General features: G+C 54.8%; 56 protein-coding genes and 2 pseudogenes (1 of these 58 only partly in view). 33 read left to right on the forward strand and 25 right to left on the reverse strand.

Going from position 1 to position 57,135, the window contains the following annotated elements:
* From IAE27_RS26135 to IAE27_RS26150, 4 genes are all read left to right on the forward strand, one after another.
* The coding region (locus IAE27_RS26135) for an ABC transporter permease subunit (protein ID WP_200093074.1) at positions 1-743 on the forward strand (743 nt) is incomplete at its 5' end.
* Positions 743-1,375 (forward strand): ATP-binding cassette domain-containing protein, encoded by a 633-nt coding sequence (locus tag IAE27_RS26140; protein ID WP_016808491.1) that lies wholly within the window; start codon positions 743-745, stop codon positions 1,373-1,375. The genes IAE27_RS26135 and IAE27_RS26140, both read left to right, overlap by 1 nt.
* A 78-nt stretch (positions 1,376-1,453) precedes the next feature.
* Positions 1,454-2,749 carry a rhodanese-like domain-containing protein gene (locus IAE27_RS26145; protein ID WP_023320748.1) on the forward strand — a complete coding sequence of 432 codons (1,296 nt, stop codon included), beginning with the start codon at positions 1,454-1,456 and terminating at the stop codon, positions 2,747-2,749.
* A 57-nt stretch (positions 2,750-2,806) separates the two neighbouring features.
* Positions 2,807-3,034, forward strand: a complete 228-nt coding sequence (locus IAE27_RS26150; RefSeq protein ID WP_070557297.1) for a hypothetical protein — start codon at positions 2,807-2,809, stop codon at positions 3,032-3,034.
* Between the two features lie 503 nt (positions 3,035-3,537).
* On the opposite strand, the gene IAE27_RS26155 is transcribed toward IAE27_RS26150, so the two are convergent.
* Entirely contained in the window at positions 3,538-4,155 is a 618-nt protein-coding gene (locus IAE27_RS26155; RefSeq protein WP_070557296.1) for a CDP-alcohol phosphatidyltransferase family protein, read from the reverse strand.
* A gap of 86 nt (positions 4,156-4,241) precedes the next feature.
* Between IAE27_RS26155 and IAE27_RS26160 the strand changes: the two genes are divergently transcribed.
* Positions 4,242-4,652 carry a pyrimidine (deoxy)nucleoside triphosphate diphosphatase gene (locus IAE27_RS26160; protein ID WP_017146087.1) on the forward strand — a complete coding sequence of 137 codons (411 nt, stop codon included), beginning with the start codon at positions 4,242-4,244 and terminating at the stop codon, positions 4,650-4,652.
* A gap of 182 nt (positions 4,653-4,834) precedes the next feature.
* Positions 4,835-6,178 carry an NADP-specific glutamate dehydrogenase gene (gdhA, locus tag IAE27_RS26165; protein WP_004101304.1) on the forward strand — a complete coding sequence of 448 codons (1,344 nt, stop codon included), beginning with the start codon at positions 4,835-4,837 and terminating at the stop codon, positions 6,176-6,178.
* A gap of 72 nt (positions 6,179-6,250) precedes the next feature.
* Here gdhA and IAE27_RS26170 read toward each other — a convergent pair whose 3' ends face one another.
* Together IAE27_RS26170 and selD are read right to left on the reverse strand one after the other, a co-directional pair.
* Complete coding sequence (locus IAE27_RS26170; protein WP_154023087.1) at positions 6,251-8,206, reverse strand: DNA topoisomerase III; 1,956 nt, start codon at positions 8,204-8,206, stop codon at positions 6,251-6,253.
* Between the two features lie 4 nt (positions 8,207-8,210).
* On the reverse strand, positions 8,211-9,254 hold the full coding sequence (selD, locus tag IAE27_RS26175) for a selenide, water dikinase SelD (protein ID WP_115239673.1): 1,044 nt from the start codon (positions 9,252-9,254) through the stop codon (positions 8,211-8,213).
* A gap of 227 nt (positions 9,255-9,481) precedes the next feature.
* Here selD and phoC point away from each other — a divergent pair, with 227 nt between their 5' ends.
* On the forward strand, positions 9,482-10,228 hold the full coding sequence (gene phoC / locus IAE27_RS26180) for an acid phosphatase PhoC (protein ID WP_004101298.1): 747 nt from the start codon (positions 9,482-9,484) through the stop codon (positions 10,226-10,228).
* A gap of 231 nt (positions 10,229-10,459) precedes the next feature.
* Here phoC and IAE27_RS26185 read toward each other — a convergent pair whose 3' ends face one another.
* Positions 10,460-11,011: an NAD(P)H nitroreductase gene (locus IAE27_RS26185; RefSeq protein ID WP_115239674.1), complete on the reverse strand. Its 552-nt coding sequence runs from the start codon at positions 11,009-11,011 to the stop codon at positions 10,460-10,462.
* A gap of 166 nt (positions 11,012-11,177) precedes the next feature.
* Here IAE27_RS26185 and sppA point away from each other — a divergent pair, with 166 nt between their 5' ends.
* The 3 genes from sppA (at position 11,178) to pncA (ending at position 14,953) form a co-directional block, all read left to right on the forward strand.
* Positions 11,178-13,031 (forward strand): signal peptide peptidase SppA, encoded by a 1,854-nt coding sequence (sppA, locus tag IAE27_RS26190; protein ID WP_023329566.1) that lies wholly within the window; start codon positions 11,178-11,180, stop codon positions 13,029-13,031.
* 253 nt (positions 13,032-13,284) lie between these two features.
* The gene (gene ansA, locus IAE27_RS26195) at positions 13,285-14,301 is read left to right on the forward strand and encodes an asparaginase (protein ID WP_004101295.1); all 1,017 of its coding nucleotides are present in this window, start codon (positions 13,285-13,287) and stop codon (positions 14,299-14,301) included.
* A gap of 10 nt (positions 14,302-14,311) precedes the next feature.
* Complete coding sequence (gene pncA / locus IAE27_RS26200) at positions 14,312-14,953, forward strand: bifunctional nicotinamidase/pyrazinamidase (protein ID WP_017146090.1); 642 nt, start codon at positions 14,312-14,314, stop codon at positions 14,951-14,953.
* A 37-nt stretch (positions 14,954-14,990) separates the two neighbouring features.
* Here pncA and IAE27_RS26205 read toward each other — a convergent pair whose 3' ends face one another.
* The 8 genes from IAE27_RS26205 to IAE27_RS26240 all read right to left on the reverse strand — a co-directional run bounded on the left by IAE27_RS26205 (position 14,991) and on the right by IAE27_RS26240 (position 23,734).
* Positions 14,991-16,349, reverse strand: coding sequence for an MFS transporter (locus tag IAE27_RS26205; RefSeq protein ID WP_115239675.1), 1,359 nt, complete (start codon positions 16,347-16,349; stop codon positions 14,991-14,993).
* Between the two features lie 141 nt (positions 16,350-16,490).
* Positions 16,491-17,249 (reverse strand): DeoR/GlpR family DNA-binding transcription regulator, encoded by a 759-nt coding sequence (locus IAE27_RS26210; protein ID WP_004101292.1) that lies wholly within the window; start codon positions 17,247-17,249, stop codon positions 16,491-16,493.
* A 135-nt stretch (positions 17,250-17,384) separates the two neighbouring features.
* Entirely contained in the window at positions 17,385-18,368 is a 984-nt protein-coding gene (locus IAE27_RS26215) for an aldo/keto reductase (RefSeq protein ID WP_049128674.1), read from the reverse strand.
* A 9-nt stretch (positions 18,369-18,377) separates the two neighbouring features.
* On the reverse strand, positions 18,378-19,325 hold the full coding sequence (locus IAE27_RS26220) for a sugar kinase (RefSeq protein WP_070557290.1): 948 nt from the start codon (positions 19,323-19,325) through the stop codon (positions 18,378-18,380).
* Between the two features lie 4 nt (positions 19,326-19,329).
* Positions 19,330-20,166, reverse strand: a complete 837-nt coding sequence (locus IAE27_RS26225) for a ketose-bisphosphate aldolase (RefSeq protein WP_016808483.1) — start codon at positions 20,164-20,166, stop codon at positions 19,330-19,332.
* A gap of 24 nt (positions 20,167-20,190) precedes the next feature.
* A complete protein-coding gene (locus IAE27_RS26230) occupies positions 20,191-21,234 on the reverse strand; it encodes an NAD(P)-dependent alcohol dehydrogenase (protein ID WP_108703944.1) in 1,044 nt (347 codons plus the stop codon).
* 17 nt (positions 21,235-21,251) lie between these two features.
* The gene (locus IAE27_RS26235) at positions 21,252-22,631 is read right to left on the reverse strand and encodes an MFS transporter (RefSeq protein WP_017146094.1); all 1,380 of its coding nucleotides are present in this window, start codon (positions 22,629-22,631) and stop codon (positions 21,252-21,254) included.
* A 26-nt stretch (positions 22,632-22,657) separates the two neighbouring features.
* Positions 22,658-23,734 (reverse strand): zinc-binding dehydrogenase, encoded by a 1,077-nt coding sequence (locus IAE27_RS26240; protein WP_023320741.1) that lies wholly within the window; start codon positions 23,732-23,734, stop codon positions 22,658-22,660.
* A 323-nt stretch (positions 23,735-24,057) separates the two neighbouring features.
* Between IAE27_RS26240 and IAE27_RS26245 the strand changes: the two genes are divergently transcribed.
* Entirely contained in the window at positions 24,058-25,311 is a 1,254-nt protein-coding gene (locus IAE27_RS26245) for a glycoside hydrolase family 18 protein (protein ID WP_070557288.1), read from the forward strand.
* A gap of 100 nt (positions 25,312-25,411) precedes the next feature.
* On the forward strand, positions 25,412-25,756 hold the full coding sequence (yajD, locus tag IAE27_RS26250; protein WP_004101273.1) for an HNH nuclease YajD: 345 nt from the start codon (positions 25,412-25,414) through the stop codon (positions 25,754-25,756).
* A 49-nt stretch (positions 25,757-25,805) separates the two neighbouring features.
* Here the strand turns inward: yajD and IAE27_RS26255 are convergent, their stop codons facing one another.
* Positions 25,806-26,081, reverse strand: coding sequence for a YeaC family protein (locus IAE27_RS26255; RefSeq protein ID WP_004101272.1), 276 nt, complete (start codon positions 26,079-26,081; stop codon positions 25,806-25,808).
* A gap of 43 nt (positions 26,082-26,124) precedes the next feature.
* Positions 26,125-26,538: a peptide-methionine (R)-S-oxide reductase MsrB gene (gene msrB, locus IAE27_RS26260; protein ID WP_070557287.1), complete on the reverse strand. Its 414-nt coding sequence runs from the start codon at positions 26,536-26,538 to the stop codon at positions 26,125-26,127.
* A gap of 339 nt (positions 26,539-26,877) precedes the next feature.
* Between msrB and gapA the strand changes: the two genes are divergently transcribed.
* Together gapA and IAE27_RS26270 are read left to right on the forward strand one after the other, a co-directional pair.
* Entirely contained in the window at positions 26,878-27,873 is a 996-nt protein-coding gene (gapA, locus tag IAE27_RS26265; protein ID WP_004101269.1) for a glyceraldehyde-3-phosphate dehydrogenase, read from the forward strand.
* A gap of 268 nt (positions 27,874-28,141) precedes the next feature.
* Positions 28,142-29,026 (forward strand): D-hexose-6-phosphate mutarotase, encoded by an 885-nt coding sequence (locus IAE27_RS26270; protein WP_200093076.1) that lies wholly within the window; start codon positions 28,142-28,144, stop codon positions 29,024-29,026.
* A 163-nt stretch (positions 29,027-29,189) separates the two neighbouring features.
* Here the strand turns inward: IAE27_RS26270 and IAE27_RS26275 are convergent, their stop codons facing one another.
* Complete coding sequence (locus IAE27_RS26275) at positions 29,190-30,044, reverse strand: aldo/keto reductase (protein ID WP_154023092.1); 855 nt, start codon at positions 30,042-30,044, stop codon at positions 29,190-29,192.
* Positions 30,045-30,137: 93 nt separating this feature from the next.
* A complete protein-coding gene (locus tag IAE27_RS26280) occupies positions 30,138-30,884 on the reverse strand; it encodes a MipA/OmpV family protein (protein ID WP_004101263.1) in 747 nt (248 codons plus the stop codon).
* A 427-nt stretch (positions 30,885-31,311) separates the two neighbouring features.
* Here IAE27_RS26280 and yeaG point away from each other — a divergent pair, with 427 nt between their 5' ends.
* Both yeaG and IAE27_RS26290 read left to right on the forward strand, forming a co-directional pair.
* The gene (yeaG, locus tag IAE27_RS26285) at positions 31,312-33,246 is read left to right on the forward strand and encodes a protein kinase YeaG (protein ID WP_004101257.1); all 1,935 of its coding nucleotides are present in this window, start codon (positions 31,312-31,314) and stop codon (positions 33,244-33,246) included.
* A gap of 130 nt (positions 33,247-33,376) precedes the next feature.
* Entirely contained in the window at positions 33,377-34,660 is a 1,284-nt protein-coding gene (locus IAE27_RS26290; RefSeq protein ID WP_004101255.1) for a YeaH/YhbH family protein, read from the forward strand.
* A 45-nt stretch (positions 34,661-34,705) separates the two neighbouring features.
* Here the strand turns inward: IAE27_RS26290 and IAE27_RS26295 are convergent, their stop codons facing one another.
* Entirely contained in the window at positions 34,706-35,863 is a 1,158-nt protein-coding gene (locus tag IAE27_RS26295) for a glycosyltransferase family 9 protein (protein ID WP_070557334.1), read from the reverse strand.
* Between the two features lie 454 nt (positions 35,864-36,317).
* Here IAE27_RS26295 and dgcJ point away from each other — a divergent pair, with 454 nt between their 5' ends.
* From dgcJ to IAE27_RS26310, 3 genes are all read left to right on the forward strand, one after another.
* Positions 36,318-37,814 carry a diguanylate cyclase DgcJ gene (gene dgcJ / locus IAE27_RS26300; protein WP_049592078.1) on the forward strand — a complete coding sequence of 499 codons (1,497 nt, stop codon included), beginning with the start codon at positions 36,318-36,320 and terminating at the stop codon, positions 37,812-37,814.
* A 33-nt stretch (positions 37,815-37,847) separates the two neighbouring features.
* On the forward strand, positions 37,848-38,348 hold the full coding sequence (locus IAE27_RS26305) for a YbaK/prolyl-tRNA synthetase associated domain-containing protein (RefSeq protein WP_004112261.1): 501 nt from the start codon (positions 37,848-37,850) through the stop codon (positions 38,346-38,348).
* 179 nt (positions 38,349-38,527) lie between these two features.
* The gene (locus IAE27_RS26310; RefSeq protein WP_004101248.1) at positions 38,528-38,974 is read left to right on the forward strand and encodes a DUF441 domain-containing protein; all 447 of its coding nucleotides are present in this window, start codon (positions 38,528-38,530) and stop codon (positions 38,972-38,974) included.
* On the opposite strand, the gene IAE27_RS26315 is transcribed toward IAE27_RS26310, so the two are convergent.
* Positions 38,958-39,749 (reverse strand): AraC family transcriptional regulator, encoded by a 792-nt coding sequence (locus IAE27_RS26315; protein WP_004101246.1) that lies wholly within the window; start codon positions 39,747-39,749, stop codon positions 38,958-38,960. The genes IAE27_RS26310 and IAE27_RS26315 overlap by 17 nt on opposite strands.
* 100 nt (positions 39,750-39,849) lie before the next feature.
* Between IAE27_RS26315 and IAE27_RS26320 the strand changes: the two genes are divergently transcribed.
* Complete coding sequence (locus IAE27_RS26320) at positions 39,850-41,034, forward strand: CynX/NimT family MFS transporter (protein ID WP_004101244.1); 1,185 nt, start codon at positions 39,850-39,852, stop codon at positions 41,032-41,034.
* A gap of 37 nt (positions 41,035-41,071) precedes the next feature.
* On the opposite strand, the gene IAE27_RS26325 is transcribed toward IAE27_RS26320, so the two are convergent.
* The gene (locus tag IAE27_RS26325) at positions 41,072-41,764 is read right to left on the reverse strand and encodes a CTP synthase (protein ID WP_064370412.1); all 693 of its coding nucleotides are present in this window, start codon (positions 41,762-41,764) and stop codon (positions 41,072-41,074) included.
* 162 nt (positions 41,765-41,926) lie between these two features.
* Here IAE27_RS26325 and IAE27_RS26330 point away from each other — a divergent pair, with 162 nt between their 5' ends.
* Together IAE27_RS26330 and IAE27_RS26335 are read left to right on the forward strand one after the other, a co-directional pair.
* Positions 41,927-42,436 carry a DUF523 domain-containing protein gene (locus IAE27_RS26330; RefSeq protein ID WP_004112253.1) on the forward strand — a complete coding sequence of 170 codons (510 nt, stop codon included), beginning with the start codon at positions 41,927-41,929 and terminating at the stop codon, positions 42,434-42,436.
* Complete coding sequence (locus tag IAE27_RS26335) at positions 42,423-42,770, forward strand: DUF488 domain-containing protein (protein WP_004112251.1); 348 nt, start codon at positions 42,423-42,425, stop codon at positions 42,768-42,770. Before IAE27_RS26330 ends, IAE27_RS26335 begins: the two co-directional genes overlap by 14 nt.
* 3 nt (positions 42,771-42,773) lie before the next feature.
* Here the strand turns inward: IAE27_RS26335 and IAE27_RS26340 are convergent, their stop codons facing one another.
* Positions 42,774-43,013 (reverse strand): DUF333 domain-containing protein, encoded by a 240-nt coding sequence (locus tag IAE27_RS26340; protein ID WP_004101237.1) that lies wholly within the window; start codon positions 43,011-43,013, stop codon positions 42,774-42,776.
* Between the two features lie 296 nt (positions 43,014-43,309).
* Here IAE27_RS26340 and IAE27_RS26345 point away from each other — a divergent pair, with 296 nt between their 5' ends.
* From IAE27_RS26345 to IAE27_RS26360, 4 genes are all read left to right on the forward strand, one after another.
* Positions 43,310-44,323, forward strand: a complete 1,014-nt coding sequence (locus IAE27_RS26345) for a sensor domain-containing diguanylate cyclase (protein WP_032728080.1) — start codon at positions 43,310-43,312, stop codon at positions 44,321-44,323.
* A 57-nt stretch (positions 44,324-44,380) separates the two neighbouring features.
* Entirely contained in the window at positions 44,381-44,482 is a 102-nt protein-coding gene (locus IAE27_RS26350; RefSeq protein WP_004101234.1) for a YoaK family small membrane protein, read from the forward strand.
* Positions 44,482-44,556 (forward strand): protein YoaJ, encoded by a 75-nt coding sequence (gene yoaJ, locus IAE27_RS30015; RefSeq protein WP_100248259.1) that lies wholly within the window; start codon positions 44,482-44,484, stop codon positions 44,554-44,556. The genes IAE27_RS26350 and yoaJ overlap by 1 nt, the downstream gene beginning before the upstream one ends.
* 140 nt (positions 44,557-44,696) lie before the next feature.
* Positions 44,697-44,822 carry a hypothetical protein gene (locus IAE27_RS26360; RefSeq protein WP_085955747.1) on the forward strand — a complete coding sequence of 42 codons (126 nt, stop codon included), beginning with the start codon at positions 44,697-44,699 and terminating at the stop codon, positions 44,820-44,822.
* Between the two features lie 48 nt (positions 44,823-44,870).
* On the opposite strand, the gene IAE27_RS26365 is transcribed toward IAE27_RS26360, so the two are convergent.
* The 4 genes from IAE27_RS26365 to IAE27_RS26380 all read right to left on the reverse strand — a co-directional run bounded on the left by IAE27_RS26365 (position 44,871) and on the right by IAE27_RS26380 (position 48,232).
* Positions 44,871-45,134 carry a DUF2534 family protein gene (locus tag IAE27_RS26365; RefSeq protein WP_004101230.1) on the reverse strand — a complete coding sequence of 88 codons (264 nt, stop codon included), beginning with the start codon at positions 45,132-45,134 and terminating at the stop codon, positions 44,871-44,873.
* Between the two features lie 128 nt (positions 45,135-45,262).
* Positions 45,263-45,901, reverse strand: a complete 639-nt coding sequence (gene leuE, locus IAE27_RS26370; protein WP_004101229.1) for a leucine efflux protein LeuE — start codon at positions 45,899-45,901, stop codon at positions 45,263-45,265.
* Positions 45,902-45,990: 89 nt separating this feature from the next.
* On the reverse strand, positions 45,991-46,905 hold the full coding sequence (lpxP, locus tag IAE27_RS26375) for a kdo(2)-lipid IV(A) palmitoleoyltransferase (protein ID WP_004101221.1): 915 nt from the start codon (positions 46,903-46,905) through the stop codon (positions 45,991-45,993).
* 538 nt (positions 46,906-47,443) lie between these two features.
* The gene (locus IAE27_RS26380) at positions 47,444-48,232 is read right to left on the reverse strand and encodes a class I SAM-dependent methyltransferase (RefSeq protein ID WP_023320730.1); all 789 of its coding nucleotides are present in this window, start codon (positions 48,230-48,232) and stop codon (positions 47,444-47,446) included.
* A gap of 257 nt (positions 48,233-48,489) precedes the next feature.
* On the opposite strand from IAE27_RS26380, the gene fecI reads away from it, so the two are divergent.
* The 5 genes and pseudogenes from fecI to IAE27_RS26405 form a co-directional block, all read left to right on the forward strand.
* The gene (gene fecI / locus IAE27_RS26385) at positions 48,490-49,011 is read left to right on the forward strand and encodes a ferric citrate uptake sigma factor FecI (RefSeq protein ID WP_004101219.1); all 522 of its coding nucleotides are present in this window, start codon (positions 48,490-48,492) and stop codon (positions 49,009-49,011) included.
* Entirely contained in the window at positions 49,008-49,955 is a 948-nt protein-coding gene (fecR, locus tag IAE27_RS26390) for a ferric citrate uptake sigma factor regulator FecR (RefSeq protein ID WP_004101218.1), read from the forward strand. Before fecI ends, fecR begins: the two co-directional genes overlap by 4 nt.
* Before the next feature lie 97 nt (positions 49,956-50,052).
* Entirely contained in the window at positions 50,053-52,383 is a 2,331-nt protein-coding gene (fecA, locus tag IAE27_RS26395; RefSeq protein ID WP_200093078.1) for a TonB-dependent Fe(3+) dicitrate receptor FecA, read from the forward strand.
* Between the two features lie 80 nt (positions 52,384-52,463).
* Positions 52,464-52,772 (forward strand): annotated as a pseudogene (gene fecB, locus IAE27_RS26400) (Fe(3+)-dicitrate ABC transporter substrate-binding protein FecB); the annotation flags it as partial.
* Between the two features lie 101 nt (positions 52,773-52,873).
* Positions 52,874-53,188, forward strand: a pseudogene (locus IAE27_RS26405) (ferric citrate ABC transporter ATP-binding protein FecE); the annotation flags it as partial.
* A 36-nt stretch (positions 53,189-53,224) separates the two neighbouring features.
* On the opposite strand, the gene fraE reads toward IAE27_RS26405, so the two are convergent.
* Complete coding sequence (gene fraE / locus IAE27_RS26410; RefSeq protein ID WP_004101212.1) at positions 53,225-54,268, reverse strand: fructose-asparagine asparaginase; 1,044 nt, start codon at positions 54,266-54,268, stop codon at positions 53,225-53,227.
* 278 nt (positions 54,269-54,546) lie between these two features.
* On the opposite strand from fraE, the gene IAE27_RS26415 reads away from it, so the two are divergent.
* On the forward strand, positions 54,547-55,734 hold the full coding sequence (locus tag IAE27_RS26415) for an HD domain-containing phosphohydrolase (RefSeq protein ID WP_053064808.1): 1,188 nt from the start codon (positions 54,547-54,549) through the stop codon (positions 55,732-55,734).
* Positions 55,735-55,814: 80 nt separating this feature from the next.
* Positions 55,815-57,135: the 5' portion of a diguanylate cyclase gene (locus IAE27_RS26420; RefSeq protein WP_032742567.1), read on the forward strand. The gene runs 464 nt beyond the window's last position; only the first 1,321 of its 1,785 coding nucleotides appear in the window; the start codon lies at positions 55,815-55,817; its stop codon lies beyond the right edge, outside the window.

Genomic DNA, 57,135 nt, shown 5'->3' on the forward strand with positions numbered 1-57,135 from the left:
GGGGGACCCCCCCGGGCGCGGGCACCCGCCGCCCGCAGCCGCGGGCGCTCGTCGGGAAAAGCTTCGCGATTCTCCTGCCGCTGTGTGGCGTGCTCTGCGCGCTGCTGCTGGCGGCAACGGCGCAGAGTCGTGCTCCGCTCGGCGATAGTATCGGCAACAGTCTGTGGCTCGGTCTCTGCTCTGCGCTTCTCGGCGCGGTCGTTTGCCTGCTGTGGCTGGAGCTTGGCCCTTCCCGCTTCGGCGGCTGGATCTGGCTGCCGCTAATTTTACCGGCGCTGCCGCTGGTGGACGGGCAATATCAGCTGGCGCTGTATACGTGGCAGGACGGCGAGTGGCTTACCGTTTTATGGGGCCATCTGCTATGGGTGGTACCCTGGATGCTGTTTATTCTGCATCCCGCGCGTCGCGCGGCCGATCCGCGCGCGGAGCTGGTTGCCCGAACCCTCGGCTGGCATCAGGGGCGTATCTTCTGGCTGGTCACCTTACCTGCCCTGACGCGTCCGCTGCTGACGGCGCTGGCGGTGGGCTTTTCGGTAAGCATTGCGCAATATCTACCGACGTTATGGCTGGGAGGCGGGCGGATCCCAACGCTGACCAGCGAAGCCGTGGCGCTGAGCAGCGGCGGCGATATCGCCACCCTCGCCGCGCAGGCGCTGTGGCAGTTGCTGCTACCGGCGGTATTCTTTGCTCTCACCGCTCTGCTGGCCTGGCCGATTGGCCGCTATCGACAAGGATTACGCTAATGTTGATCGTCAAAAACCTGACTCTCAGACTCAACGGGCAGCCGCTGCTGCGCGACGTCGATTTTTCGGTCGCAGCGGGCGAGATATTGACGTTGATGGGCCCCTCCGGCAGCGGCAAATCGACGTTGTTCGCCTGGATGGTGGGCGCGCTGGCGGAAGATTTCCGCGCCGCAGGGGAGCTGTGGCTGGATAACCAGCGCTGCGACAGTTTACCCACCGAGCGGCGGCGTATCGGCATCCTGTTCCAGGACGCGCTGCTGTTTGACCACTTCAGCGTCGGACAAAATCTGCGGCTGGCGCTGCCCGCTGACGTCCAGCGTTCCCAGCGCAAACCGCAGGTAGAACAGGCGCTGGAGCGCGCCGGTCTGGAGGGTTTCTACAGCCGCGATCCGGCCACCCTTTCCGGCGGCCAGCGGGCGCGGGTCAGCCTGATGCGCGCCCTGCTGGCCCGACCGCGGGCGCTGCTGCTTGATGAGCCCTTTAATCGCCTCGACATTGAGCTGCGCGCCGATTTTCGCCGCTGGGTATTCGACGAACTGGCGCGGCTGGCCATTCCGGCGCTGCTGGTGACGCACGATCGCCAGGACTCTCCCGTCGGCGGGCGCTGTTTACATATGAGCCAGTGGCAATGAAAGCCTGCGCTATCGCAAGGATTTTTCCGCTGAGAACGCCGAGAATTGCCGCTCAATTTTCTACTGTCGGGCATTTCGATGAAACGTGTTTCTCAATTGACCGCACTCGCCCTCCTGATGGGGCTTGCTGCTTCCACCTCCGCCGCTGAATCCATGCCAACGCTAACGCTCTCCACGCTGCAACAGCAGAACGGCGTCGCTATTGATACGCGTCTCAGCGCTTTCTATAACGGCTGGCCGCAAAGCGCTAACGGGCCTCAGGGTCATGAACCGCAGGCGCTTAACCTGTCAGCCAGCTGGCTTGGCGCGATGAACGACGAACAGCTGAGCGCCTGGGCTAAGCTGCACAATCTGCAGACCTCTACGCCAATTGCGCTATACGGCAACGCCGAAGACAACGCGAAAGTCGCGGCGCGCCTTCAGGCTGCTGGTTTCACTCATCTCAGCTCCCTCGGCGATGCCCTGAGCCAGGCAGGTCGCCTGCAAAAGCTGCCGCATTTTGAACAGCTGGTATATCCGCAGTGGCTGCACGACCTCCAGCGCGGCGAGCCGGTTACCGCCGCGCCTGCCGGTGAATGGAAAGTTTTTGAAGCCGCCTGGGGCGCGCCGAAGTTTTATCTGCTGAGCCATATTCCGGGCGCCGGTTATATCGACACTAACGAGGTGGAGAGCGAACCGCTATGGAATAAAGTGTCCGACGCGCAGCTTAAAGCGATGCTGGCAAAACACGGCATTCGCCATGACACCACGGTAATTTTGTACGGTCGCGACGTGTATGCCGCCGCCCGCGTGGCGCAGATTATGCTCTACGCCGGCGTGAAGGATGTGCGCCTGCTCGACGGCGGCTGGAAGACCTGGTCCGATGCCGGTCTGCCGGTTGAGCGCGGAACGCCGCCAGAACAGAAACCTGAACCGGATTTTGGCGCCCCCATCCCGGGCCAGCCGCAGCTGATGCTCAATACCGAGCAGGCTCGCGCCCTGCTGCATCGTCAGGATGCTTCGCTGGTCAGCATCCGTTCCTGGCCGGAGTTTATCGGTACCACCAGCGGCTACAGCTATATCAAGCCGAAGGGCGAAATTGCCGGGGCTCGCTGGGGTCATGCCGGAAGCGATTCCACCCATATGGAGGATTTCCATAATCCGGACGGCACCATGCGTAGCGCTGATGATATCGCCGCGATGTGGAAATCATGGAATATTCTGCCGAGCCAGCAGGTCTCTTTTTACTGCGGCACCGGATGGCGCGCCTCAGAAACGTTTATGTACGCCAGGGCGATGGGCTGGAACAACGTCTCGGTCTACGACGGCGGCTGGTACGAGTGGAGCAGCGACCCGAAAAATCCGATTGCGACTGGCGATCGCAAGCCGGAGTGATATCGCGGCTTTGATGCCGGGCGATGGATTTGCCCGGCACGTTAATGATGAAGGACGATGAAATTGACCATTAATACCGAGTCTATCGAAAATCTTATTCTGACATTTATGGTGGGTTTGCCCATCGTGGCTACTGTCGCCGTTGCATGGCAAACCTGGCATAAACACAAATCCGATCCCGATACTTTCGGCAAACACTGGCGCGTATGGCGCAATGCGATCCTGACACTAATTCTCAGCGCTGGGGTGGGTTTTGGCCTGGTTCTGGCCAGCCTTACAAACTAATTCACTCCTGATTCGCCGTACCACCAGCGCTGTTATTTTCTTGTTGGCGCTGATTTTCCTTTAGACTCAGACACCTGTGTAAAGGCCGTCAGAACCCGTAGCCCGGGCAAGGCGCGTTAAGCGCCGCCCCCGGGAGCATCGCGCAGAGTGGCAGAGTTTCCCGGAGGCGATGCGGCGCATCTGTCCGGGTTACCGGCTCGCAGACGGCACTGAACCTGTAGCCCGAGCAAGGCGCGTTAAGCGCCGCCCCCGGGAGCATCGCGCAGAGTGGGTGAATTTCCCGGAGGCGATGCTGCGCATCTGTCCGGGCTACCGGACTGCAGACGGCACTGAACCTGTAGCCCGGGCAAGGCGCGTTGCGCGCCGCCCCCGGAGCCGCGCGCAGAGTGGCAGAGTTTCCCGGAGGCGATGCTGCGCATCTGTCCGGGTTACCGGCCCGCAGACGGCTTCGAACCCGTAGGCCGGGCAAGGCGTCAGCCGCCGCCCGGCACAAAACCTGCTCATCACTCTCTTACCTGTTTCAGGGTCAGGTATCCGCTCCACACCCGCGTAAAGGTCGTCAGCCAGCACAGCGCGCCAAAAATCCACGCCAGCCAGGCAAACCACGCAGGGAACAGACAGCTCAGCACAAACAGCGCGATGGTTTCCGTCCCTTCCGTCAGTCCGCCAAGATAGTAAAACGATTTGTGGGCGTAGCCCGGATTGGCGATCTGATGCTTTGTCGCCAGCGCGGCAAAGGCGAGAAAGCTGCTGCCGGTACCGATAAACGCGAAAAGCAGCCAGCCGCCCGCCAGCGCGTTGTGCGCCGGGTCGGCCAGAATAAAGCCAAACGGCACCAGGGCGTAAAACAGAAAATCGAGGGAAATATCGAGAAAACCGCCCGCATCGGTCAATCCGCGTCGCCGGGCCAGCGCGCCGTCGAGGCCGTCCAGCAGGCGGTTAAGCACTATCGCCGCCAGCGCCGCCTGATACCAGCCCAGGGCTAAAAACGGCAGCGCCAGTACGCCAATTGCAAAGCCAAGCAGGGTCAGACCGTCGGGAGAGACGGCTGGACGATCCAGCAGAGCGGCGGTGGCGTTGAGGGCAGGTTTCAAACGCGGATGCAGATAACGATCAAGCACGAAGTTTCTCCAGCGGATTCAGGGTTGTTTGCAGAGTACCAGGGCGGTGATAATAGGCGATTCTTTCGTACAGAACGATGATTCACATGCTAAAAACTCTTGATGTTGTTGCCGCCATTATCGAACGCAACGGGCAAATTTTGCTGGCGCAGCGCCCTCCCCACGCGGATCAGCCGGGGATGTGGGAATTTGCCGGCGGTAAAGTCGAACCCGGCGAAACCCAGGTCGAGGCGCTGGCCCGCGAGCTCCGGGAAGAGCTGGAGATCGACGCCAGCCCGGGATGCTATATCGCCAGCCATCGGCGCGAAGTTTCCGCTCGCCTGATTCATCTTCACGCCTGGTGGGTCCCTCATTTTAGCGGCGAACCCACCGCCCGCTATCACAGCCAGCTGCGCTGGTGTTCACCGCAGGAGGCCTTTAGCTTCAACCTTGCGCCAGCGGACATCCCCCTGCTGGAAGCCTTTATCGCCCAGCGCGCCGCTCTCCTCTCCCGCTAATTCTGTCAGGCGGCGGTCATCGTTTTTGATTATGACCCATGCCTGATTATAAATTTTGCTTTCCGAACAATTTTTCCTTGCTTACCTAACGATTCCCGGTGGTATAGTCGGAAAATCGGCTTTTTCAAGGGCCGAATCATAATAAATAGACGCAACCACAACCATAAGGGGAAATTATATCTATGGATCAGACGTGCACTCTGGAAGGTTTTCTCGCCCGCGTTCAACAGCGCGATCCAAATCAAACTGAATTTGCTCAGGCCGTCCGTGAGGTGATGACCACCCTGTGGCCCTTCCTTGAGGAAAATCCGCGCTATCGCCAGATGAATTTGCTGGAACGTCTGGTTGAACCGGAGCGTGCTATCCAGTTCCGCGTCGTTTGGGTTGATGACCGTAACCAGGTTCAGGTTAACCGCGCATGGCGCGTGCAGTTCAACTCCGCCATCGGCCCGTACAAGGGCGGTATGCGTTTTCACCCCTCCGTAAATCTGTCGATTCTGAAATTCCTTGGCTTTGAACAAACCTTCAAAAACGCCCTGACCACCCTGCCTATGGGCGGCGGTAAAGGCGGCAGCGATTTCGATCCTAAAGGCAAGAGCGACGGCGAAGTCATGCGTTTCTGCCAGGCGCTGATGACCGAACTGTATCGTCATCTGGGGCCGGATACCGACGTGCCTGCCGGTGATATCGGCGTAGGCGGTCGTGAAGTCGGCTTTATGGCCGGGATGATGCGTAAGCTCTCTAACAACAGCGCCTGCGTATTTACCGGCAAAGGTCTCTCCTTCGGCGGCAGCCTGATTCGTCCGGAAGCCACCGGCTATGGCCTGATTTACTTCACCGAAGCGATGCTTAAGCGCCACGGTTTGGGATTTGAAGGCGCTCGCGTGGCGGTTTCCGGCTCTGGCAACGTGGCGCAGTACGCCATCGAGAAAGCGATGGAGCTTGGCGCGCGGGTGATTACAGCGTCCGACTCTAACGGCACCGTCGTCGACGAGGCAGGCTTCACCAAAGAAAAACTGGCGCGCCTGATCGACATTAAAGAGCGTTGCCATGGCCGCGTAGCGGATTACGCGCGCGAGTTTGGCCTGACCTATCTGGAAGGCAAACAGCCGTGGTCCGTACCGGTGGATATCGCGCTGCCGTGCGCGACGCAGAATGAGCTGGACGTCGATGCTGCCCGTCAGTTGATCGCTAACGGCGTGAAGGCCGTAGCGGAAGGCGCCAATATGCCAACCACCATCGCCGCCACCGATCTGTTCCTTGAAGCGGGCGTACTGTTCGCGCCGGGTAAAGCCGCGAACGCCGGCGGCGTCGCCACCTCCGGTCTGGAAATGGCGCAGAACGCCGCGCGCATGGGCTGGAAAGCGGAAAAAGTGGATGCGCGTCTGCACCACATCATGCTGGATATTCACCACGCCTGCGTGCAGTACGGCGGCGAAGCGAAGCAGACCAACTACGTGCGCGGCGCCAATATCGCCGGTTTCGTGAAGGTTGCTGACGCTATGCTGGCTCAGGGTGTGATTTAAGCCCACTCGCTGAATGAACCCCTGCATGCGGATTCGGTGCATAACTGAAAAACCCCGGCTTCCCGGGGTTTTTTACTGCGGGTTTTCCGCCGCAGGGCCGGCGGCGCTTTTTTTATCTTTCGCTTTGGCTCTGCCTTTCCCCTTGCTAAAGCTTTTCTTCCCCGCCCCCGGCGCCGCAATTCCGCGAAAGCGGCGTACCGGCGTGCTACGGGCCTGGTCAATAAGCTGGAACAGCGTCCCGACCAGCGGCTGCATGAAATCCTGATAACGGCACTGTTTCTCGCTGATTTGCGTCAGAATCGACTCCCAGTGGGCAGTCATGTCCGGACGCGTCGCCATCTCCGGCAACGAATGAAAAAGCGCCTTGCCGGCATCGGTAGAGTGGATATAGCGCCCTTTCTTGGTCAGAAAACCGCGTTTGAACAATAGCTCGATAATTCCGGCGCGGGTCGCCTCCGTACCGAGACCGTCCGTGGCGCGCAAAATTTTCTTCAGGTCTTTATCCTGCACAAAGCGGGCAATACCGGTCATCGCCGACAGCAGCGTGGCGTCGGTAAAGTGACGCGGCGGCTGGGTCTGGCGCTCCACCACTTCCCCTTTTTCGCACAGGAGCTCATCATCTTTAGCGACCACCGGCAGCGGCATGCCGTCGTTTTCTTCATCGCGCTCTTTATTGCCTAACAGGGTTCGCCAGCCCGCTTCTGCCAGAAAACGCGCCTTGGCCACAAACTTACCGTTGGCGATATCAAGATCGATCTGACACTTTCTGAACACCGCATCCGGGCAGAACTGCATCAGATACTGGCGGGCAATCAGGGTGTAAACCTTTTCTTCGTTGTCGCTGAGCTTCACCTGCGAACTGCGCGCGGTGGGGATAATGGCGTGGTGGGCATCGACCTTTTTATCGTCCCAGCAGCGGTTGCGGATCTCCGGGTCCACCACCGGCTGCGGCAGCAGGTCCGGCGCATGTACGCTGATGGCGTTCAGCACCGCATGTCTTCCGGCAAAATGCTCTTCCGGCAGATAGCGGCTGTCCGAACGCGGATAGGTAATCAGCTTATGGGTTTCATACAGCTTCTGGCAAATATCCAGCACGTTCTGTGCGCTAAATCCGAAGCGCTTCGCGGCTTCAATCTGCAGTGCCGAGAGGGAAAACGGCAGCGGCGCTGGCTCGGAGTCCCGCTTGTCGTTATAAGCGGTCACCGTCGCCGGCTGGCCCTCAATGCGCTTGACCACATGTTCGGCAAGCGAACGATGCAGCAGCCGTCCCTCTTCATCCTGGTAGGGTTCACAGGCCTCGCTGGGGATCCAGGTGGCGACAAAACGCTCCTCCTTCGGGGTGACGATATGCGCCTTCACATCGAAGAAGTCTTTGGCGACGAAGTTTTCAATCTCTTCATCGCGGCGTACAACCAGGCCAAGCACCGGCGTTTGCACGCGTCCGACCGATAGCACCCCTTGATAACCCGCGTTACGCCCAAGGATGGTGTAGGCGCGGGTCATATTGATCCCATATAACCAGTCGGCGCGAGCGCGAGCCAGCGCCGAGACGCACAGCGGAACGAACTCGCTATTGGCGCGCAGGCGGTTAATCGCCCGCTCCACCGCCTGCGGGTTGAGATCGTTAATCAGGCAGCGCTGAACCTGCTGGCGCTTTTCCGGCGCCAGCTGCAGGTAGTCGAGCACCTCGTCCACCAGCAGTTGGCCTTCTCTGTCCGGGTCACCCGCGTGGATCACTTCCTGCGCATCGCCAAGCAAACGCTTAATCACGTTAAGCTGTTTGGTCACCGAGGGCTTGGGCTGGAGCTGCCACTTTTCCGGAACGATAGGCAGGTCGAGCAGATTCCAGCGCGCATAGCGCCCGTCATAGACGTCCGGCTGAGCCTGCTCCAGCAGGTGGCCGATACACCAGGTGACCACCTGTCCGTTGCCGCATTCAATATAGCCATCGCCTTTGCGATGCGGTTTTGGCAGCACATCGGCAATGGCGCGGCCGAGACTCGGCTTTTCTGCAATAAACAGCCGCATGAAATCAACGAATCTCGATCATAGGGCGTCCGCCGCGGGCGGTCACCAGCTCGCCGATAGCGGTCAGCGTGATGCCATATTCAGCGGCTGCTGCCAGCACCTCGTCCTCGGCTTCCGACGTTACCGCCAGCAGCAGGCCGCCGGAGGTTTGCGGATCGCACAGCAGATCGCGCCACTCAGGCGGCATTTCGCCCATCAGATGCCCGTAGCTGGCAAAGTTTCGCCCGGTTCCGCCCGGCACCGCACCGGCCGCAATATACTCTTCCACGCCCGGTAGTTTCGGGATACTGGCATAGGTGAGTTGCGCCTGTACGCCCGCGCCGCGGCACACTTCGCTCAGATGCCCCAGCAGTCCGAAGCCGGTGACGTCGGTCATCGCCTTCACGCCGTCAATGCTGGCGAACGCCGAGCCGACGAGGTTCATCTGGCACATGGTTTCCGTCGCCAGCCCCTGATGTTCCGGCTTCAGCAGCGACTTTTTCTCGGCAGTGGTCAGCACGCCGATACCCAGCGGTTTCGTGAGGTAGAGTTTGCATCCGGCCTGAGCGGTACTGTTTTTCTTCACCCGCTCGGTCGGAACCACGCCGGTCACCGCAAGACCGAAGATGGGTTCAGGCGCATCAATCGAGTGGCCCCCGGCCAGCGCGATCCCCGCCTGCTGGCAGGCAAAACGCCCGCCATCAACTACCTGACGGGCAATTTCCGGCGCCAGCGTATTGATGGGCCAGCCGAGGATAGCGATGGCCATTATCGGCTTGCCGCCCATAGCGAAAATATCGCTGATGGCGTTTGTCGCGGCAATACGCCCAAAGTCGAACGGATTATCGACGATCGGCATAAAAAAGTCGGTAGTACTGACAATCGAGGTACCGTTGCCGAGATCGTAGACCGCGGCATCATCGCTGGTTTCATTCCCCACCAGCAGATTCGGGTCAATAAATTTGGCCTGGTCGCTCTGCAGGATGGTTTCCAGCACTTTAGGGGAAATTTTACATCCGCAACCGGCTCCGTGGCTGTATTGCGTTAAACGAATGGCTTGCTCGCTCATGGACATCTCCTGTCATTGCAATCCCGATATGGTAGCGCCCAAATGGCGGAGTGGTAAGTGCGACAGTCCGAAATCGCGTATGGTTGCTCATTAAGCAGACAAAAAACCGATTTTGCGATACGGGCCCGCTTTTTCGTCGTCATTTTACCCTTTACTAAAAAATGACAGAAATGTAACAACAAAAAATTCTGTTTTGTCTGGACATATAACAACGTAAGGAAGTTTTCATGAAAAAGCGTGTTCTCGCCCTTTGCCTGGCCAGTTTCTTCTCCATCAACGCTTTCGCCCTGGTTCCCGCCGGTAACGACGTCACCACCAAACCGGATCTCTACTACCTGACCAATGCGCAGGCTATCGACAGCCTCGCGCTGCTACCGCCTCCGCCGGAGGTGGGCAGTATCGCGTTTTTAAACGATCAGGCCATGTATGAGAAAGGACGCCTGCTGCGCGGCACCGAGCGCGGCAAACTGGCGGCGGAAGACGCAAACCTGAGCGGCGGCGGCGTCGCCAACGCCTTCTCGGGTGCCTTCGGCTCGCCCATTACCGCCAAAGATGCGCCGGAGCTGCACAAGCTGCTCACCAACATGATTGAAGATGCCGGCGACCTGGCCACGCGAGGGGCGAAGGAGAAATACATGCGCATTCGCCCCTTTGCGTTTTACGGAGTCGCCACCTGTAACACCAAGGAACAGGATACGCTATCGAAAAACGGCTCCTACCCCTCCGGCCACACCTCTATCGGCTGGGCCACCGCGCTGGTGCTGGCTGAGATTAATCCGCAGCGGCAAAATGAAATTCTTAAGCGCGGCTTTGAGCTGGGCGAAAGCCGGGTGATCTGCGGCTATCACTGGCAGAGCGACGTCGACGCGGCGCGGATTGTCGGTTCGGCGGTGGTTGCCACGCTGCATACCAACCCGGCCTTCCAGCAGCAGCTTCAGAAAGCGAAAGACGAATTCGCCAAACGGCAGAAGTAACCTCATCGCTGTTAAATTCCCGGAGGCGGCGCTTGACGCGCCTTATCCGGGCTACGGATTCCCAGCCGTCCGCGGTTTGGTCGCCCGGACAGATGCGCCAGCACCGCCTCCGGGAAAGGTGTCGAGCCTGGTACACTGGCACGGCTTCCACCCGGCTCGCGCTGCGCTTAGCCGGGCTACAATCCCGGAGGCGGCGGTGAGCCGGGCCCGCCCGGCATAACGAGAATGGACTCAGAAGCGCGTCACGAACGGCGCGGTATCCGGCAAAGTGATGGTGGTTGAAGCTTTGAGCTGCGGCGTTCCCAGATAAAGAAAGCCCACGATTTTATCCTGCTCGCGGCAGGCAAACCCTTCACGGACGACCGGGCTCTCGGTTAATGCGCCGCTGCGCCAGATACCGTTAAAACCCTGCGCCACGGCCGCCATCTGCATGGCCATCACCGCGCAGCCCGCCGACATCTCTTGTTCCCACCTGGGGACCTTCGGATGATCTTCACAGTGCGCCACCACCGCAATAATCAGCGGCGCGCGGAACGGCGCGCTGCGCGCTTTTTCAATCGCCTTTTCATCTCCGCCTGCCGCCACGGCGCCTTTTTCCAGCAGCTGGCTGAAGCGCTCGCGCCCATCATCGGCAATAATGAAGAAGCGCCACGGCTGTAGCGTTCCGTGGTCCGGCGCGCGCAGCCCCGCGCGAAGGATGTTTTCCAGCTGTTCGCCAGCCGGCGCCGGATCGGTCAAACGTGAAGCGCTGCGGCGATTAACCAGTAGTTCGAGAGCATCCATCTGTGTAACTCCTGTGATGTCATTTTTCATAAAATTAACATGCACAAGGATTTTGTTACAGCCCAGCGGGTGATTCCTGCTGACAACCGTCGGCACTCTCATTAGGATAGCCAGACGCGGCAGCCCCTGCGGCTTGCCCTATTTTGATAATGGTTAGGGAGAATACATGCGAACTCTTTGGCGACTGCTCGCCGGAATCTTTAAATGGACATGGCGAGTGCTCAACTTCATTCGCCAGCTCGCACTGAACGTGGTTTTCCTTGTGCTGGTGCTGGCCTGCGTCGGTATCTGGGCCCAGTTCAGCAGTAACACAACAGAGCATACCACTCGCGGCGCGCTGCTGATGGATATCACCGGCGTGGTGGTCGATAAACCTTCGGCCAGCAGCAAACTTGGGGTCATTGGCCGTCAACTGTTTGGCGCCAGCTCGGATCGCCTACAGGAAAACTCGCTGTTTGATATTGTGCAGACAATTCGCCAGGCGAAAGACGACCGCAATATCACCGGCATCGTGCTGGATCTGAAAAACTTTGCCGGCGGCGATCAGCCATCGATGCAGTACATCGGTAAAGCGCTGCGCGAATTCCGCGATAGCGGCAAACCGGTCTACGCCATTGGCAGCAGCTACAGCCAGGGGCAGTATTATCTGGCCAGCTTCGCCAATAAAATCTGGCTTTCGCCGCAGGGCGAAGTGGATCTGCATGGTTTCGCGACCAACGGCCTGTACTACAAATCGCTGCTCGACAAACTCAAAGTATCGACCCATGTTTTCCGCGTCGGTACTTATAAATCAGCGGTAGAGCCGTTTATCCGCGATGATATGTCCCCGGCAGCGCGCGAGGCGGATAGCCGTTGGATTGGCGAACTGTGGCAAAACTACCTCAACACCATCGCCGCCAACCGCCAGATCTCCGCACAGCAGCTGTTCCCTGGCGCTCAGGGGGTCCTCGACGGTCTGCGTAAAGTTGATGGCGATACCGCCAGGTACGCGCTGGATAACAAGCTGGTTGACGAGCTTGGCACCTCTACCGAAGTGGAGAAAGCGCTGACTAAGCAGTTTGGCTGGAGCAAAGCGGATAATAACTACAGCGCGATCAGCTACTACGACTACACCGTGAAAACGCCTGCCGATAAAGGCTCCGCGATAGCGGTTATCTTTGCTAACGGCGCGATTATGGATGGCGAGGAAACGCCGGGTAACGTCGGCGGCGACACTACCGCTGCGCAGATCCGCGATGCCCGCCTCGATCCGAAAGTAAAAGCTATCGTACTGCGGGTAAACAGCCCTGGCGGCAGCGTCAGCGCCTCGGAGGTGATTCGCGAAGAGCTGGCGGCGGCAAAAGCGGCCGGCAAACCGGTGGTGGTATCGATGGGCGGCATGGCGGCCTCCGGCGGCTACTGGATCTCCACCCCGGCGGATTATATCGTCGCGAACCCGAGCACCCTGACCGGCTCTATCGGTATCTTTGGGGTAATTAACACCGTCGAAAATACGCTCGGCTCGATTGGCGTTCATACCGATGGCGTGGCCACCTCTCCGCTGGCCGATGTCTCCACCACTAAAGCGCTTCCGCCGGAAGTACAACAGCTGATGCAGCTCAGCATCGAAAACGGCTATAAGCGCTTTATCACCCTGGTGGCGAACGCGCGTAAGAGCACGCCGGAAAAAATCGACCAAATCGCCCAGGGCCACGTCTGGACCGGTGAAGATGCGAAAGCAAACGGTCTGGTCGACAGCCTCGGCGACTTTGACGACGCGGTGGCAAAAGCCGCCGAGCTGGCGAAGCTGAAAGAGTGGCATATCAATTATTATCAGGAAGAGCCGACCTTCTTCTCGATGGTGGTCGATAGCCTGACCGGTTCGGTTCGCGCGGCGCTGCCGGCGGCGGTTCAGGCTTATTTGCCTGCGCCGGTGGCCGCTGCGGCTAATGCAGTGAAAAACGAAAGCGACAAGCTGGCGGCCTTTAATGATCCGCAGAATCGCTACGCCTTCTGCTTGACCTGCGGCAATATTCGTTAATCCTCCGCCGCCCCATTCCACGGGGCGGCATTTTCCACTTCATCCTTCCTGCCGCCTCTTTCCTGGCTACGCGCAGCAACGCTGGCCCCATAGTCACTATGCTCCCATAGATTTCATTGCTTGCCGCCTCGATGCAGCGTAAATGATTTTGTGTCAGGCAAGCCATGCAATACACGAAAGCAGCCAACGCCCCTGCAACTTGCGGCGTGACGGGTATATACTGCGCCTGTCTACGTTTAACCTAAGCGATGCTATGCAGAAGAAATCTATCTACGTTGCCTATACTGGCGGCACCATTGGTATGCAGCGTTCTGAACACGGCTACATTCCCGTTTCCGGCCATCTCCAGCGCCAGCTGGCTTTGATGCCCGAGTTTCACCGTCCGGAGATGCCGGACTTCACCATTCATGAATATGCTCCGCTGATGGACTCCTCCGATATGACGCCGGAAGACTGGCAGCATATCGCCGAGGATATTCGCGATCGTTATGACCAGTACGACGGTTTCGTGATCCTGCACGGTACGGATACCATGGCGTTTACCGCTTCGGCGCTCTCCTTCATGCTGGAGAATCTGGGGAAACCGGTCATTGTGACAGGGTCACAAATTCCGCTCGCTGAGCTACGCTCCGACGGGCAGATTAATCTCCTCAACGCCCTGTACGTCGCCGCCAACTATCCGATTAACGAAGTGTCGTTGTTCTTCAACAACCGTCTCTACCGCGGCAACCGTACAACAAAGGCCCACGCCGACGGATTTAACGCCTTCGCTTCGCCAAACCTGGCGCCGCTGCTGGAAGCCGGGATCCATATTCGCCGTCTCGGCACCCCTCCCGCACCGCACGGCAGCGGTGAGCTGGTGGTTCACCCTATCACGCCGCAGCCGATTGGCGTGGTGACCATTTATCCCGGCATTTCCGCCGACGTCGTGCGCAATTTCCTGCGCCAGCCGGTCAAAGCGCTGATCCTGCGCTCATATGGCGTCGGTAACGCGCCGCAGAACGGCGAATTTATTCAGGTCCTGGCCGAAGCCAGCCAGCGCGGTATCGTGGTGATTAACCTGACCCAGTGTATGTCCGGCAAGGTGAATATGGGCGGTTACGCCACCGGTAACGCGCTGGCTCAGGCCGGGGTGATTAGCGGTTTTGATATGACCGTCGAAGCCACGCTGACCAAGCTACACTATTTATTGAGTCAGGATCTTGACGTTGCGGCTATCCGTCGCGCAATGCAGGAGAACCTGCGCGGCGAACTGACCCCCGATGAGTAAGGAGAAACACATGACCCAGCGCGCGCTGCTACTGGTCGATCTACAAAATGATTTCTGCGCCGGTGGCGCACTTGCGGTTCCGCAGGGCGATAGTACGGTTGACGTCGCCAACCGGCTTATCGACTGGAGCCTGACGCGGGGCGAAACGGTGGTAGCCAGCCAGGACTGGCATCCGGCGAATCACGGCAGCTTTGCCAGCCAGCATCAGGTTGAACCCTATACCCAGGGCGAGCTCGACGGCCTGGCGCAAACTTTCTGGCCGGATCACTGCGTGCAAAACAGCGAAGGCGCGGCTCTGCATCCGCTGCTCAAACAGCAGCATATCGCCGCCGTCTTCCACAAAGGCGAAAATCCGGCCATAGATAGCTACAGCGCCTTTTTCGACAACGGCCACCGACAGAAAACGCAGCTTGATGCGTGGCTGCGCGAGCGCGATATTCGCGAACTCACTGTGCTGGGTCTGGCCACCGACTACTGCGTCAAGTTTACCGTGCTCGACGCTCTCAATCTGGGCTATAACGTCAACGTCATTACCGACGGCTGCCGCGGGGTGAATATTCAGCCGCACGACAGCAATCAGGCATTTATGGAGATGGCCGCCGCAGGTGCCACCCTCTATACCCTGGACGACTGGCTGGAAACCCACGCATAACCGGTGCCGACAGGCATTTTCCCTGTCGGCGCATTTCTCAGGCCAGCGTTGAAATCTCCTCCAGCGATATCTTGCGCGTTTCGATGCCAAAGCAGAACAGGATCAGCGCACAGAGTACCAGCATCACCCCGAGCACCATAAAAACCGTAATCGCGCCGTAGCGGGTCAGCAGAACAGCGACGCCGTAGGGAGTAAAGACGGCGACAATTCGCCCTACCGCGTTGACAAAGCCTGAACCGCGCAGCCGGAGATGCGTTGGCCACAGCTCCGGCACGTACACCGCCGAGGCAAAGCAGACGTACATATACAGGAAAAAGATCATCACCAGGCCATAGCTTAAGATGGCCCACTCTGCGGTTTGAATCGAATAGAAGTAGCCGAGCACCGCAATAATAATCAGCAGCGATGAGCCAAATAACCGCCGCGGAAAACGGTCGATAATCAGCGCGGCGATAAATATTCCCACCGGCGCGCCAATCATAATAATCGCGGTCATCAAGATTGACTTCGTCACGTCGATGCCCGAATTGACGAAAATTGTCGGGATCCACACCGTAATGGTATAGAGCGAAATATTCATGGCGATTAGCACCGTGATTGCCACCAGCGTGCGCCGCAGCATCTGGCCTTTAAACAGCAGCCAGAAAGAGCCGCTTTCCACACACACATCCGCCGTTTGATCCGCGCTTTGCCAGGCCGGTAAGGTGATGTTTTTCTCTCTCTCGATTTGCGACTCTACCTGCTGGAGATGCTTTTCAGCGGCGCGGCGCTGCCCTTTTCCGGCCAGCCAGCGGGGAGATTCAATAAAGTATCTTCCCGACAGATACCAGGCCAGCAGCATGGCTCCTCCGCCGAACAGAAACATCATCCGCCAGCTTAAAAAAGCAATCACCACGACGCCAATTGCCGCCGATAGCATAGGCGACCAGTTGCCGACAAAGGAGAGCCGGGCGGACCATTTTCCGCGTACCGCGGGCGGAATAAATTCGGTAAAGGAGGCATAGCCCACCATAATCAGCGCCCCCATTCCGCAGCCCATCAGACAGCGAAAAAAGATAAGCCAGTACATGTTGGGCACAAAGGTTGCCGCACAGGCAGAGACCCCGACGATCAGTAAATTCAGGCGAAATGCTTTACGTCGCCCGAGATAATCGCCTATAAAACCTCCGGTCAACGAACCAATAAAGTAGCCAAACATCAGCGCCGAGGTAAATGCGGCGTTGAGATAGTTATTTGACCAGCCATTGCTGACTAACTTTGCCAGCACCACGTTGCCGGAATAGCTGAGAAAACCGGTGATTAATAAACTAAAACTAATAATGCCAAAAATACGAAAATGAAATCGTGATAAAGGTAAGCGGTCTAATCTTGCGCCGATAGGGTCACATTGTTCCATCTGGATGCCTCAAATTCAGCTAAAATATAAAGTATGGCCATCGCGGCAGAATCATTTTTGCCGCGCCAGCCATCATCATTAAATTTTTATGGCATTATCCAGGTGCAAATTAAAATAATATCGATACAGCCAATCTTAATGTTAATAAACAAGTTGAATATTATTTTCTTTACAAAATGCAATCCACTGTGCACCCGGCGCCTTATTGGTGATAAGGTAATTAATATGGCTAAAATCCACGAGCTGGACGAAGGCTTTGCGATCGAATTTTGAATGATCGACCAGCAAAGCGACTTCGGTCGCCTGGCGGATCATGGTTTTCTTAATTTCCGCTTCCGCTTCGTTAGAGTCCAGCGCCCCGCTCTGCATATCCAGCCCTTTGCAGCTCATCACCATAATATCAACATGATAGCGGCTAATAATTTCCTTAGTGATCCTTCCCTGCAGCGACAGCGTATTCTTATTGAGCTCGCCGCCGGTAGATACCACGTTGATTTCAGACTGTGCCAGCTCATGAAAGGCTTCCGCCGAGTTGGTTAACAGCGTGAGATCGTTTCTCTCTTTCAACAGCTTTAATAACTCCATCGCGGTACTGCTGGAGTCGGCAGCCATGGTGGTTTTATTCTTTATAAACGGTAATGCATTGCGGGCAATGATCTGCTTCTCTTCTAAAAAAGATTTAGCGCGTTTATAAAAATGAATATTGTCAGCTAAAGCATTGGTATTTAATACAGCGCCGCCGTACGTGCGGGTCAAATAACCTTCATCTTCGAGCTTTTCCAGATCGCGACGGATGGTTTCCTCAGTGACCTGAAAAATTGCGCTTAAATTAGAAACCGCTACTTTCTTATCATTAGCCACCATTTGCTTTATGGCCTGAATCCTGTCTTTTGCCGCCACGATGACACCTCTGTTTCCTGCAAAGTCATAATAAGATTCTAGTATCGCACAGGCCATGTTTATTTTCAAAAGAACCTGTCTGAATCACAGATTTAATACTCTTTTACACAGAAACAGAGGTCCGCGTCTTATCTCTTATTTAGGATCCAGCGCTTCCGCCATTCGCCTCATCAATAATGAATCATCATCGGTCAGAGCGATGTTCAGCGCATCGACATTCTCGCGCACCTGCTCGGGCGCCGTAGCGCCGCTCAGCAGGGTAATGAGATCGCTTTGCTTTAATATCCACGCCAGCGCCAGCGCGGGGATGGTACAGCGATATTTTTCGCATAGCGGCTGCCATTGCTCAAGCATATCAATCACGCGCAGCATATTTTCCCGCTGGAACCAGACCTTATTGGCCCGCGCACCGCCGGGAATATAATCACGGCCGATAGTCCCGGTCAGTAGCCCCTGCTCAAGCGGCGAGTAGACCTGCACTACAATGCCGTTCTGTTGACAGAGCGGCAGTAGCTCGGCCTCCAGCGCCCGGTCAAGAATGCTGTACTTGGCCTGCACGATATCCAGCTCGCCGTGCTTGAGGTACTCTCTGATATGCCCGGCATCTACGTTCGCCGCGCCGATAGAGCGAATTTTCCCCTCTTTCTTAAGCGCGTTCAGCGTGGCTACGGTCTCCGCAATTGGCGTAAAGCAGGGCTCTACCGACTGCCAGTGGGTCATATAGATATCAATAGTATCGATGCCCAGCCTTTGCAGGCTGGCCTCCACCTCTTCGCGAATCGACTCGGGCGTCAGGTTTTTATACAGCTGGCGATCGCCCACCTTATTAAACAGGCTGCCCGTGCGCTCCCAGACGATACCGCATTTGGTTTCGACAACGACTTCGCGGCGCGGCAGCTGTTTAAGCGCCTGGCCAACAATCACTTCGCTGTTGCCAAAGTTGTAGCCTGGCGCGGTATCAATCAGATTGATCCCGCAGCGATGCGCCTCAACAATGGTGTCGATACATATCTGCAGATCGAGATCGCCGTTCCACGCCGGGCCGCCGCCAATGGCCCATGTGCCTAATCCCATTCGGGAAAGCGTGATATCCGTACTGCCTAAAGAAATCATTTTCATCTGCTGCTATTACCCTTCATATTCGTCGAGAAGTTGTTCAACCAGCGTTCTGTTCTTCACGCCCGTCGTGGCGCCTACGCTCAGCACCGAGATCGCCGCCGTGGCGTTAGCAAACAACGCGCACTCGCGCAGCGGTTTGCCTTCAAGCAGCGCGGAGATAAATCCCGAGGCAAAATTATCCCCTGCGCCAATGGTGTCGATGGCGGTAATGCCTGAAACCGCCGGCACTTCCAGCTTCATATCGGCACGCTTAATAAAGCAGCCTCGCTTGCCGGTCTTAATAACCACCGTTTTCACCCCGCAGTTCAGGAAGCTATCGGCGATCTCATCCAGCGTCTCTTTGCCGGTGAGCAGTTTTGCCTCGGCATAATTGGGAAACAGATAATCGACGTAGCTCAGCGCCTGGCGAATATCGTTCAGAGTTTCGTTAAGCCGCGGCTTAATCATATCGGCGCAAATAATTAACCCGTGCGCTTTGGCCTGAGTGAATATCTCCGTTAACGCTTTACCATCGAGCAGCGGGCTATTAAAAATGCTCGCCAGCGACAGCAGCTTTGCCTGAGAAAAGCGGCTAAAGTCCACATCGTTAATATTCAGCTTCCACAGACTACCATTGCGGTTAGTCACAAAAGTACGCTCGCCATCGGCGGTGACCAGACCCACATTAATGGAGGTATCGATTTCGCCATCCTGCTTCAGGCTGTGGATATCAATATTCTCCCGGCGACAGTGTGCAAGAATAAAATTTCCCGCCGCGTCGTCCCCTACCCGACTCATTAATGCCGTTCGATGACCGAGTCGGGAAATAATGGTTGCCTCGTTAATTGCGTCCCCCCCGGTGGTCATGGCGATGCGTTCTAAGGGATATGAGTCAACATCAAAGATATTTTTGCTCACCGGCTGCAGGGGAATATCAACAATGGCCGCGCCTATACAAATAACCTCGATATTATCCATGTTGTCATTCCGCTTTACCGTCAGAGCCAAACAGTTTGATTTTCTCCAGCGCGCGCGTTTTGACCGCTTTGCGCACTTCGCGCTCAACGTGCAGGAACGGTTGATTCTGGTTCTCCTGCACTGCCGCCATCGCCGCCTGGCACAGTTCGGTATGAATGTTAATTTTGGAAATACCCAGCGAAATAGCCTGCTTAATATCCGCGTCGCTAATGCCGGATGCGCCGTGCAGTACCAGCGGAACGGATACCGCCTCGCGCACGCGTTTCACCACCTCAAAGTTGAGTTTCGGCTCTGAGGTATAGACCCCGTGCTGGTTACCAATCGCTACCGCCAGGGAATCGCAGCCGGTGCGCTCGACGAATTCCGCCGCTTGATCCGGATCGGTATAGTGATAGCCCGCCAGCGCTTCTTCGTAGACCGTTTCATTGCCCACGTGTCCCAGCTCCGCTTCGATCGGAATACCCAGCGGATGGAAGAAGTCCACCGCCTCTTTGGTCAGACGAATATTCTCTTCGAAATCAAAGGCGGAAGCGTCGCGCATCAGGGAGTTCATGCCATGGGCCCACGCATTGTGGATAATTTCCATGCTGCGTCCGTGGTCCCAGTGCGCAATCACCGGTACCGAGGCCTTTTTGGCCATTGAAACCATCATATGCGAAAAATCTTCAAACGAGGTATTGCCCACAAATCCAGTGCCGAAAGAGATAATCACCGGCGATGTTGACTCTTCCGCGGCATCGATAACGCCCATCAGCATTTCGGCATTCCACACGTTAAAGTGGGCAATGGCATAATGTTTATTTTGCGCATCATTTTCCCAATATTTAATATCAGCCAGCATAGTTGTTTCTCCCTTTTTAATAAATTAATGGTTAACTCTAATAACGCCTTTAATCATCTCGCGTTTGTTATTAACAGATTCCTCAAACGCGCGCTGAACATCCTCGTAGTCGTAAATGTGCGTCACCATCGACTTCACATCGAAACGGCCGGAGGAGATAGCTTCAATAGTCACCGGGTAGCGGTTGGCATAGCGGAAAACGGTCTGAATCGATACTTCGCGGTTAATTTTCAGGAAGTTAATTGCCGAATCCCCGGGGACCGTACCGACGATCATGATTTTCCCTCCACGCATGACCAGATACGGTGCCTGCTTAACGGTGATGGCCGAACCGGCGGTTTCGAATACGATATCAGCCCCCATGTCGCCGGATAACTGCTGGCAGCGAGCGACGGTATCCTCTTTTGCGCCGTCGATAACGACTTTGGCCCCGAGCTGTTCGGCCATGGCCAGGCGTTTTTCCAGCACATCAACCACCGTGATATCAGTAGCCCCCAGGCAAAGGCATGCCTGCAGGGTCATTAAACCAATACAGCCTGCGCCAAGAATGACGATTTTCTTGCCAGGCTTGACGTCCGCCAGCATTGCGGCATGCATGCCGACCGCCGCAGGCTCCACCAGCGCGCCTTCCATCGTGTCCATATTGTCGGGCAGCTTATAGGTGAAGCTCTCCGGATGGCACAGGTAGTGGGTTAACGCGCCGCGATAATTTGGCTGCGTGGCCATGAAATCAACGTCAGGACAGATATTGTATTTCCCCTCCAGACAGTAGCGGCAGTGGCCGCACGGCACCCCGGGTTCAATATTCACCCGGTCGCCGGGTTTAAATTTGCTCACGCGGTTTCCCACCGCGACCACCGTACCGGCGCATTCGTGCCCCAGACCAATTTCCTGATTGGGATCTTTCGGCGGAATAAAGGGACCTGATTCGAAACCGTGAACATCTGAACCGCAAATACCAACGTATTCAATTTTGATCAGCACTTCATGTTCTTTGGGTACCGGAATATCGGCAGCGATGATTTTCATCATACCCGGCGTTTTTAAAATCGCTTTTGAATTATTCATTTTATTTTCCGTCAATATTATTTGCTGGTAACGGCATCAATACCGAGACTTTCGACAGAGACGCCTTTAGTTTCAATTCCGATTGTGGCGATAGCGACCGCAACAATAATGGAGACGGCCCCCAGCAGCACAAATACCCCGGTTACGCCATAGCCGTTAAGTAATACCGCCACCGCATAGGGCGCGGCGATACCGCTGATGCGCCCCACCGCGTTCGCCAGGCCTGAACCACGAAGCTTCGCTTCGGTCGGCCATATTTCCGGCACATAGACCGCTGAGGCGTAGCAAACGTACATATAGACAAACGTAATCAGGAAGAAGCCAATTAATGTGATGAGCAGCATACTGGTTTGCAGAGAATAGATATATCCCAGCACGGCGATTAATACCAATAAGCCCACACCCATAGTTTTCCGCGGTATTTTATCCATCACCAGCATGGCGATGAAAATGCCAAACGGCGCGCCGAACATACTCATGGTGTTTAAAACAATGGAGTCTTTCAGATTAATGCCTTGGGTCATAAATATCGTCGGCAGCCAGTTAATCAAGGTATACTGGACGACATTCATGGCAATCAGGACGAAGGAGCCTAAAATAACCCGCTTGAGTAATACGCCGGTTAATAAGGCTGAATAAGGAACCGCGCGCGGCGCTTTACCATCATCTTCTATTACCACTGGCGGCAATGGCTTACCGGTTTGCTGCACGACCCTCTCTTCAATGGCCCGCATCACCTTTTCCGCTTCCGCGTAACGTCCGCGAGACTCCAGCCAGCGGGGCGATTCAGGGAAACTGCGCCAGGCAATAACGGTAGCAATTAGCGACAGCACCGCCGGGATCAGCAGCTGTACGCGCCAGTTCCATTCCGCGCTGATTAACGGCGTTAATCCCATCGCAATCAGCGAACAGAGCGGATAAGACCAGTTGCCGATAAACGAGACCCGACTGGACCAGGTGCCGCGATTTCTGCCGGGCATATATTCGGTGAATCCGGCAAATAAAGTCACCAGCAGCGCGCCTAACCCTACCCCCATGATAAAACGACAGGCAATCAGAAAGATCATATTCGGCGAAAACGCCCCAATGACCATGGCAATAATATGAATCGCTTCATACAGGATGAACGCATTTTTACGCCCGATCTTATCGCCGATAATGCCGCCGCCGAGCGCGCCAAGAAACATTCCCGCCGTGGTAATGGCAGAAAACGTAGCGGTCGTGGAATTATCGGTCCAGCCCAGGTCTTTTAGCTGCGCGAGTATTAACCCGCCTACGGCATTACTCCAGCAGACAAGTAATCCGAAAGCGACCATGGCAAACATTGAAGCGTGCCAGCGGCAGTCGGGCAGGCGATCGAGCCTGGCGCCGCAGTGCGGTTTTGCTATCTGTTCCATCCGGGAACCTTCCTTTAATAAATGAGTTATTCATCAAAGTCGTAAGTCATGATGACCTTAATCGCGGTTTTATCGACCATGGCATCAAAACCTTCGCGCCACTGCGACAGGCCAATGCGATGAGTAATCATTGGTTTGACTTTGATCGCGCCGCTGGCGAGCAGGCGAATGGCGTTGCGCCAGGAGGTGGAGTCGTAAGCCATATGGCCGATGATGCTTTTGTTCCAGGCAGTGATGTCGTTGATGGAGAAGTCCAGCGGTTTAAAGCCCATCCCCACGCGGACCACTTCACCGTTGGGGCGCAGCATTTCGATAGACTGTTTGAGGGCAATGTTGGCGCCTGAACATTCGATAACCAGACCGAGATTATCTTTGCCGCAAATTTCCTGACAGCGCGCAACGACATCTTCGCTCGAACCGTTGACCACCGCCGTCGCGCCCAACGCTTTAGCGATGGGGAAACGCACCGCGACGTCCTCTTCCAGCCCGACCATCACGATATTGACGGCCCCCATGATGCGCGCCATCTGTACGGCAAAGAGCCCTAGCGGACCGGTACCGAAGACCACCACGTCCTGACCGGGGAGAAATTTGGATTGTTGAGCGATAGATTTATAGGCGTTACAGATAGGATCCAGCACCGCCGCTTCTTCGTAATCAACGCCCGGCGGGATTTCCCACAGCGCGTGGCGATGAATTTTGAGGATCTCCCCCGGCACCAGGCAGTATTTTGAAAATCCGCCGCCCCAGGTATTGTTATCAAGACCTAAATTAACTTTTTCTGTACAACACAGAAAATCACCTTGTTCGCAGGCCGGACACACGCCGCAGACGTGCCCGCTATTATCAGAAACCACCCGCTGGCCCACTTTCCAGTCCTTAACCTTTTCGCCGACCCGGACGATTTCACCGGCAAATTCGTGGCCGCGAATGGAGTTGAATTGGTCGGATCCGCTATCGACGTTGTAGTGCTTCATATCCGCGCCGCAAATGGCTGCCGCCTTGATTTCAATCACGACATCATCCGGACCGCAGACCGGTTCCGGAACATCAATCATCTTATAGCCGCCAAAGGCCTTACCAAATCTTGCCAGTGCTTTCATTGCGTCTTCCTTTGTTTGTGGTTTTGCATCAGTGGGAGCAATACTTAACCACGAAATCTTTAAGGTCAACATTAAATCTTTAAAACACAGATATTGATCTGCATTTCACAACTTAGATCACAAATACGGCAAAATGGATGGCGGGGAGAGATGTGAAGGAAAGCTTATGGCGTTGGCATGGCGCGGCTTCGCTGATGCAGCGTGAACCCCTTCGCAGTTTTGCGCAATGGAAGATGCTAGCCTGCACGAGCTGTTTTTTCGCCACGCCATTTCCGTGGCGTGTTTGTTTTACTAAGTCACTTTTCTGTCAAAGAGGATTTGCTATGAAACTTTTGCCTTTACTGGCAGCTTTACCCCTGCTCTGCGCGAGCGTCGTTTCCGCTAATACCCTGATGTCCGTCGGCTACTTTAACGGCGGCGGCGACGTCACTGCCGGACCTGGCGGCAATATCGATAAACTTGACGTCCGGCAGATTACCCATCTCAACTACTCGTTTGGTCTGATCTATAACGACGAAAAAGGTGAAACCAACGCGGCCCTGAAAGACCCCGGCAGGCTGCATCAAATCTGGCTGTCGCCAAAAGTGCAGGCTGATTTGCAGAAAATCCCGCATCTGCGCCAGCAGAATCCGAACCTGAAAGTTTTGCTTTCCGTCGGCGGCTGGGGAGCGCGTGGATTCTCCGGCGCGGCGGCGACAAAAGAAACCCGAGCGCTGTTTATTCAGTCGGCGCAGGAGATCATTGAAAAATATGGTCTTGATGGTATCGATCTGGACTGGGAGTATCCGGTCAACGGCGCATGGGGACTGGTCGACAGCCAACCGGCCGATCGCGATAATTTTACCGCCCTGCTGAAAGAGCTGCGTGCGGCGGTGGGCAATAAAAAACTGGTGACCATCGCCGTGGGCGCTAACGCGGAGAGTCCGAAGAGCTGGGTGGATGTCAAAGCGATAACACCCTCGCTCGACTACATCAACCTGATGACCTACGACATGGCTTACGGCACCCAGTACTTCAATTCCAACCTGTACGACTCCTCTCAATGGCCGACGGTCGCAGAAGCCGATAAGTACAGCGCTGATTTCGTGGTCAACAACTATCTTGCGGCGGGTTTGAAGCCCAGCCAGATGAACCTGGGGATTGGTTTCTATGGGCGGGTACCGAAACGCGCCGTCGAGCCGGGCATTGACTGGAGCAAACCGGATGCGCAGAAAAATCCGGCAACGCAGCCTTATTTTGAGCCGCAGCAGGTCGAGCTGTTCAAAACGCTAGGCGTCGATCTGTCAAAAGATACCTACGTGAAATATAACGATATCGTGGCGAAGTTCATCAACGATCCGCAGAAGCGCTTTACTCAGCATTGGGATGATGAAGCGAAAGTGCCGTGGCTGTCGGTAACTTCCTCCGACGGTAAAGCGCTCTTTGCCCTCTCCTATGAGAACCCGCGTTCGGTGGCGATCAAAGCCGACTATATCAAGAGCAAAGGACTGGGAGGCGCGATGTTTTGGGAGTACGGCGCCGATGATCAAAACCAGCTAGCGAAACAGCTGGCCGAATCCCTGGGGATCAAACGCTGATCTGCGCGATGTCACCGCCTGCACAATAGGTTATGATAAGCACATTCCGCTGCGCCAGCTCCGGCGCAGCTTTTCATTTGCAACAGAAGGCATGGGTATTATGGCTTATATCCCGAAAAACTACGCCCGTCTGGAAGTCGGATATCGCGAAAAAGCGCTGAAGCTCTTCCCCTGGGTCTGCGGACGCTGCTCGCGTGAGTTTGTCTATTCGAATCTGCGTGAACTGACGGTACATCATATCGACCACGACCACTCCAATAACCCGGAAGATGGTAGCAACTGGGAGATGCTGTGCCTCTACTGCCACGATCATGAACACTCAAAATACACCGAGGCCGATCAGTATGGTTCAACGGTGGTGGCCGGCGAAGATGCGCAGAAAAGTGTCGGCGAAGCGAAATATAACCCTTTCGCCGATCTAAAAGCGATGATGAACAAGAAATAACGCTCAGCTGACGCTAAGCCCGGCGTTCAATTGGCCGGGCCGTTCAGGCTCAGGATTTAAACGTCGCGATAGGTTGCGGCGAAATACCAAAGTCCACTTTCAACTGCTGTTTACTCTTCATCACCATCTGTCCGTTGGTGTCGATGGTCATATGCTGCGCGTCAACGTTATATCGGGCCTGCCAGAGCATCACCAGCTGCAGACAGTTCTCTTTCTGCTCGGCTGTTAACGCCACGCCGTCGGGCCATTTTCCCAGCTCCACCGCCGTCGCCAGACGCTGATACACTTCCGGCGTCATGCCGTCGATAATCCGTTCAATTTCCATCGTTCTCCCGCCCCGTGTTGGAATAATTTGCTGAATCGTTTTTTCAACCCTTGGTTTGCTCACCATTTTCATCATTGGTGAAGCTTAAAGAGGCCGAATTAACACAAAAACGCTCACCGGTAGGCTGCGGGCCATCCGGGAAGACGTGTCCAAGGTGAGCATCGCAGTTTCCGCAGCGAATTTCCGTGCGCTGCATACCGTGGGAGTAATCGTTAAGATAGCGAATAGCGTCATCGCTTACCGGCTCATAAAAGCTCGGCCAACCGCAGCCTGAATCATACTTGGATTGCGAGTTAAACAGCGGCGCGTCGCATACCAGGCAGTGGTAGATGCCCTCGCGTTTGTTGTGGAGTAGCCGCCCGGTGAACGGCGGTTCAGTACCGTGATTCTGCGTCACGTAAAACTGCATCTCGCTCAAATTTTTTTTGAGCTCGTCCGAAGAGGGTTTATTCGACATTGGCTTGCTTCTCGCTGTGAAAGGACAACTTTTTCGGCTTAATTCTAACAAAATATTAACAATGAAGCGTGCACTTTTGTTCTAAACTTAGGCGACGCCAAAAGGCAGCCACACAATTGTGATGAATATCACATTTTTATCTCAAATGACCTTTAAAATTCCGGGCGCAGCCCCCATATGGAATTGGGCTCAAAGGGAAAGTGGGATAAATCAACCGCGCAAAGGCATGCTCCGGATTGATTTGTCGCAATGATTGACACGATTCCGCTTGACGCTGCGTAAGGTTTTTGTAATTTTACAGGCAACCTTTTATTCACTAACAAATAGCTGGTGGAATATATGACTATCAAAGTAGGTATCAACGGTTTTGGCCGTATCGGTCGCATTGTTTTCCGTGCTGCTCAGGAACGTTCTGACATCGAGATCGTTGCAATCAACGACCTGTTAGACGCTGACTACATGGCTTACATGCTGAAGTATGACTCCACTCACGGCCGTTTCAACGGTACCGTTGAAGTGAAAGACGGTCATCTGATCGTTAACGGTAAAAAAATCCGTGTTACCGCTGAGCGTGACCCGGCTAACCTGAAGTGGGACGAAGTGGGTGTTGACGTTGTTGCTGAAGCAACCGGTATCTTCCTGACCGACGAAACCGCTCGTAAGCACATCACCGCTGGCGCGAAAAAAGTCGTTCTGACTGGCCCGTCCAAAGACAACACTCCGATGTTTGTTAAAGGTGCTAACTTTGACAAATACGAAGGCCAGGACATCGTTTCCAACGCTTCCTGCACCACCAACTGCCTGGCTCCGCTGGCAAAAGTTATCAACGACAACTTCGGCATCATCGAAGGTCTGATGACTACTGTTCACGCCACTACCGCTACTCAGAAAACCGTTGATGGCCCGTCTCATAAAGACTGGCGCGGCGGCCGCGGCGCAGCTCAGAACATCATCCCGTCCTCTACCGGCGCTGCTAAAGCTGTAGGTAAAGTACTGCCAGAACTGAATGGCAAACTGACCGGTATGGCGTTCCGCGTTCCGACTCCGAACGTATCCGTTGTTGACCTGACCGTTCGTCTGGAAAAAGCTGCTTCTTATGAAGAAATTAAGAAAGCAATCAAAGCTGCTTCCGAAGGCGCAATGAAAGGCGTTCTGGGCTACACCGAAGACGACGTTGTCTCTACCGATTTCAACGGCGAAGTTTGCACTTCCGTATTCGATGCTAAAGCGGGTATCGCTCTGAACGACAACTTTGTGAAACTGGTTTCCTGGTACGATAACGAAACTGGTTACTCCAACAAGGTTCTGGACCTGATTGCTCACATCTCCAAATAAGTTGAGATGAGACCGTAATCTGTAAGAGCGACTCCGGTCGCTCTTTTTTTTGCCTAAAAATATACCCGTCATACTTCAAGTTACAGATGTGTTGGCTACGCTCGCTCACCCGAATCACTTACTACGGTAAGCTCATCGGGATGAATCAGGGACATCCATGTCCCTGACCGAAGGCCATCTTCGGTTGTTCAAATTCGTTCCTGACGAATTTGTCGTTCACTTGCCACCTTCCTGCAACTCGAATTATTTAGGGTAAAAGGATTGCGTAATGATTAATAAAATTTTTTCCCTCCCGGTTATCGAACAGCTTACCCCTGTCCTTTCCCGTCGCCAGCTTGATGACCTGGAACTGATCGTGGTTGATCATCCGCAGGTTAAAGCTTCCGTGGCTTTCCAGGGCGCTCACCTGCTCTCCTGGAAGCCCGCAGGCGAAGAAGAGGTCCTGTGGCTCAGCGGCAATACCCCATTCAAAAATGGCGTTGCCCTGCGCGGCGGCGTGCCGATTTGCTGGCCATGGTTTGGCCCATCAGCTCAGCAGGGTCTGCCGTCGCACGGTTTTGCCCGCAATCTGCCGTGGGCCCTGAAAGGCCACGATGAAGACGATAACGGCGTGGTGCTGACCTTTGAACTAAAAAGCAGCGATGCCACTCGCCAGTACTGGCCGCATGAGTTCACCCTGTTAGCGCGTTTCAAACTGGGTAAAACCTGCGAAATTGAGCTGGAAGCGCACGGCGAATTTGAAACCACTTCCGCCCTTCACACCTATTTCAACGTCGGTGACATTGCGGCAGTGAAGGTCAGCGGTCTGGGCGACCGTTATATTGATAAAGTGAAAAATGCCGAAAAAGGCGTATTAAGCAACGGCACTGAAACCTTCCCGGATCGTACCGACCGCGTCTATCTGAATGCAGAAACCTGCAGCGTCATTCACGATGATGCGCTCAGCCGCAACATCGATGTCGTCCATCATCACAACAGCAACGTGGTTGGCTGGAACCCGGGACCGGCCCTTTCCGTCAGCATGGGCGATATGCCCGATGATGGCTACAAGACCTTCGTTTGCGTAGAAACTTGCTGCGTAACCGAATCGCAGAAGGCCAGCGAAGAGAAACCTTCGCGCCTGGCGCAAACCATTCGCGTGGTGAAACGCTAACACACTGAAGGAGCGCATACGGGTTAAAATCTAGTGCGCGTATTTCTGCCGGGCGGCGGCTGACGCTTTGCCCGGCCTGACGCACTGATTGCGATCGTATTCATGCCTGGTGGCAGCTCGCGACCGGAGCCCCGCAGAGTCGGGGCTTTTCTTTATACCCTATTCAGACCATATCCAGCGGTGTTTTTCTTCCCGGTGCCGGGTAAGCTTTTTCCAGCAGCGCCCTCTCTTCAGCGGTTAGCTCGATGTCCAGCGCCGCAGCATTTTGCTCAACATGTTCGATACTCGATGCTTTCGGGATCGCCAGTACCCCCTGATGGCTGATAACCCATGCCAGAAGCACCTGCGCGGCGGTTACGCCCCGGGCCTGCGCAATATTTTTCACAACGGTATGATTTAAAAGTCCATTGCGCAGACGGCCGGCCTGGGCCAGCGGACAGTAGGCCATCACCGGCAGCCGCTGCTGCTGGCACCATGGCAACAAATCATGTTCAATACCGCGAGAAGCCAGGTGATAGAGTACCTGGTCAGTTGCGCACTGCTCGCCGCCCTCAACCTGCCAGAGTTCTTGCATATCAGCGTAATCAAGATTCGATACGCCCCAGCGACGAATTTTGCCCTGCGCAACGAGCGCTTCCATACCTGCCACCGTCTCCTGCAATGCGTAGTCGCCGCGCCAGTGCAGCAGGTAGAGATCGAGATAGTCGGTCTTCAGGCGGCGCAGGCTGGCTTCGCAGGCGCTGGCTATTTTGCGACCGCCAGCGTTCCACGGATACACTTTAGACACCAGCACCACGCGCTCGCGCTGGCCGCGAATGGCTTCGCCGACAACCTCTTCGGCGCCGCCGTCAGCATACATTTCCGCCGTATCGATCGCCGTGAGCCCAAGATCGATGCCCGCGCGTAGTGCAGCAGACTCCTGAGTGCGCAGCGCCGGGTTTTCGCCCATGTACCAGGTCCCCTGCCCTATGACGGGAACCGCTGGATGCTCGCCAAAACTGATTGTCCTTTGTGCCATGACTGCCTCCTGTCGTTTGATTGCACCACCGTAATGCAAAACAGGGCATTACGCCCTGTTTTGATGCACAAATTGCTCTGTAATAAAGCACTATCAGAAGGAGTAAGTGATCCCGGTTGAAATCAGACCGCTCCAGGATTTGTCCACCATTGGACTATCGGTGATTTCGTCAGACAAGCGGGTGTAGCGGGCCACGCCGTATACGCTCCAGTCGCCGAGGAAACGATAGTTTGCCGACAGCTCGAGGTACGGGTTCCAGCTGCTGTCCGGATCGTAGCTGCGCATGCCGCTGCGATTCGACTCATGTTTCGAAACACCATAGTAGTACTCGTTCTGATTATCGCTATTCCATTCAACGCCAATACCCGGCGTAAGCGTCAGGTTGCCGTTGGTGTAGCGATATAGCCAGGCCAGATCCCATACGATACCGTTGCTGTTATCCAGGGTGTCCCCTGACAGCGCGGTGCGCAGGAAACCGTACTGCGTATAGTGTTCGTACGCAAGTCCTGCCATCACCGTGGATTTGCGTTTATCCAGACGGCGCATCTGCTCGCTATCGCTGTCGCCTGGCTTAAAGTACATCGGCGACCAGTAGGCGGTCACGGAGAGCTTATCGTTGGTATCATTCCACAGGTAAAGACCACCGCCTAAACCACGAAACCAGAAGTTATCGCTCTCGTAATTAATCACCGGCACCGGGTAAACATCAGCATCATACTGCTTGTACGGATGTTCAACGACGCCTACACCCGCCCCTAAAGTGAACTTCCCTTCAGCGTGTACGGCGGATGCTGAAGTCGCAATCAACACACCAAGTGCCAGAAGTTTGATTTTAGTCACGATCCATATTCCTGTTGTCAAATTATTAGCGCAGGCAGTTTAACGTTGTATACGTCATGCCTCAAATTCTTTACCAGTCATTACACTGAATTCACCAGATTCTCATCCTCAGATGACCATTCGCTGACAGCCGAATGACAGCGTGATGACGGCGTGAAACCAGAAGTGGAAATGAGAGGCTGCTTTTCCGGATGAGTTGTTGATAAGTCATTGAAATTGATTTTCCACGCCATGCAAGTTTTCCAAATGCATCTACGCTTTAATTTAGAAGAAGTAAATGCGGGGCACGTTATCCCGAGACTTCGCCAACCTGGCATAAGGGTTGCTGGAGAATCAGAGAGCGCTGTGCAGCTTACCTCTTCCGGGGGCTCCCACTATTCATATGAACGGCTCTCAACCTGTGCTAAAAACGAAAGGACGGCATGCCATGAATATATTCGATCACTATCGCCAGCGCTATGAAGCTGCCAAGGACGAAGAGTTCACACTGCAGGAGTTTCTTACCATCTGTCGGCAAGATCGCAGTGCTTATGCTAACGCAGCAGAAAGATTGCTGATGGCCATCGGTGAGCCGGTCATGGTCGATACGGCCCTGGAACCCAGGCTATCCCGTCTCTTTTCAAACCGGGTCGTTGCGCGCTATCCGGCATTTGAAGAGTTTTACGGTATGGAAGATGCCATCGAGCAAATTGTTTCTTACTTAAAGCACGCCGCTCAGGGGCTTGAAGAGAAGAAACAAATTCTGTATCTGCTGGGCCCCGTGGGCGGCGGTAAATCATCGCTTGCCGAACGCCTTAAGTCCTTAATGCAGCGCGTGCCTATCTATGTGCTTAGCGCAAACGGAGAGCGTAGCCCGGTCAACGACCATCCGCTATGTCTGTTTAACCCGCAAGAGGATGCGCAAATCCTCGAAAAAGAGTACGGCATTCCAAACCGCTATCTGGGAACAATTATGTCGCCGTGGGCGGCCAAGCGTCTGCAGGAATTCGGCGGCGACATTACTAAGTTCCGCGTGGTGAAAGTGTGGCCGTCAATCCTGGCGCAGATTGCCATCGCCAAAACCGAGCCCGGCGACGAAAACAACCAGGACATCTCGGCGCTGGTGGGTAAAGTGGATATCCGTAAACTGGAACACTATGCGCAGAATGACCCGGATGCCTACGGATATTCCGGCGCCCTGTGCCGCGCCAACCAGGGGCTGATGGAATTTGTAGAGATGTTTAAAGCGCCTATTAAGGTGCTGCATCCGCTGCTGACCGCGACGCAGGAAGGGAACTATAACGGTACTGAAGGGATCTCCGCCCTGCCGTTTAACGGGATTATCCTCGCCCACTCCAACGAATCGGAATGGGTTACCTTCCGTAATAACAAGAACAATGAGGCCTTCCTCGACCGCGTGTACATCGTCAAGGTGCCTTATTGCCTGCGCATCTCGGAAGAGATCCGCATCTATGAAAAACTGCTCAATAATAGCGAACTGACTCACGCGCCCTGCGCGCCGGGAACCCTGGAAACGCTGTCGCGCTTCTCGATTCTGTCGCGCCTGAAAGAGCCGGAAAACTCGAGCATCTACTCGAAAATGCGCGTCTATGACGGTGAAAGCCTGAAAGATACCGACCCGAAAGCGAAATCCTATCAGGAGTATCGCGATTATGCCGGCGTTGATGAAGGGATGAACGGCTTGTCTACCCGCTTCGCGTTCAAAATTCTGTCGCGGGTATTTAACTTTGATCACGCCGAAGTCGCCGCGAACCCGGTGCATCTGTTCTACGTCCTGGAGCAGCAAATTGAGCGTGAACAGTTCCCGCAGGAGCAGTCCGAACGTTACCTGGAGTTCCTCAAAGGTTATCTGATCCCGAAATACGCCGAGTTTATCGGGAAAGAGATCCAGACCGCCTACCTTGAGTCCTACTCGGAATACGGGCAGAACATTTTTGACCGTTATGTGACCTACGCCGATTTCTGGATTCAGGATCAGGAGTATCGCGACCCGGATACCGGCCAGCTGTTTGATCGCGAGTCGCTGAATGCGGAGCTGGAAAAAATCGAGAAGCCGGCCGGGATCAGTAATCCGAAAGACTTCCGCAACGAGATTGTCAACTTCGTGCTGCGCGCCAGAGCGCACAACAGCGGACGCAATCCAAACTGGACCAGCTACGAGAAACTGCGCACGGTTATTGAGAAGAAAATGTTCTCCAATACCGAAGAGCTGTTGCCGGTGATCTCGTTCAACACCAAAACGTCAACCGATGAGCAGAAAAAACACGATGACTTTGTCGACCGCATGATGGAGAAAGGCTATACCCGCAAGCAGGTTCGCCTGCTGTGCGAATGGTATCTGCGGGTACGTAAATCATCCTGATAGACCAGCCCGGCAGGCAACTGCTGCCGGGCGAATAATAACTGCGAAGACCCAATGACATTCAGCGCCAGGCACATTCCGGCGCTTGAATGGCCGGGGCATAGTTGGCAAATGCAGTACAGGAGGGCATATGACCTGGTTCATAGACCGACGCCTGAACGGGAAAAATAAAAGCGCCGTCAACCGGCAGCGCTTTCTGCGCCGCTACAAAGCGCAGATAAAGCAGTCGATCTCCGAGGCCATAAACAAGCGCTCGGTGACCGATATTCAGAGCGGAGAGTCCGTCTCCATCCCAACGGACGATATCAACGAACCGATGTTTCATCAGGGGCGCGGCGGCCTGCGCAATCGCGTTCATCCCGGTAACGATCACTTCGTGCAGAATGACCGTATTGAACGCCCTCAGGGCGGCGGAGGCGGTGGAGGAAGCGGTCAGGGGCAAGCCAGCGCCGATGGCGAAGGCCAGGATGAGTTTGTTTTTCAGATCTCGAAAGATGAGTATCTGGATTTGTTATTTGAAGATCTTGCCCTGCCGAATCTGAAGAGAAATCAGCATCGGCAGCTGACGGAATTCAAAACCCATCGCGCAGGCTACACCGCTAACGGGGTTCCCGCCAACATCAGCGTCGTTCGCTCGCTGCAAAACTCGCTGGCGCGTCGCACGGCGATGACCGCCGGTAAGCGCCGGGAGCTGCATGCTCTGGAAGAAGATCTGGAGAGTATTAGCAAAAGCGAACCGGCGCAGCTGCTGGAGGAGGAGCGGCTGCGCAAAGAGATTGCCGAGCTACGGGCGAAAATCGACCGCGTGCCGTTTATCGATACTTTCGATCTGCGCTACAAGAACTACGAAAAGCGGCCAGAGCCCTCAAGTCAGGCGGTAATGTTTTGCCTGATGGACGTCTCCGGCTCGATGGATCAGGCGACAAAGGATATGGCAAAACGTTTTTACATCCTGCTGTATCTGTTCCTCAGCCGGACCTATAAAAACGTTGATGTGGTTTATATCCGCCACCATACGCAGGCAAAAGAGGTCGACGAACACGAATTCTTTTATTCGCAGGAGACCGGCGGCACCATTGTCTCCAGCGCTCTGAAGCTAATGGATGAAGTCGTTAAAGAGCGCTATGACCCGGCGCAGTGGAATATCTACGCCGCTCAGGCATCGGACGGCGATAACTGGGCGGACGATTCACCGCTGTGTCACGAGCTGCTGGCGAAGAAAATCCTGCCCGTGGTCCGCTACTACAGCTATATCGAGATAACCCGTCGTGCGCACCAGACGCTGTGGCGGGAGTATGAACACCTGCAGTCGACCTTTGAAAACTTTGCCATGCAGCATATTCGCGACCCGGAAGATATTTATCCGGTGTTCCGGGAACTGTTTCACAAGCAAACCTCAAAAGCGGACGGTTAATCTCTTCCGGACAGCCAGCCTTCACAGCTGGCTGTTTTTTCCTCTTTATCCGGCCCGGGTCTGCTGTAGAGTGCCAGGGTCAATCTCCGCCATTATCAGGTCGGGCAAGCTCTCCAGCTGGTGCACCTTGCCGCACTTAACGATGATCTGCCGGGCCCTATCATATCCCGGCGCCCACAGCCGATTATTCATGCGCACATCCTTATACACTGCAACCAGCGGTTTTTTCCACGCAGCCGCCATATGAACCACCGAGGTATCCGGCGAGATAACCAAATCGGCCTGCTCAATCAGCGCCATGCAGTGGTGCAGCGTTTTAAACGGATTCACGCTGACCTTCTCCGGCAGAGAAAGACGAATTTCATTGCGGTGGTCGAGCAATATTATATTGATAGCGGGATACTCTTCGCGTAGTCGGGTGAGAAGCGTGGCCAGCTGCTCCTGCGACATGCTGCGGTCCTGATGGCCGGCAAAAATATTTATGACCACATTTCGTCCACTTTTAGCCGCCAGATAATCACGCACCTCGTGCTCGACATTCTCGGGAATATGCAAGTCATAAGACTGCAGATATTTTTTGTCCAGCTGGAGATAATCGGCAATGAGCGTAAAGGTCTTGCTGACGTGCCAGTTTGCACAGTCAAAATCAAAAGAGCGGGTATAGTGATTAATAGAAGGCCATTTATTAAACCCCAGCACCGAGCGCGCTTTTATCTGCCGTAACAGCAGCATCCGGTGCACCGGAATATCAAACAGCGAGGGATCAATAACAATATCATACTTATTATTCGCAAGCTCATTAATAACGGACTGAGGAACGTTATGGGTAAACTTACGCAGATAAGCCGCCGAGTCGACATTCTCAGCTTCATAAATATGGCGAATATGTGGATTATCACGCATGACCTGGCTGTTCGATTTCGTTAACAGAAAATCAACGGTCATACCTGCCTTGTGGAGGCATTTAACCAGCGCAGAATCAACGACAACGTCGCCTATCGCGCCTTCATTGCGCATAAGCAGTACCGTTTTGGCGGACGTTAAATCTGCTTCGCGACGCGCGCGACTATCCCATAACGCTTTTGCGATATAAACCCGCAGAATATTGCGTAATTTCTTAAAAAAATAATTGCGGCGCCGGTTGAGCTCTCTTATTTTTTTAAACTTCCGGGGAGCTACCTGCACCGCTGCGTTTTCCATCATCATAACCTCGTCACCACAATCAACAACACCTCTGCTAGTCATCCTAATGACTAATGAAAATAAGAAAAGTTCTCTTGTTATATAAAATTATCCCGTTTTTGGCGCAGGGCGAATAGTAATACGTTTCGTTATTGCAGCATATCTTATTGCATGCAAAATGAGGGAAAAGTGAAGTTAATGTGGATAAAAGGGGTATGAAAGCCTACAATTAGCTTGCTTATAGTTTGCATGAATTCTGGTTTCAGTTTTCATATCGCTATCGGGATCGCCATACACAAAGTGAACTCTTTCTCCATTCAACACGTAATGTGGCTAAACATGCACACGCTTTTGCTAGAATCTACCGGTGACAACTGCTTAAGTTTTATCACAGCGTATCCTGATTTTTCCCCTTCATGACATGAATAGACCGTGCGCAGGTAAACTGACCTTAACGATCTGGTGAACTAACGTAATGAAATTAAAGAATAAATTACTTCGTCATTTGATTTCGGCTGGGGTAGTGGTCCTGACCTCTTCATTCCTGGTCTATGAGTTAGTCGTCAGCCATCGGGATATGTCGGAATATATGCACTATATTGTCGAAAAAGGCGAGTACGCTTTTCTCTACGATAAATATCAAAATCAGCTGGTTATCTCCCAGATCGCCCGCAAGTTAGATACCCTACCTTCTGCTGAAGTTGCTCAACAGGCATGCGACAGCGTACAAACAAAAGGCAGCGTTAGCGGTCTGAATATTACGGAGTACACCTTTCCCCTGCTTAGCGGCACGCTCAGTGCGAATCAGTCTTCCTGCCTGGCGTGGGTTAACGATCTGCCCGCGCTGCAGGCCTTTGATACCATTATCGACCATAACAGAACCCACCATGGCCAGGAAACCGGTCCTTATAAATCCGACAACAAATTACGTTACTTCATTGATTTTAAAAATAAATATGTGTATTTCCATACTCAAGTCGAGATTAAAAACCGCGCACTGGACAACTGGAACTTTCTCCACGACGGCAAATTAGGTATTACCCAGACTAACCTGAACAGCTTACTGCGCGGCCGCACGCTGATGTCCAGCATCTACGTGGACGCGGTAACCGGGCAAAATATTCTCTCGTTTTTGTCCCCGGTGTATCACCACGAAGGGCTTAAAGGGGTCGTCATGGTCGATGTCAGCCGTAAAGATATCGAAGAGCTCCTGTATACCGCTGACCGCCCGCTGGTGTGGCGTTATCTCGACATCACATTAACGGATTCGGACTCAACCTCAGAAATCATTGTTCACCGCAGCAAAACGCATCTTTTTAGCTATGCCCATTATCAACATGCGGTAGCCACAAACCTGCAGATCTCGCTGTCGCTGGACGTGATGTATTTCCTGCTCAGCTCCTGGAAGCTCTTCCTGTTTTACCTGATTTCTACCGGCGTGCTGCTTCATCTTGTTCGCATGCATTTTCGTTTGTATATCGATGTTTTTAAAGAAAATATTAGTGATTCATTAACCGGTCTTTACAACCGTAAAATTCTCTCCTCGTTGCTGGAATCGCGCATGCAAAAGCTGACGGAACAGGGGGTGAATATTGTGTTTATGGCGCTGGACTGCGACCGGCTTAAATACATTAATGATACCTTTGGGCATAACGAAGGCGACCGCGCAATTGTGATGCTTGCTCAGTCCATATCCGCCGCCATACGCAAAAGCGATTACGGTATCCGGTTGGGTGGCGATGAGTTCTTTCTGATACTGATTGATTACGCCGAAGAAGACGCCAAAAATATTACCGAGCGTATCCGCCAGCATCTGCGAACGATTGACGTCAACAAGCGCGTTAACTTCTCATGGGGCGCCTGTAGCATGGCGCCGGGAGATAGCCTGGCCGATACCATGCAAATCGCCGATGCCCGGCTGTACGAAAATAAAAAACAAAAAAAGCACGTCCATCCAGGGCGAGAGGATTAATCTTTAGCTTTAAATTTTTAAGGAACCATCAGCATGAACGCGTCTGCAGGACTCAACATTCATCAGCAGCTGATCGCGCTGCTTAACCGCTCCCATGCCCGCTACCGGGTTGTGGAACATGAAGCCGTCGGGAAATGTGAAGCGGTGTCGAAGATCCGCGGTACCGCGCTGGGTCAGGGAGCCAAAGCGCTGGTATGCAAAATTAAAGGTCATGGCGTAAATCAGCACGTTCTGGCGATTCTTGCCGCCGACCTGCAGGCGGACTTAGCCCGTCTGGCCGAGTATATCGGCGGCAGTAAAGCCTCCCTCGCCAGCCCGGCGGAAGTGGACTCCCTGACCGCCTGCGTGTTTGGCGCGATTCCCCCCTTTAGTTTCCACCCGGCGTTGCGGCTGGTTGCCGATCCGGTCCTGTTCGAGCGTTTCCCGGAAATCGCCTTTAACGCCGGGCAGCTTGATAAATCGATCATCCTGGATACCGCCGACTATCTGCGCATTGCTCGGCCGGAATTGGCGGCTTTTCATCGCCAGCCCTGAGTCTGCTCCCGCCGTCTGCAGCACGTTTCCGCTTTTTTGCGAGCTTCGCGGCGGAAAGATCGCCATCGGGCAGATGCCTGAAAACATCATTCTGAGATAAAAAAAGCCTGTTTAGTCACGCAATTATGCGTAGAGTAAACGGGCTTCTCTTTTTTGTTTTCTGGCAAGGACCTCTGCACATGCTCGACACCACCCTGTTAATACTGCTGGGCCTGGCGGCGCTCGGCTTTGTTAGCCATAACACAACCGTGGCTATTTCTATCCTGGTGTTAATTATCGTTCGCGTCACCCCGCTTAACGCTTTCTTTCCGTGGATAGAAAAGCAGGGGCTGACCATCGGTATAATTATTCTCACCATTGGCGTGATGGCGCCAATCGCCAGCGGTACGCTCCCGCCTTCAACGCTGCTGCATTCCTTCGTTAACTGGAAATCGCTGCTGGCCATCGCGGTAGGCGTTTTTGTTTCCTGGCTTGGCGGGCGCGGCGTAGCGCTGATGGGCTCGCAGCCGCAGCTGGTTGCCGGGCTGCTGGTCGGCACCGTGCTCGGCGTCGCCCTCTTCCGCGGCGTACCGGTCGGCCCGTTGATCGCCGCCGGGATAATTTCGCTGTTTATCGGGAAGTCGTAGCCAGGCTGGCAAGATAGCGTCCCGGCGTCTGCCCAAGGCCCTTTTTAAACATAGTAATAAAAGCGGTGGTGGAGTCGTAGCCCAGGCTCTGCGCCGTCTGCTGTACCGTTTGCCCGCGAATCAGCATCTGCAGGGAGAGAATAAGCTGCAGCTGATGCCGCCAGCGCCGAAAGCTCAGCCCCGTCTCGCGCACCACCAGCCGCGCCAGATTGCGTTCACTCATGGCAAACTCCGCCGCCCACTGCGCCAGGGTTTGCCAGCGGGCCGGGTCGACGGCCATCATTTCCGCCATTTGACGAATTTTGGCATGTCCGGAGACCGGTAGCTGCAGATGCTCCTGCGGCTGCTGCGGTAGCTCATCAAACAGCACCTGCACCAGCCGGTCCATCTCCGGTTTACCGAGCCAGGCCCTGCCGCGCTGGGCCATCGCGAGGATCAGCTCGCGCACCAGCGGCGAAATCTTTAACGTACAGCAGAAATCCGGCATCGGCGCAGCATCGGGTTCGATAAATAAGAAGCAGATTTGCGCCTCCGGCGTCGCGCGATTACTGTGCGGTACCTGCCCGGGCACCCACACCGCGTACTGCGGCGGCACCATCCACATGGCGTTCTCGACTTCACAGGTTAGCGCCCCGTGAAGGGCAAGTATGAGTTGCCCTTTACGATGCTGATGGCGCGGAATGTACTGTTCATCCGCGACAACCTGAATACGAAAAGCCAGCGCCGCCTCGTGGCCGCTGTCCGGGTCGTAGCCGTCCAGGCCGAGTCCGATCATAAAATTGTCCGATTTTAGCGATAATCTGTCATTTTAGCTTGATTTAAACATCCCACAAACAGGCTATTGTGAACGCCTCGTATTCTTGTTTGAGATCGCCATGAATTCTGTTTTACCTTCTGCCGGCCGCCGTCCTCTTTTGTTGATTGCCGGTATTCTGCTTATCGCCACGACCTTACGCGTGGCATTTACCGGCGCCGCGCCGCTGCTCGACGCCATTCGCAGCGAATATGGCCTCACTACCGCACAAACCGGGCTGTTAACGACGCTGCCGCTGCTGGCCTTCGGCCTGGTGTCACCGCTGGCTGCGGGAGTCGCTCGCCGCTTCGGCATTGAACGCAGCCTGCTGCTGGCGATGATACTGATTTGCCTCGGAATTGGTCTGCGCTCCCTGCCCTTCGTCTCGCTACTGTTTATCGGCACCGCGGTGATCGGCTGCGGTATCGCGCTGGGGAACGTACTGCTGCCGGGGTTAATCAAACGCGACTTTTCGCAGCACGTCGCCAAAATGACCGGCGCTTACTCTCTCACCATGGGTGGCGCGGCGGCATTGGGCTCGGCCATGGTGGTACCGCTGGCGCTTGCCGGACTTGGCTGGCGCGGCGCGCTATTGACGCTGATGGTTTTTCCACTGCTGGCGCTGTTTGTCTGGCTGCCGCAGTCGCGCAGGCAGGCTACCGCGCCGCTGACCGGTTCGGGAGCCATCCATAACCGCGGTATCTGGCGTTCTGCGTTAGCCTGGCAGGTGACGCTGTTTCTTGGCATTAACTCGCTGGTCTATTACGTTATCATCGGCTGGCTGCCGGCCATTTTGCAAAGTATTGGCTACAGCGAAGCGCAGGCGGGTTCCCTGCACGGGTTGCTGCAGCTGGCGACAGCCGCGCCGGGACTGGCGATTCCCTTAATCCTTCATCGGTTAAAAGATCAGCGCGGTATTGCGGTGCTGGTCGCTATGATGTGCGCGGTCAGCGCGCTCGGATTATGGTTTCTCCCGGGTCAGGCGGTAATGTGGACGCTTATCTTCGGCTTTGGCTCCGGCGCGACCATGATTCTGGGGCTGACCTTTATCGGACTGCGCGCCAGCTCAGCCCATCAGGCCGCTGCGCTGTCGGGAATGGCGCAGGCGGTGGGCTATCTGCTGGCCGCCTGCGGGCCGCCGGTGATGGGTAAAATTCATGACGCCTCGGGCGACTGGCATATTCCGCTGATCGCCGTGGCGCTAATTTCTGTCGTGATGGCGGTCTTCGGCGCGCTGGCTGGCCGCGATCGAGAAATTCACGGCTAGCGGCACTCTCGCCCGGCAAACGCTGCCGGGCGTTTATTTAACGGCTCGCGGCGTGTAAAAACGCGTGAACCAGCGGCGCGGGCCGCCCCTCCAGCGCATTGCGCTCGTGCTGGAACAGCGTGGCGACAAAGAATGGATGCGTAACCAGCTCGACCGCACGAATCTCGCCGTCATCGTCCCAGCCGGTCACCCGCAGATCGCCCTGCTCCAGTTCGCGAGCAAAATCGTCGGCAATCCCATAATTACAGTGGTATCCCTCCTGAATGCTATCGCGACCGTAAGCGCGCGCGATAAGCGTATTGGCGCGCAGCTCAATATTATCCGTCTTTTCAACCAGCGAGCAGCTTAGCGGCGCGATCACCATCCGGCCTTCGGTATCGGTTTCCGCATGCGCGGCATCCTGCCAGCCCATAACGTTGCGCGCATACTCAATAATGGCGTGCTGAAACCCACCGCAGGTACCGAGGAACGGTATGCTGTTTTCACGGGCGTGGCGAATGGCGATAAATGCGCCTGCGGCGTTTTTATAGGGGCTGGCGGGTACCACCCAAATAGCATCGTAGTCAGCAAGATCCTCAGTAGAGTTTATCTCACTGGTTGCCAACCAGTCATAGCGCAACGAAAGCTCGAGGACGGCTGCAGCATCATCTATTGCCAGGGGAATCGCTTTGTGGGCGACAACATCGGGGTTGTAATCACCAACCAGGGCAATGCGCAGGGGGGAGTTCATAGCAGGATCCTTATGTCAGAGCGATTATCAGGCAACACAAGGAGCCTCAGATTAGCGATCTTACATGCAGAAAACAATCCTTATTTTCTCTGCGCCTGAAGACGGGCATTTTGCGCCGACTGGCGGTATGGTATAGGACAGAAGAATGGCTATGGATACACGATGAAGAGCAAAATTCTGGTTAGCGCCTGCCTGATGGGCTTTCAGGTTCGCTATAACGGCAGCCACAAGGCCCGCTTGACTGACGCATTGACTCGCTGGCAGCGTGAGGGACGGCTGGTCACCCACTGCCCAGAGCTGGCGGCCGGATTGCCTGTACCGCGACTACCGGCTGAGATCCTCAACGTCCAGGGCGCAGAGGTGATGCAAAATCGCGGGCAAATTGTTGAAAGCGACGGCAAGGATGTCACTGCTCATTACCAGTTGGCCGCCTGGCTGGCGCTAAAAGCGGCGCAAGAAGAAGGGTGCGCTGCGGCTCTGCTTACCGATGGTAGCCCCACCTGCGGCAGCCAGTTTATCTATGATGGTACCTTTAAAGGCCAGCGCAAACCCGGTGCTGGTGTTGCAGCCGCTCTGCTTCGTGAGCACGGCATTAAGGTATTTTCTGAGCAGCAGCTCCCGCAGCTGCTGGCGTGGATGGAACAAAGGGAGGGCAATGATGATTCAGTGTAAACGCGTTTATGACCCGCAGGAAACGAGCGACGGCTACCGGATACTGGTAGACCGTCTGTGGCCGCGCGGGATAAAAAAAGAAGCGCTGAACTACGATGAGTGGTGTAAAACGCTGACGCCATCAGCAGATTTACGCAAGGCTTTTCACAGCGAGACCATCGATTTCGCCCACTTTAGCCAACTCTATCGCCAGGAGCTTGAGGCTCAACGGGAGGAAGGCAAACGCCTGGCTGCCCTGGCCAGTCAACAGCCGCTGACGTTACTCTATGCGGCGAAAAACACCCGGCAAAACCATGCGCAGGTGCTGGCTGACTGGCTAAAATCGCTACAATAAACGCTACGGCTTATTCGGGTGATCGCGCCGCCAGAGCGCCCATTCATCTAACGTTTCCCCGCTGGGCAGCTTACATTCAGTGCGTACGCCCTGCGGGCTTTGGATGGGAACCTGCGTGCCGCCGAGCTGCTGACAGTAAACCGAAGCCGGGTTAGCCATCCCCACCGGATGCGCAGGTTGCGTCGGCTGAGTCTGCGCACATCCGGCCATCGCCAGAGGCAACATAGCTATCATCCACTTCATTTCTACTCCTTAATTGATCAAAACGGACTTTCGCCCTGAATCTCCACCTTTTCTCCATTTTAGCTGCACTTTTGCATCGTAGAGTAGCCCTGTTCTCGAACTGACCAGAGAACAGATCATTCCATAATCAATGAGTTTTTCCCCGTCGCCCCCGACGGGGCTTTTTTCCCACCCTCGATGCAGGTATTCTCCCGACAGATGTGTTAAATTTTGTGTATCTCTGTTAATTCTGCGCTAATTGTCGTTTTGCATAGCTTGCCGGTAGTTACGATTAGCGTTCGGGAGCCGTATTCCTCATGTCCGATTTTCTCCTCGCTCGCGTTTCACAAACGCTCGCCAATGAACACACCCTGGAAACATTGGTTCGACAGCTGCTTGAGATGCTGGAGCTTGTTACCCGAATGGAATCTACCTACCTGACTCGTATTGACTTCGAGGCGCAGCGCCAGCAGATTATGTACGCGCACAATAGCAGCGAAATGCAGATCCCTGAAGGTTTCTCCGTTCCCTGGAATGACTCCCTGTGTAAACGTGCGCTGGACGACCGCTGCATATTCAGCAACGATGTCGCCGAGCGCTGGCGTTCGTGTATCGCCGCCCAGGATTTGGGTATCGCAACCTTTTTCAGCATCCCCGTGCGCCTGACCGATGGCTCATTATTCGGCACGCTCTGCGCCACCAGCCGGGAAAGACAGCCCTATAACATTGAGGGTGAGCAGGTGATGAATCTGTTTGCCAACCTCATTTCGCACTATGTTGAGAAAGAGACCCTGGTGCAGCAGCTTCGGGCAGCAAACGTCGCGCTGGAGATGCACTCGTACACCGATGAGCTCACCGGTTTGCCGAATCGCCGCTCGTTGTTCAAGCATCTTGCCGCACAGTTTGCGCAGGCCAGAGAACGCCAGCGCAGCGTACTGCTCATTTTTATCGATCTCGATGATTTCAAGGCAATCAACGACCGATTCGGTCACCCCTGCGGTGACAGCTTTCTGATTCAGGTTGGAGAACGCCTGTTGGCCCGCGCCCGCCGCGGCGATATTATTGGCCGCCTGGGCGGCGATGAATTTTTGCTGGTTGGCCTATGTTCCGAAGCGGAGGAACAACAGGAGTATATTGCCGCTTTACGTAAAGAGCTAACGGGGATCTATTTCCTTGGCGCGCACCGAATTAACTATCCCGGCGCCAGCTTTGGCGTGATTGAAGCCGACCCACAGGCAATGGACGTTGAGCAAGCGCTACGAAGCGCCGACGACGCGATGTATCAGGATAAAAAGTCACGTCGCCAGGGAACATTTTTTCATATTGACTAATATACGGTGAAATCCCGTATCATATTAAGCACGATTCGCACCTACAGGGGCTCAATAATGAGACTGGGTATTCTATTTCCGGTGGCTATTTTTATCGTCGCCGTTGTTTTTCTGGGCTGGTTTTTTGTCGGCGGCTATGCGGCACCGGGCGGGGCGTAATGAAGAAAAGCACCATTATTATGCTTATTGTCGCAATTGTGGCCGTGGCGGGTACGCAGCTGGGCTGGTGGTAAAACCAGGAATATTCGCCCTTCAGACTGGCAAACATTGCGGAATTTTCTTATCTACTCAATAACTTAAAAGAATAGACTCACTTCATCAGCCGTTTGCGCTTGTCGCCGTTCGCGGACAGATTTAACTAGAGAAGTGAGAAATGAAAAAATCGATCGTGTTGCCGTTAGTGCTCGCGCTTTGCACGCTATTATCGGGATGTATCGTCGACAGAGGCTATCACCACGGGCACCGTCATCATCATCACGACGACAGAGGCTGGCGATAAAGCGCAAAACATCACAAGGCGAACTTCGGTTCGCCTTGTCGCATACGATTAGTCCCGGCGGTCGGAGCCCAAAAAAAGGAATCCCAGCGGAATGGAGAACAGCAGCGTAAACACGATGCTATAAACCGTCACCATCGCCCCTTGCAGAAAAAACATTGAAGTCGTCCACTCTGAGTACGGCATATTGTACTCGCTCACCACGCCGCCAAAGGTTGCACGTCCTACCACGATAAGCGCGATGGCAAATATCGCCGCTATCGACATAAAGAACTTCTTGCTGTTTTTATTGCTGGTGAGTTTCTGCAGAATCATCCGGGTTCCCTTTTTTCTGAGCGATAATCGGCTGTATATGTAACACCAATGCAATCAAAATTGAAGGGAATTTGTTACAAAGCACAGAGAGTCAGCGGCGGGCCGGTGGCATATACCGGCCCCAACGATTACGACTGTAGCGTTGCCAGACGAGCGGCAAAACCGACAAACACGAGGCCAATCAGGCTATTACCGATTTTCGCCAGTTTCTTTTTCGTTTTTACGTAGCGCGTGACAAAAGAGCCGGAGACGATAAGGAAGCTCATGTAAATAAAGCTAATTATCTCCAGGGTCAGCGCCAGAATAAAGAACGCCAGCCCGGGCGTTCTGGCATTGACGTCAATAAACTGCACGAAGAATGAGACATAAAAAAGAATCGCTTTCGGATTCGTCAGGCTGAGGGTCAGCGAACGCTTAAGAATCGCGCTCCCCGGCTCGGAATCAGAAGACGAATGCCCATCGCGCTGCGTCAACACCGCGTAGAGCATCTTCCCGCCCATCCACAGTAGATAAATCGCCCCCAGGTAGCGGACGATATTGAATAATACCGGCGTGGTCTTGATGAGGGTCGCGACCCCGGCAAACGCCAGAAACATCAGAATGGCATCACCGATAAACACGCCCGCTGCCGCCAGATAGCCTTTTTTCACGCCGTGAGCGACGCCCGTCTTGAGGACAAAAAAGGTATTGGGACCGGGCACCAGAATGATAAAGATAGCCCCAACCAGATAGGTCAGGTAATTCAGTACACCAAACTCAGCGAACACAACGCACTCCTTCGCTTACAACAAAAATATGATCCCGCGCACGTTAACGCAACCGGGACCATTTTGAAAGCGCCGCGAGTGCGGAGGGCTTAATAGAGCGAAGTTTCGCCCAGCGGACGGGTTTTAAAACGGCGATGAACCCACAGATATTGTTCAGGGGCGCGCAGGATCTCTTTCTCGATAATCTTGTTGATATAGCTCGCCGCATCCTGTTTATCTTCTCCAGGATAGTCGCGCATCACATCGCTGATATGCAGGCTATAACCTTTGCGGTCCGCTTTACGCACCATGCTGATCGTCAGCATTTTTGCGCCCGACAAACGAGAAAGCACGTAGGTGCCGTTGGTCGTCGCCGCTTGCTGGACCGAGAAGAACGGGGCAAATACGCTCCCCTTCGGGCCGTAGTCCTGATCCGGCGCGAACCACACCGCTTCGCCCGACTTTAACGCATGCACCAGTCCGGATAAATTTCGGCGGTCGATCATCGCCTTGTTCGAGCGCAGGCGACCGCGCGTCTGCACCCACTCCATCAACGGACTGTTATGCGGACGGTAGGTTGCCATCATGGGGCGACACAGCCCCATCGTGCGGCCACCCAGTTCAAGAGACATAAAGTGGACGCCGACAACCATCACGCCTTTCCCTTCGCTCAGCGCATTGTTGAGGTTGACCATCCCCTCGACGTCAAACCATTTTTTCACTCGCTCATCGCTCCAGAACCACGCCATACCGGTTTCAATCAGCCCCATTCCCAGAGACATGAAATTTTGCTCGATCAGCTTTTCGCGCGCCGCTGGCGACATTGTGGGGAAGCAGAGTTCGAGATTACGTCTGGCGATATGCTCACGACGTTTAAGGAAGCGCCGGGAGGCGCGTCCCGCGCTGGTGCCGATAAGATGCAAAACGGGATAAGGAAGCTGGACAATCAGCCAGAGTACGCCCAGGCCAAACCAGGTACCCCAATTACGAGGGTGAAGAAGACTTTTATTAAAAGCGTAAGACATGTTTTTTCCTGTAAACATTAGAACATGAGGTAACGCTTAAGGAAAAAACGAGTCCCTTCATCTGTCATTAGGCGGTACGTGTAGCAGTTCAGACAATAATAATCCTGTTAAATTCACTGCGGCAAGTAAAAAACTACGCCAACAGAAAAAAACACATTACCCGCACACCTGTAACAAAATGTAAAACAAAAAATGAATAAATCATTACAAATATCCGCCACAAGAATGATTAACACGCTAATCATTCATCATAAGGCAGGCTGTTCTCGAAGCAGGAGAACGCTGCGCTCCCTGCAGGCAACGGCGGAGGCCGCGTCAGGACAGGGCTGCGCAGCAATGGTACCGGGATAATTTTGGTTTTCCGTTATCCCTTTAACCGCGTCAGCACTTACGCTACCCATTTATCTCTCTTAACGCTTTTTGATTTAACAGAAGAATATAAGAGAGCTTCCCGAAGCCAAAGTTGAAATAAGAATCACCTTATTTTACTTTCCTGACAATAATTAATAATTATCGACAATTATCCATTTCGCCACCGTTATTTCGGACTTTTTACCTGAATTGCTTTAACCGAGCAGCAGGCAATAAAGTTTAAATGCTTTTTATGACGTTGAAAAAAGCGCAGCATTGATAAAAATCTCGGACGATTCTCGCGCTTTAGCAAGCCATTGCAGACAATTTTTAGCGCCTGTATAAAACCTTCATCTTTCATTAACCCTCGCGGCGACATCAGCGACATCGGTCCATGATGAATGCTTACGGCATCAAAGCCGCTCCGTTGGAAAAGGGTCCGCCAGGCGGCAGCGCTCAGCGGGCTGACGTTGGATTTCACGACCCCCTGCAGCTGTCGCCGGGCGTCCTCTCCCAGCGTATCATGCGTATACATGATATCGTGCGTCAGCAAACGGCCACCGGGCTTGAGAACGCGAAAATATTCTGCCACCAGTTTTTCTTTGGCTTTATCCGCATACATGGTGAGCATCGCTTCATTTATCACCACATCAAACGTCTCGTCGGCAAATGGCAGCCGACCCGCATTCGCCTCCATCACTATCACCCGATGATCCACACCTTCGCGAACGATATTTTGCCGGGCTTTCGCCAGAGCGCCTTTATCCATATCGATGGCGTAAACGGTACAGTGAAAACGCTGCGCCAGCTCAATAGAGGTTGTCCCCATATTACAGGCCACCTCCAGGACTTTATTGTCGGCGCTAAACCCTGCCTGCTTAAATAGCCACTCAGTGGCCTCAATGCCGCCGGGACGTAAGCGGGTTTTCCCCAAACTTGCCAAAAAAGTATGTCCGGCTTTTTCGCTAGCGTTCATCTGACTCTCCTTACCTCATAAGATGCATTATAAATACAACATTAAAGTGAGAGAGGGAATAATGATAATGAATTTTATTTGCATTAAGGACGAGGTTAAAGAAAACGTGCTATGAGGAATAAAATATATTCAATGTTTAACAATTACTTATCGTTACTAAAGTTCTGTATGGCCCGTATTGCTGGCGCGACTTATTGAAATGATAACCATTCTCATATTAGCATGTGCCGTATTGATCAACTCTCCTGAACCTGGCTATGCCCTCTTCTTCCGCCATCGCCTCTCCGCTAACGCTTGCCTCGCTCTATAGCGATCATCATGGTTGGCTGAAAAAATGGCTTACCTGTAAGCTGCAATCCGCTTATGACGCCGACGACGTAGCGCAGGATACCTTTGTCCGAATTATGGCCAACGAGTCGCTGCTGACGATTCGCGATCCAAAATCCTTTCTCTGCACGATTGCTAAACGGGTGATGATCGACCTGTTCCGCCGTAACGCCCTGGAGCGTGCATGGTTAGACATGCTTTCGCAGCTTCCCCCAGAGCTCTCTCCCTCACCGGAGCTACGGCAGAGCCAGCTCGAACTGTTACAGCAGATTGATGCCATGTTGGACGGGCTTAACGCAAAAGTCCGGGAAGCGTTTTTGCTCTCGCAGCTTGAAGGGCTGACCTATGCCGAAATCGCCAGCCGCCTGGCGGTTTCCGTAAGCTCGGTTAAGAAATATATCGCGAAAGCCACCGAGCACTGTCTACTGTTTCGACTGGAGAATGGCCTGTGAAACCGACGCTGAGCGAATCTCGTCGTCAGGCGCTGCGCTCCGCCTCGCACTGGTACGCGGTGCTCAGCGATGGATGCGTGAGTCCGCAGCAGGAGGCCCGCTGGCAGCAGTGGTATGAGCAAAACAAAGAAAATCAGTGGGCCTGGCAGCAGGTAGAAAACCTGCGACAGCAGATGGGGCAACTGCCGGGCGGCCTGGCCAGCCGTGCCCTTAACGATAGCCGACTGGCGCGTCGCCACGTACTGAAGGGTCTGATGCTTTTGCTGGTCATCGGAGGCAGCTGGCGGCTCTGGGATTCCGAACTGGCGGAGGGCCTGGGCGCCGACTACCGTACGGCGAAAGAAATACCTCGCCAGCAGCAGCTTGCCGACGGTTCGCTCCTAACGCTGAATAGCGAAAGTGCCGCCGACGTCCGTTTTGACAGACGACAGCGCATGGTTCATTTACGCTACGGCGAAATCGCCATCAGGACCGCTCACGACAGCCTGCAGCGTCCTTTCCGCGTGCAAACGCGGGAAGGCACGCTCACCGCGCTCGGTACCGAATTCACCGTCCGTCAGTTTGCCGGCGGCACCCGGCTGGCGGTACAGCAGCATGCCGTGGAGGTGGTTTTACCATCCGGCAGCGTCCAAATCGTCAACGCCGGGGAAAGCCTGTGGTTTACCCGCAATCGCTTCTTCGCCCTGGTTAAGTTCAACGACGGCGAGGATAGCTGGATCAGAGGCGTGCTGACCTTCCGCGACGCCCCGCTAAGCGAGGTGGTCGAAACCCTCGCCCGCTATCGCTCCGGGGTGTTGCGCTGCGATCCCGCGGTGGCCGAATTACGCCTGAGCGGCACCTTTCCGCTGGAGGATCCTGACGCCATCCTGAAGGTTATTGCGCAAACGCTGCCGATTTCATTACGGTTTGTCACTCGCTACTGGGTGACGCTCGTTCCAGCCTGAGAAGAAAAATCGAAAAAATTCTCATTATCTATTGTCCCTTTTCCCGGCCCATTCGACTTATTAGATGAATATAACCATAAACGTTCGTGGAGAAGAGATGACGCCTTTTCGCGTTTTACGCACACCGATGCCTCTGGTAATAGCAATCCGTTTAACGCTGCTGCCGCTAGCAGGGCTGGCTGCCGCGCCGATATACGCCGCCGCGCAGTATGACATCGCCGCCGGGGGATTAGACAACGCCCTGAACCAATATGCCGCCCGCAGCGGTATCACGCTTTCCGCCGACGCCAGCCTGACGCGCGGCAAGCATAGCCCGGGCCTGCACGGCAGCTTCGAAACCGAAGAGGGGTTACGCAGGCTGCTGAACGGCAGCGGATTACGGCTAAAGCCGCTGGGCAAGAATGCCTGGACCCTGGAGCCCGCTCCTGACAGTTCAGACTCCACCCTCACCGTCGTCGGGGACTGGCTTGGCGACGCGCGCGAGAATGATGTCTTTGAACACGCCGGCGCCCGCGACGTTATCCGTCGGGAGGATTTCGCCAAAACCGGAGCCGCCACGATACGCGAAGTGCTGAACAGGATCCCCGGCGTCAACGCGCCGGAAAATACCGGTACAGGCAGTCACGATCTGGCAATGAACTTCGGTATTCGTGGCCTCAACCCGCGGCTTGCCAGCCGTTCCACGGTGCTGATGGACGGTATCCCGGTTCCCTTTGCCCCCTACGGCCAGCCGCAGCTTTCGCTGGCGCCGGTCTCGGTCGGCAATATGGACGCCATCGATGTCGTGCGCGGCGGCGGCGCGGTGCGCTACGGGCCGCAGAGCGTCGGCGGCGTGGTGAACTTCGTCACCCGCGCAATCCCCGAGGATTTTGGCATTCAGGGCGGCATGGAAGGGCAGCTCAGCCCCACCTCTTCACAAAACAACCCGAAAGAGACGCATAACCTCGCGATCGGCGGCACGGCGGACAACGGTTTCGGCTCCGCCCTGCTTTACTCAGGCACCCGGGGCAGCGACTGGCGCGAACACAGCGCCACGCGGATTGATGATGTGATGCTGAAAAGCAAATACGCGCCTAACGAAGTTCATACCTTTAAAAGCCTGCTGCAATACTATGACGGAGAAGCCGATATGCCCGGCGGCCTCTCCCGCGCCGACTACAACGCCGACCGCTGGCAGTCCACGCGTCCTTATGACCGTTTTTGGGGGCGCCGCCAGCTCGCCAGCCTCGGCTACCAGTACCAGCCGGATGCGCATCATAAATTTAATATTCAGGGGTTCTATACCCATACCCTGCGCAGCGGCTACCTGGAACAGGGTAAGCGCATTACACTCTCCCCGCGCGAATATTGGGTCCGCGGCATCGAACCGCGCTACAGCCAAAGCTTTATGATCGGCCCATCCGCCCACGAGGTCGGCGTCGGCTATCGCTACGTCAACGAATCGACCCACGAGATGCGTTACTACACCGCAACCACCAGCGGCGAGCTGCCCAGCACCGCCAGCCCCTACGATCGCGATACCCGTTCCGGTACCGAAGCCCACGCCTGGTATATCGACGATCGCGTGGATATTGGCAACTGGACGATTACGCCAGGAATGCGCTTTGAGCACATTGAGTCTTATCAGGACAATAATCTGCTGGGCACCCGCGAACGGGTCAGCTATAACGCTCCGCTCCCGGCGCTGAATGTTCTTTATCACCTCACCGACAGCTGGAATCTTTATGCCAACACAGAAGGCTCATTCGGCACCGTACAGTACAGCCAGATTGGCAAGGCTGTACAAAGCGGCAATGTGGAACCAGAAAAAGCGCGTACCTGGGAAGTCGGTACCCGCTATGACGACGGCGCGCTGACCGCCGAAATGGGGCTGTTCCTGATTAACTTCAACAATCAGTACGATTCCAACCAGACCAATGACACGGTTACCGCCCGCGGTAAAACGCGTCATAGCGGCCTGGAAGCGCAAACCCGTTACGCCCTCGGCGAACTCTCACCCGCGCTTGATAATCTCTCGGTCTACGCCAGCTATGCGTACGTTAATGCTGAAATCCGCGAGAAAGGCGACACCTACGGAAACCAGGTTCCCTTCTCGCCGAAGCACAAAGGCACCCTTGGCGTCGATTACAGCCCCGGCAGCTGGACGTTTAACCTTAACGGCGACTTCCAGTCCAGCCAGTTTGCCGATAACGCCAATACCGTTGCCGAAAGCGCCGATGGCAGCACCGGTCGTATTCCCGGCTATATGCTGTGGGGCGCCCGCGTGGCCTATGACTTTGGCCCACAAATGGCCAATCTCAACCTCGCGCTGGGGGTGAAAAACATCTTCGACCATGCGTATTACACCCGCTCATACGACGATAACAACAAAGGGCTTTACGTCGGTCAGCCGCGCACGCTGTACCTGCAAGGATCAATGAAGTTCTGATTGATCGAGCGTTGCCGGACAGCGCTATTCGCGCCCTGTCCGGCAAGCTGGAGGAAAATCATGTTTAGCCTTGTTCGTCAGTGCATTTTAGCCCGCTGTTTGCCGCCACCGTACAGGATGAGCGCGGTCGCTTTACGCTTGATAAAACGCCGCAGCGCATCGTGGTGCTTGAACTCTCCTTTGTTGACGCGCTGGCGGCGGTCGACGTTAGCCCAACAGGCATGGCCGATGACAACGATCCGTCGCGTATTCTTGCGGACGTACGCGCACGTCTGAAGCCCTGGCAGTCGGTGGGCACCCGTGCCCAGCCCTCGCTCGAGGCCATCCGCGCGCTGCATCCCGATCCGATCGTCGCCGATAGCAGACGCCATGCCGGAATCTACGCCGCCGAGCGTATTGCCAGCGACATGGTTAAAATCGTCCATCACCGGGCGGTAGATATCACGCCATGAAACCGTTCCGGCACGTTTTTTTTATCTGGGGATGGCCGCTGCTGGCACAGGATAACCCGCTGGTGCTACTTGATGAACCAACAACCTGGCTGGATATTAATCATCAGGTGGAGCTGTTGAAGCTGATGCGCGAGCTACAGACGATGGGCAAAACCGTGGTCACCGTACTGCACGATCTGAATCAGGCCAGCCGCTACTGCGACCATCTGGTGGTGCTTGAAGGGGGTCAGGTGCAGGCTCAGGGCCTGGCGGAAACGGTACTGACGCCGGAGATGCTGCGGGAGATTTTTCACCTGGAAGCGGAGATTTACCCAGAGCCGGTGTCCCGGCGCCCGATGCGCGTGGTGAAATAACTCGGGTAAGGCGTACTGCGCCCTACCCGACGTTAATCAGTAAGTGTGGAAATATTGCTGAATCACCTGCGGATTTTTCGTTTGCGTCAGCGCGGTCATCAGCAAAATGCGCGCTTTTGCCGGATTGAGAGAATCGGCCACCAGTCCCGGCTGGCCGCCATCTACCGGCACCACGCCGCTGCCGGTACGCGAGGCGCGAACCACCACGATGCCGGCTTTTTCCGCTTTTTCAATTCCTGCCGCACTGCGTACGGAGACCGACCCCGCGCCGGTACCTGCGTAAATAATCCCGTCAGCATGGTGAGCGATCGCCGCGTCATACATATATTCAGGGTCATCCTGGTAGCCATAAATAATGACTACTTTCGGCAGCGCGTTCAGGTTACGGACGTCGAAAACTGAACGCACGGTGTGAATTTTGTCCACGCGGGTTTCGAACTGCGGCTTACCGCTGACGATCACGCCGAGGTAGCCCTCTTCCGGCGCCCGGAAGGTATCCAGCGTCGTGGCGTTGGTTTTAGTGACAAAACGCGCTGCCCCGATGCGATCGTTAAGGACCACCATCACCCCACGGCCTTTCGCTTCCGGGTCAGCCGCCACGGTCACCGCTTCCAGCAGATTCATCGGGCCGTCGGCGCTGATGGCCGTTGCCGGGCGCATTGCCGCCGTGAAGACCACCGGCTTATTGCTTTTTACCGTCAGGTTGAGGAAATAAGGCGTCTCGTCGAGGGTATCGGTACCGTGGGTAATGACTACGCCGTCGACATCCTCGCGGGCCAGCAGTTCATTGACGCGTTTGGCCAGCTTGAGAATAATATCGCTGGTCATATTTTCGCTACCGATATTGGCAACCTGCTCACCGTCAACGCGGGCGACTTTACTCATTTCAGGTACGGCGTTAATCAGCGTCTGTACGCCAATCGCGCCGGCTTTATACCCGGTTGTCTGGGTGTTGCTGGCCGCCGAACCGGCAATGGTGCCTCCGGTTGCCAGGATCACAATATGCGGCAGACGCGTGTCGCTGAACGCGAAAGCACTTATCGACAGTAACGCAATGGTCAGTAATGCTCTAAAATTCATAATTACCCATCCCCAAATAGATTTTAATCAAATTCGCCCGGTGATAATGCAAAGGGCTTGCCAGGATTTAATGTATTTTGCCGGTCAAAAGTGGTTAACTATCGGACAAAAAAGGATTTTTATTTCGCCAGGAGCGCGACATTGGTGCACAGATGCGCTAAAAACGGGCATCATAAAATGCAAAATCAGAAACAACTCATGCAATCTGTTCTGTCTTGATGGCATCGCGAGTAACCAAATAAGCCATAACGACGCGGGTAACCCGAGAGAGAAAAACGATGCGTATCGCCTTAAAATCAGCATTGATGCTAACAACCCGCGTCATACAAATCATTAATCCTGAACTGCAGCTGCATATGCAGCGAACGGCGCTGATCGCACTGGAGCTGGCGCAGGCATCAGGGCTTTCGCGCCCGCAGCAGCAAACGGTCTTTTGCGCCGCGCTGCTGCACGATATTGGCGTTCTGGGTGACAAAAGGGCCTTCTCCTCGCTGAACGTTATCGATAATCTCAATGACCCCCATCAACATCGGGGAGCAGAAATGCTGGCCGGATTAACCACCCTGGCCCCAATCCTGCCGATTATTCGCGATCATCATTTTAGCCCGCACCACAGGGGCAGCCTCGAACAGCATATCGTCTATTTTGCCGATGTTTTTGAGCGCCTGCTGGCCGGTAATAAAGGCGGTTCGGCTTATCAACCCGATATTATTATTACGCAATTTCGTACGCTCTATCAGGCGATCGACCCGTCGCTGTGTCAGACCTTGTGCCAGCTCGCACAAAAAGAGCATTTCTGGCTGCATCTTAATCCTGGACATATTCAGCGAATGCTGGAAATTATCGGCCCAATTAACGATGTCTATATGGGTATTGATGGCCTGAAAGATATCTGTCTGTTAATCGCCAACATTGTCGATACCTACAGTAGCTTTACCGCCAGCCATAGCCTGAAGGTTGGACAAATTTCGCGCGCCCTTGCCGCCTGGATGAATCAGCCGGAGCTGGAGTGCCGGAAGATTGAAATTGCCGGCTATTTGCACGATATCGGTAAAGTCTACATACCGCTGGCCATCCTCGAGAAACAGGGCGAGCTCAATGATGAAGAGCTGCTGCAAGTTCGGGAACACAGCTATATGACCGGCGAAATTCTTAGCGCATTTAGCGAACTCGGCGATATTGTGAACTGGGCGGCCAATCATCACGAAAAACTGGATGGCAGCGGTTATCCTCTGCATCTGAGTGGCGATTACCTGCAGCTGGCAGATCGCATCATCGCCATCGCGGATATTTTCACCGCCCTTACCGAAGACCGCCCTTATCGCCCCGGCATGAGCCGTCAGCAAGCGTTACGGCTGATTGAGTGTGATGTGACAAACGGCGCGCTGGATAAAGACGTTTACCGCGTTTTACATCAGCATGCCGAAGCGCTGCACGCTATTATTACTCACACGCTGCCCTCTTAATTTGCCGGCTCTCTGCTGGTGAAGCCGGAGCGCAGCGACAAAAAATATAATTAATTCATCTGCACGCAAGGATATATCCGGTGAGAATCGCCACCATGACCAATTGGGCCTACGGGATCACCGTCGCCCTGACCCTCGCCTCAGGCATGGCAATGCTGATGGCCTCAAGTGCGGATAATGCTGAACGCCGCGCCGTCGAACAACGTCAGGTGTTCGACCAGTTGAGTGAAGAAGTCGAAAGCGGCGCCTGGGAGCTTTCCGATCTGGCGCGGCTCTATATCATCCAAAAAAATCAGGATGTGCTACGCGAATACCGGCAGCAGGCGCAGACCATTGCCGCCATTGAACACCGGCTGGTTAAACTCAAAGATAATGGCGCAACCGCTGAAGAACTGGCGCTGCTGCGGGAGGGTTTACAGATTGCCGATGAACTCCAGGATGAGCAGCAGGCGGCGCTGGCGCAGGTTGCCCGGGGGGAAGAAAAAGCGGCGGTAAGCCTGCTTTACGGCGCGGCCTACGAACAGGAGCTTGAGCGGGTACAAACTCAGCTTGACCACTTTCGCCTGCTGCTTGAAGGCCGGGTGAATAAAATCATCGCTCAGGCCACGGAGAAATCACGTATCTGGCGTACGCTCTCTGAAGTCATGGTTGGCCTCACCGCCCTGATGTTTCTGTTTGTGCTGGGATTTATCCTTAAGCGGCGGGTGCTCTATCCCGTTGTCCGTCTGAGCGATGTGGTGCAGCGGCTGGCATCGCAGGATTATGCGGTCGAGACGCCGCAGTTTACCCAGATAGATGAAATTGGCGATATGGCCCAGGCGATTCGTATCTTTCGCGAGAACGGGCTGGCGCGGCAGCGGCTGGAACAAGAGCGCGATGCCGACTGGGCCGTCCGCGAGCTGCTGGCGCGGATGACCCAGCGTCTGCAGGGCTGCGAATCATTCGAGGATGTGATCAAGGTGGCCGAGCGCTTTGCCCCCAGCATCGCCCCGCAGATCCCCGGCCGACTCTATATCCTCGACACCGATCCCTGGCAGATGCGCTGCGTTGCGCAGTGGCTTTCTCCGCCGCAGGAAACGGATGTATTTCATCCCGATAACTGCTGGGCCGTTCGGCGCGGGCTGAGTCATCCTCCGGTTAACGGTGAGCCGGATATCGCCTGTTACCACCTGACGGAACCACAGGCCAATCAGTCGCTATGCGTGCCGCTGATTGCGCAAGGAGAAGCGATTGGCCTGCTCTCCTTCAGCAACGTCACCGCCGCAACCGCGCCTTCCCGCGCCTATCTTGAACTGATGGCCGAAGCGCTGGGTCTGGCTCTGGCGAATCAGCGTTTACGCAACGCGCTGCTGGAAAAGGCGCTGTTCGATTCATTAACCGGCCTGCGCAATCGTCACCATC

The sequence above is a fragment of the Klebsiella sp. S69 genome, assembly GCF_016516145.1.
GTDB classification, from domain to species: domain Bacteria; phylum Pseudomonadota; class Gammaproteobacteria; order Enterobacterales; family Enterobacteriaceae; genus Klebsiella; species Klebsiella oxytoca.

Coding starts and splice junctions, on each gene's coding strand:
- gdhA (WP_004101304.1), top strand. CDS start 4,835: ATGGATCAGACGTGCACTCTGGAAGGTTTTCTCGCCCGCGTTCAACAG.
- IAE27_RS26325 (WP_064370412.1), bottom strand. CDS start 41,764: ATGAACTCCCCCCTGCGCATTGCCCTGGTTGGTGATTACAACCCCGAT.
- IAE27_RS26270 (WP_200093076.1), top strand. CDS start 28,142: ATGATTAATAAAATTTTTTCCCTCCCGGTTATCGAACAGCTTACCCCT.
- IAE27_RS26350 (WP_004101234.1), top strand. CDS start 44,381: ATGAGACTGGGTATTCTATTTCCGGTGGCTATTTTTATCGTCGCCGTT.
- IAE27_RS26305 (WP_004112261.1), top strand. CDS start 37,848: ATGAACGCGTCTGCAGGACTCAACATTCATCAGCAGCTGATCGCGCTG.
- IAE27_RS26290 (WP_004101255.1), top strand. CDS start 33,377: ATGACCTGGTTCATAGACCGACGCCTGAACGGGAAAAATAAAAGCGCC.
- IAE27_RS26240 (WP_023320741.1), bottom strand. CDS start 23,734: ATGAAAGCACTGGCAAGATTTGGTAAGGCCTTTGGCGGCTATAAGATG.
- IAE27_RS26140 (WP_016808491.1), top strand. CDS start 743: ATGTTGATCGTCAAAAACCTGACTCTCAGACTCAACGGGCAGCCGCTG.
- IAE27_RS26340 (WP_004101237.1), bottom strand. CDS start 43,013: ATGAAGTGGATGATAGCTATGTTGCCTCTGGCGATGGCCGGATGTGCG.
- IAE27_RS26360 (WP_085955747.1), top strand. CDS start 44,697: ATGAAAAAATCGATCGTGTTGCCGTTAGTGCTCGCGCTTTGCACGCTA.
- fraE (WP_004101212.1), bottom strand. CDS start 54,268: ATGAATTTTAGAGCATTACTGACCATTGCGTTACTGTCGATAAGTGCT.
- IAE27_RS26415 (WP_053064808.1), top strand. CDS start 54,547: ATGCGTATCGCCTTAAAATCAGCATTGATGCTAACAACCCGCGTCATA.
- yeaG (WP_004101257.1), top strand. CDS start 31,312: ATGAATATATTCGATCACTATCGCCAGCGCTATGAAGCTGCCAAGGAC.
- IAE27_RS26380 (WP_023320730.1), bottom strand. CDS start 48,232: ATGAACGCTAGCGAAAAAGCCGGACATACTTTTTTGGCAAGTTTGGGG.
- IAE27_RS26170 (WP_154023087.1), bottom strand. CDS start 8,206: ATGCGGCTGTTTATTGCAGAAAAGCCGAGTCTCGGCCGCGCCATTGCC.
- fecA (WP_200093078.1), top strand. CDS start 50,053: ATGACGCCTTTTCGCGTTTTACGCACACCGATGCCTCTGGTAATAGCA.
- IAE27_RS26320 (WP_004101244.1), top strand. CDS start 39,850: ATGAATTCTGTTTTACCTTCTGCCGGCCGCCGTCCTCTTTTGTTGATT.
- IAE27_RS26205 (WP_115239675.1), bottom strand. CDS start 16,349: ATGGAACAATGTGACCCTATCGGCGCAAGATTAGACCGCTTACCTTTA.
- IAE27_RS26255 (WP_004101272.1), bottom strand. CDS start 26,081: ATGGAAATTGAACGGATTATCGACGGCATGACGCCGGAAGTGTATCAG.
- yajD (WP_004101273.1), top strand. CDS start 25,412: ATGGCTTATATCCCGAAAAACTACGCCCGTCTGGAAGTCGGATATCGC.
- dgcJ (WP_049592078.1), top strand. CDS start 36,318: ATGAAATTAAAGAATAAATTACTTCGTCATTTGATTTCGGCTGGGGTA.
- IAE27_RS26335 (WP_004112251.1), top strand. CDS start 42,423: ATGATTCAGTGTAAACGCGTTTATGACCCGCAGGAAACGAGCGACGGC.
- IAE27_RS26310 (WP_004101248.1), top strand. CDS start 38,528: ATGCTCGACACCACCCTGTTAATACTGCTGGGCCTGGCGGCGCTCGGC.
- IAE27_RS26225 (WP_016808483.1), bottom strand. CDS start 20,166: ATGCTGGCTGATATTAAATATTGGGAAAATGATGCGCAAAATAAACAT.
- IAE27_RS26365 (WP_004101230.1), bottom strand. CDS start 45,134: ATGATTCTGCAGAAACTCACCAGCAATAAAAACAGCAAGAAGTTCTTT.
- msrB (WP_070557287.1), bottom strand. CDS start 26,538: ATGTCGAATAAACCCTCTTCGGACGAGCTCAAAAAAAATTTGAGCGAG.
- IAE27_RS26275 (WP_154023092.1), bottom strand. CDS start 30,044: ATGGCACAAAGGACAATCAGTTTTGGCGAGCATCCAGCGGTTCCCGTC.
- sppA (WP_023329566.1), top strand. CDS start 11,178: ATGCGAACTCTTTGGCGACTGCTCGCCGGAATCTTTAAATGGACATGG.
- IAE27_RS26145 (WP_023320748.1), top strand. CDS start 1,454: ATGAAACGTGTTTCTCAATTGACCGCACTCGCCCTCCTGATGGGGCTT.
- IAE27_RS26230 (WP_108703944.1), bottom strand. CDS start 21,234: ATGAATAATTCAAAAGCGATTTTAAAAACGCCGGGTATGATGAAAATC.
- IAE27_RS26150 (WP_070557297.1), top strand. CDS start 2,807: ATGAAATTGACCATTAATACCGAGTCTATCGAAAATCTTATTCTGACA.
- IAE27_RS26295 (WP_070557334.1), bottom strand. CDS start 35,863: ATGATGGAAAACGCAGCGGTGCAGGTAGCTCCCCGGAAGTTTAAAAAA.
- selD (WP_115239673.1), bottom strand. CDS start 9,254: ATGAGCGAGCAAGCCATTCGTTTAACGCAATACAGCCACGGAGCCGGT.
- fecI (WP_004101219.1), top strand. CDS start 48,490: ATGCCCTCTTCTTCCGCCATCGCCTCTCCGCTAACGCTTGCCTCGCTC.
- ansA (WP_004101295.1), top strand. CDS start 13,285: ATGCAGAAGAAATCTATCTACGTTGCCTATACTGGCGGCACCATTGGT.
- phoC (WP_004101298.1), top strand. CDS start 9,482: ATGAAAAAGCGTGTTCTCGCCCTTTGCCTGGCCAGTTTCTTCTCCATC.
- IAE27_RS26185 (WP_115239674.1), bottom strand. CDS start 11,011: ATGGATGCTCTCGAACTACTGGTTAATCGCCGCAGCGCTTCACGTTTG.
- IAE27_RS26160 (WP_017146087.1), top strand. CDS start 4,242: ATGCTAAAAACTCTTGATGTTGTTGCCGCCATTATCGAACGCAACGGG.
- lpxP (WP_004101221.1), bottom strand. CDS start 46,905: ATGTCTTACGCTTTTAATAAAAGTCTTCTTCACCCTCGTAATTGGGGT.
- IAE27_RS26215 (WP_049128674.1), bottom strand. CDS start 18,368: ATGAAAATGATTTCTTTAGGCAGTACGGATATCACGCTTTCCCGAATG.
- IAE27_RS26220 (WP_070557290.1), bottom strand. CDS start 19,325: ATGGATAATATCGAGGTTATTTGTATAGGCGCGGCCATTGTTGATATT.
- IAE27_RS26315 (WP_004101246.1), bottom strand. CDS start 39,749: ATGATCGGACTCGGCCTGGACGGCTACGACCCGGACAGCGGCCACGAG.
- pncA (WP_017146090.1), top strand. CDS start 14,312: ATGACCCAGCGCGCGCTGCTACTGGTCGATCTACAAAATGATTTCTGC.
- IAE27_RS26245 (WP_070557288.1), top strand. CDS start 24,058: ATGAAACTTTTGCCTTTACTGGCAGCTTTACCCCTGCTCTGCGCGAGC.
- IAE27_RS26235 (WP_017146094.1), bottom strand. CDS start 22,631: ATGGAACAGATAGCAAAACCGCACTGCGGCGCCAGGCTCGATCGCCTG.
- gapA (WP_004101269.1), top strand. CDS start 26,878: ATGACTATCAAAGTAGGTATCAACGGTTTTGGCCGTATCGGTCGCATT.
- IAE27_RS26330 (WP_004112253.1), top strand. CDS start 41,927: ATGAAGAGCAAAATTCTGGTTAGCGCCTGCCTGATGGGCTTTCAGGTT.
- IAE27_RS26345 (WP_032728080.1), top strand. CDS start 43,310: ATGTCCGATTTTCTCCTCGCTCGCGTTTCACAAACGCTCGCCAATGAA.